Origin of the sequence: Enterococcus sp. DIV1059_2 (genome assembly GCF_051713685.1) — a bacterium.
GTDB lineage: Bacteria > Bacillota > Bacilli > Lactobacillales > Enterococcaceae > Enterococcus_D > Enterococcus_D casseliflavus.
Genome location: NZ_JBIOQK010000001.1, coordinates 2,150,172 through 2,207,842, shown reverse-complemented (window position 1 = coordinate 2,207,842; position 57,671 = coordinate 2,150,172). Strand labels below are relative to the sequence as shown.

The following is a 57,671-nucleotide window of genomic DNA, read 5'->3' as shown; positions in this document are numbered from 1 at the left end:
CAAGTGGACAATGAAATAGAATAAAATTATTTTGACGACTGTCTACCGAAATTCGGTAGGCAGTTTTTATGTTTTTTACTTTGTTTAACCTCAACTTTGCTCGACTGGCCTCCTTCTTGGTTAAGCGGATTTATTCTATTCGCTTGTCCAAGAGGGGGAGTGATTAAGCTGCCATTAATAATTCTTGATGAACTTGGATCGGTGTTTTGCTCTTCAAACATCGTTGATAGCGACCATTGTTGTAATAGTTCATGTATTTCTCGATCATTTCAACGAGACTTTCTCTACTGATAAACTTTCGCCGATAATATTTTTCTCGCTTAAGCATTCCCCAGAAGCCTTCCATTGGACCATTATCGGTACAACGGGCGACACGAGACATACTCTGCTTCATTTTCGCTTTCTTTAGCTTTGTGCAAAAAACTTTACTTGTATATTGAAATCCGCGATCGCTATGAAATAGCGGATGAGCGGTTGGCTCGGCGGCGACTGCTTGATCGAAGGTATCAAAGACTAATTTATTGTCATTTTTGTCGCTGATGACAAATGAAACAATGCGACGATCGGCGAGATCGAGAATAGCGCTCAAATAGATTTTCTTCACTTCGGCCCCTTCATAATACTTGAATTCACTCACATCTGTTAGCCATTTTTGATTCGGTTGATCCGCATAGAACTTTCGATTCAAATAATTTTTCGCAATATGATACGGAGTCTTGGATGCCTTAGTGATACTATTGCCTGAATGCTTGATGGTTGATTGGATTTGAAGTTTGCGACAGATTCGAAGAATACGCTTGTCATTCACTTGAAAGCCATAATCATTCACGAGATCTTCACAGATTCTGCGATATCCTTTATCGTTGTCTGCTTCATAAATATAACGAACAAGGTCTGCCAACTGTTCATTCAATACCACTTCAGGCAGTTTGGGATTTTTTAACCAACGATAATAGGCCGATCTTGTGACATGGAGCAGGGTACACATGGTGTTAATTGGATAGCTTTTTGTCTCGTGCAGCTCTTTGATCGATTGGTATTCAAACGTATGACGAACTAATTCAAATCCCGCCTCCTTTCTAACTCGCTGACTTTTTTTAACAGGTCATTTTCCATTTCAAGCAACTTGATCCGTCGTTCTTGTTGAGCCAGTTTATCGCGCATTTCTTCTTCGGGTGTTCTGGCAGGTTTACTTCCCGCTCGTTGCCCTCGACGGTCTTCTAAGCCTTTTTCTCCCATCTCGTCGTATTTCAACACCCAGTTCCGAACTTTTTGGTAAGAGACTTGGTACTGAATTGCGGTTTTCCCATAGTCTCGACCGTTGATAATACAGTCATGCACAATTTTAATTCGTTCATTCAATGTTGTTTTTCTGGATTTACTCATTCTACTTCCACCACTTTCTGATTTGAAGTTTCTATGAGTATTATATATCTTTAACCAGTCTTCTAATTGTTTTTTGTTACGAAGCCCGTATTTCTTGGCGACAGCTCTTAAGCTACCATGTGTTCCAGCTAAATAATCATGGACCGCATTCAGTTTCAACTCTGTTGAGTATGATTGATTCCTTTTTGTAGGGAGTAAACCTGTGGGTCCTTCATTCTCATAAAGAGTGATCCACCTTTCTATCGTACTGAAACTTACTTGTGCTTCTTTGGCCAGGCTGTTTATGCTAGCTTCATTTTTTAAAGCTCTTTCTACAAAAGCTAGCCGTTCTTCTGAACTTAATTTCATTTTTCCTCTAGACATACAAACTCCCCCTATATAAGCCACTTTATATTTCAGTGTCCTATATAGGGGGAGCATATCAGTCTGAAGGTTGCGGCTTTTTTTTTAATAATGTTCAGCTAAGTAGGTCAATAGCTCAGGTGCTAAACCAGTTGCTGATTGGTTTTCCTGGCGATCTTCTAGCATGGAGACCATCAGAAATCCTTGGTCTTGCGAATCAAAGGCAAATAAGAAACTGTTTTCCTGGCCTTTTTCATCTTGCTTTTCTTTGATTTCAGCTGTTCCTGTCTTAGCAGCCAATGGAATGTTTAATGCTGCCAAGGAATGTGCAGTTCCGTTTGGATCGGAAACAACGGCGGTCAAATCTTGATTGATTTGATCGATCGTTTCTGCTTTAAAGACTTCTTTGTCTTTTTGCTCTGCCTCTTTCACTAAACGGGGATAGACCAGCTTCCCTTGATTGGCAAAGACGGAGTAAATAGCCGCTTGCTGGATTGGATTCAATAGCAATTCTCCTTGGCCATAGCCGGTATCTGCCAGTAAAATGTCCGAATTGAAGGAGTCTTCATTTGAAATTTGAGCAGGATTCATCGCGATCGGTAAATCCAATGTTTCACCAAAAATCAACTTCGACAAGCCGTCACGAAAGGCATCTTCGCCCATAGATAAAGTTTGTTGCGCCATATAAATGTTATCAGAGTATACCAGTGCATCCTTGAGATTCACAGAAGCTACATCAGTAACTCTCGTCACAAAGTAGTCGCCCCACGAGCTATCTTTTTGCCATTTCAATCCATCGATTGCGATACTCTGCGTAGGATCGATCGTGTCATTTTCCAAGCCGATCGCACCAGTGATGGCCTTAAAGGTCGAACCAGGTGCATAGGCCGTAGCAAAGCGGCTGATGAAAGGCAGGTCTTCATTTTGTTCATACGCATCATAATCTTCTTGTGAGATCCCTTGGGTCATTTTATTGGGATCATAACTTGGCGAGCTGGCAAGTACCAACAGATCGCCAGTTTTGGGTTCGGTAACGACCGTTGCTCCTGCTTGGTTTTGTAAGGAGTCAAACGCCGTCTTTTGGGCTTGGGCATCAATAGTCAATTGGATATCCTTGCCATCTGCGCGCTCTTTTTCTAACAGGACGGCTTTCTCAGCACCATCTTCATCTGTGATGGCGATTTTTCCGCCGTTTTCTCCTCGCAACTCTTTATCGAAGGCAGCTTCCAGACCACTACGACCAATTTGTCCGTTGCTTGCTAGTGTTTCATCTTTTTCGATATCTTCCGCTGTTACATTTCCTAAGTAACCAATCAGTTGAGCGGCAGCTTCCCCAAGTGGGTAAGTGCGTCCAGTCGTTTCTTTTAAACTTGTTCCAGTTGGCATCTCATCCGTTGGTTCGATGATCTTCAAGGGGACGAACAACTCATCTTGAACCCAAGATTGCCCCAACGCTTGCTCGATGGCTTCTTCTGTCAGGTCGAAACGTTCCGCGATCGCTTTGATATTGGCGTTTTTTTCGTCTCCCGTGCCCAGTTGCCCCGGAACGACGCCTAACTGATAAAGCGTGCCATTTTCTGCTAGTGGTTCGTTGTTTCGGTCGAGAATCTCTCCGCGAGTGGCATTATCTACGGAAATACTGACTTTGTCTTGTCCCTCCATTCCTGGAAAGATCAACTGAGGGGACCAATCGATCTTGGCTTCGTTATCAGCTACAGTGATCGTGCCGCTATAAGAAAGCTCGGTTAATTCACCTAACGAGGTGGTCAAGGAACCGTTGTATTGGAAATTGAATTGATCGGAATCCTTGTCATTAGGAGTTACCTCAATCCCAGAGGCTTTAAATGATTCAGCACCGATACCAGTGAAGATCGCTTCGTATTTTGCAGAGACTTCGTCTGCGGTAAAGCCGGTTGATGCTAAACTGTCTTCAGACACGAAGGCAGGCAAGTCACTGTACTTCTGATCGGCCAAAGCGTCGATAAAGGAAGTGAGGGCTTTTTTAGCAGCGGCTTCTTCTTGCCGATCCTGATAGACGGTATAACCATAATAGCCGCCGCCTAGTACCAATAAGGCGGCAGGAAGTGCCAACCAGACGAAGCGCTTGGGCTTTTTCGCTGGCTTTTCGTTGCGAGAGCGCCGATTTTCTGACATATTATTGTTCCTCCTTCAAAGCCGTCATACGGGCATGATAAAGCGGCAACAGCGTTTGATAAACTGCTAAAATATCCGCCATCTCAACGTCTTCGATCATTTCTTTCGGAAAAATCTTTCCAATTTGAAGCTCGCTTTTTTTGACTTTCTTCAATCGTTCCAGATAGGTTGGCCACATGGCGATAGGGTGGTGGTCGTATTTTGTGTGATCAGGAGAAAGTGTAAAGTCAGCTGGTAATCGATCGAATAATTCTTTTTGGGCCAACCAGGATTCAGCGATCGTTGCCTGATTTTTCGGTTGATCGATCACGCTGAGCCAAACAAAGACATACGCTTGATTGATCCCAATTTGAAAGTGGGCATCCATTTTATAGCCTCGTTTGTTCGGACCGATCCCTGCCCAGGTTTCGGCAGGAGGGTAGACGGTTCTGCGCCGGTGCTGAGCAATATGCAAATAAAAAGGCTCTTGGCAGCTTTCTTCAATTAATGGGATCGCTGCCTCACCGATCGTTTGAAAAATCGGCTGAATCTCGGCACGGATTTTTTCCATTCGTTCGTCTAACGTTTCTAAAGAAAAAGCATCAAATGATTGTTTCGTAAATAGCATGATCGTATCCTTTCTGTTGTCTGAAAATAGTATAACAAAAAAAGCCCGATAAATTACGGGCTTTTGTTTATTTTACCTTTTTTTATCGAAGGATACTCAGTCAATTTGCCGCTGGACTCAATTTAAACGTTGGTGTCTGGCTTTGTTCCTTCAAAAGATGCAAAAGATCATCCAAGAAAGAAAAGTCCATTTCTTCTAAATTAAAATAAATCCGAAAAGAATACGTATGTTTAAATAAGCTTTGGCGATGGATTTGATGAATGATCAATTCGTCATTGCGCTCATTTTGAAATTGTAGAACACGCTTTTGTTCTTCGGCATAATGAGGGCGCGCCCCTTTTTTGAAGGGACTGAATAAATAGAAACTTGTTTGTTGGTTGATGGAAAGGATTTGCTGCACGGCCAATAATTCGTTATGGAGCTGTTGTTTTTCTTTGTCTGATAAATGAGCTAAAAAAAGTTCAGCACGATTCTTTAGCGACCACATATAGTACTCCTCCTTGAATGTAGCTACAATACGACCTAAATATAGCATGAAAAAAGAATATTGTAAACGCTTTATAAATCCTTCGCTGCTTCTAAAGAGGAATCTACTTTCAATCAACTGGGTAAAAAGCGAACATTCGTGTTTATTAATATGTAAATGTACAGATAATCGTTGACCCGCTTTTTCTGCGTTGTTAGAATAATAAGCAAATAAAGATGTGTGTCATCGCTATGTGAAAAATATTACTTAACTGAGGTGGATTATGGAATCAGAAGTGCTTCTTTATGAAGGAAAAGCCAAGAAATTGTTTAAAACCAACGAAGAGGATGTATTGAGAGTCGTTTATTTGGATCAAGCTACTGCATTGAATGGTCAAAAGAAAGATGCCGTTGTAGGAAAGGGTGCCTTGAACAATCAGATCACTGCGCATCTTTTTCAGCGGCTAGCCGACAAAAATGTCCCAAGTCACTTTCTTCAATTAGTGTCTAAACACGAACAATTAATTCGAGCTGTCACCATGATTCCTTTAGAAGTCGTTGTTCGCAACACGGCTGCTGGTAGTTTTTCAAAGCGCTTGGGCATCGAAGAAGGAACCAAACTGCCAAAGCCGATCGTAGAGTTTTACTACAAAGAAGATCGCTTGGATGATCCGTTTATCAATGATGATCATGTGTTTTATCTAGGGCTTGCCTCAGAAGAGGAGCTGGACCAGATCAAAACATTGGCGCTGAAAGTCAATGCTGCGTTACTGGAAATCTTTGCGAACATCAACATTCGCTTGATCGATTTTAAAATCGAGATCGGCAAAACCAAGAAGGGCGAGTTGCTCCTGGCTGATGAGATTTCACCAGATACTTGTCGTTTATGGGATATGGGGACAAATGAGCATCTTGATAAAGATGTCTATCGACGTGATTTAGGGGACATCGTTCCTGTTTATGAAGAAGTCTTAAATCGTTTAGAAAAGGAGAATTCAGCATGTATTTAGTCAAAGTTTATGTAACCTATAAGGAATCTGTTTTAGACCCTCAAGGAGAAGCTGTGAAAGGAGCCGTTCATCGCTTGGGGTATCAAGATGTCAGTGATATTCGGATCGGGAAATACTTTGAAATCAAAGTGACACCTTCCAACAATCAAACACAAGCAGCTGTAGCAGAAGAGATCGAAGCGATCTGCGACAAGCTTTTGGCGAACGTCAATATGGAAACCTACCGTTATGAAATGGTTCAAATGGAGGAAGCGGCCCTATGAAATTTGCAGTGATCGTTTTTCCTGGATCAAATTGTGATGTTGATTTGATGTGGGCAATCAAAGATATCATGGGGGCAGAAGCAGTATATGTGCGCCATGATGCAGACAGCTTAGCTGGTTTTGACGGTGTTTTGCTTCCAGGAGGATTTTCTTATGGTGATTACTTAAGATGTGGAGCGATCGCCCGTTTTTCAACGATCATGTCAGAGGTCATTCGTCTGGCAAATGAAGGCAAACCTGTCTTTGGTACCTGCAATGGGTTTCAAATTTTAACGGAAGCGGGCTTGTTACCAGGGGTTTTACAAAGAAATGAATCACTCCATTTTATTTGCAAACCGGTCCGTCTGCAAGTGAATAATCAAACAGCTTTTACTTCTGAATATGAAACGGATCAAGTCATTACGCTTCCTGTCGCTCATGGTGAGGGCAATTATTATTGTGATGAAACGACTTATCAGGAATTGGTTGCCAACAATCAAATCGTTTTCCGTTATGAAGATAACGTCAACGGCAGCCTACACAACATCGCTGGTATCTGTAATAAAGCTGGCAATGTTCTAGGCATGATGCCTCATCCAGAACGAGCGATGGAAAGCTTATTAGGCTCAGAAGATGGCAAGAAGTTTTTTGCTTCATTATTGAAAAATTTTGGGAAGGTGCCGGTAAATGGATAAAATGATCGTAAAAGAACCTACACCACAAGAAATCAAAGACACGAAATTATACGAGCAATGGGGATTGACCCAAGAAGAATATCGGATGATCTCAGAAGATATTTTGGGACGTTTACCGAACTATACCGAAACTGGACTCTTTTCAGTGATGTGGAGTGAACATTGTTCTTACAAAAATTCCAAACCTGTTTTGCGGAAATTCCCGACAGAAGGGCCGCAAGTACTGCAAGGGCCTGGAGAAGGTGCGGGTATCGTGGATATCGGCGATGATCTAGCCGTCGTTTTTAAAGCGGAAAGCCATAATCATCCTTCTGCGGTGGAACCTTATGAAGGAGCAGCAACTGGTGTTGGTGGGATCATCCGCGACATCTTCAGTATGGGTGCAAGACCGATTGCTGTTTTAGACTCCTTACGATTTGGTGAGTTAGATAATCCAAGAACGAAATATCTTTTGGAAGAAGTCGTTGCTGGGATCAGTGGCTATGGCAACTGTATTGGGATTCCGACCGTCGGTGGTGAAGTGGCATTTGATCCTTGTTATGAAGGCAATCCATTAGTCAATGCGATGTGTGTAGGGATTATTGCCCACAAGGATATTCAAAAAGGGCAGGCTAAAGGTGTTGGAAACACCATCATGTATGTCGGCGCAAAAACAGGACGCGACGGGATACACGGGGCGACTTTTGCATCGGAAGAATTTGTCGAAGGAGAAGAACAACAACGTTCCGCCGTACAAGTCGGTGATCCTTTTATGGAAAAACTTTTGTTGGAAGCTTGTTTGGAATTGATCGTGGATCATTCGGACATTTTAGTCGGAATTCAAGATATGGGTGCTGCTGGATTGGTTTCTTCTAGTGCCGAGATGGCATCAAAAGCCGGATCAGGGTTGCGCTTAACGTTAGACGATGTTCCACAACGAGAAACCAATATGACACCTTATGAAATGATGTTGTCAGAATCCCAAGAGCGGATGCTGATCTGTGTCAAAAAAGGACATGAAACTGAAGTGGAAGCACTCTTTAAGAAATATGATCTAGAAGCCGTCGTGATCGGTGAAGTAACAGATGATGGCAACTATCGTTTGTTCCATCACGGACAGGAAGTCGCTAATTTGCCAGTAGATGCTTTAGCTGAAGATGCGCCGACTTACTACAAAGAGATGGCAGAACCGAAACGGATCAAAGTGTTTAAGGAAACACCAGACTTTGTTCCAGTGATTCACTCAGCAACGTCTGTATTTGCCGATCTACTGCAGCAGCCGACGATCGCTTCAAAACGCTCGATTTTTGAAACCTACGATTCGCAAGTTCGTACCAATACCGTGGTAGGACCCGGCAGTGATGCCGCTGTGTTACGAATCAAGGGAACCAATAAAGCCTTGGCGATGACGACTGACTGTAATGCTCGTTACCTGTACTTAGATCCAGAAGTCGGCGGACAGATCGCAGTTGCAGAAGCTGCTCGAAATATCGTCGCTTCCGGTGGGCGTCCATTGGCGATCACTGACTGCCTTAACTTCGGCTCGCCAGATAAACCAGAAGGATTCTGGGAGTTATCCACGGCTGCTGACGGGATCTCAGAAGCTTGTCGTGTGCTAGAGACACCAGTCATTTCTGGGAACGTCTCCTTATACAATGAAACGGACGGACAATCGGTCTATCCAACGCCAGTAATTGGGATGGTCGGATTGATCGAAGAGCTGGCGCATATCACGACGCAGCATTTCCAAGCAGCGGGGGATGCGATCTATGTCCTAGGGGAAACCCATGCTGACTTCAATGGGTCTGAATTGCAAAAACTGCAGACAGGAAAGATCGCTGGGCGTTTAATGTCCTTTGACCTTGAAACAGAAAAAATGAACCAACAATTGGTTACCGCAGCGATCCAAGCAGGTCTTGTTCAAAGTGCCCACGATTGTGCCGAAGGTGGTTTAGCGATCGCTTTAGCCGAATCCGCTTTTGACAAGGGCTTTGGTCTAAATGTGACCGTGTCATTGCCAGCAGCACAATTGTTTTCAGAAACCCAATCCCGATTTGTGCTTTCAGTCGCACCTGATAAGCAAGCAGCTTTTGAAGCGCTGGTAGGCGCTGCTGCAACAGCGATCGGGGAAGTGACTGCTGATGGCCAGATTCGCATGCAAGCACAAGATGATACGATCGAGATGCCCCTTACTGAGGCGAAATTGAAATGGGAGGAAGCCATTCCATGTTTAATGAAGTAAAGAGCCTCAACGAGGAATGTGGGGTTTTTGGTGTTTGGGGTCATCCAGATGCCGCTCGTGTCACCTACTTCGGACTACACAGTTTGCAACATCGCGGCCAAGAAGGTGCAGGGATTGTCACGAATGATGCGGGGAAACTCAATGGCCACCGTGATTTAGGGTTGCTAGCGGAAGTCTTTTCGGATGAACGTGTCCTCCAGCGTCTGACAGGAGATGCTGCCATTGGTCACGTTCGTTACGCAACTGCTGGTAATGGTAGCGTTGATAATATTCAACCATTTTTATTCAAATTTTTTGATCAGCAGATTGGCTTAGCTCATAACGGCAACTTGACGAATGCGAAAAGTCTACGGAAATCCTTAGAAAAGGCTGGTGCGATTTTCCACTCGAATTCCGATACAGAGATTCTCATGCACTTGATCCGTCGCAGCGAAGAACCGCTTTTTATGGATCGGGTCAAGGAGGCATTAAATCAAGTTAAAGGTGGATTTGCGTACCTTTTACTGACCGAAAATGCCATGATCGCAGCACTAGACCCCAATGGCTTTCGGCCATTGTCAATCGGGAAAATGGTCAATGGTGCTTATGTGGTGGCTTCAGAAACCTGTGCGTTGGAAGTCATCGGTGCGGAATTTATTCGTGATGTCCGACCAGGCGAAGTCGTGATCATTGATGATGCAGGCATTCAAATTGAACAGTATACCCAAGAAGTACAACCCGCGATATGTTCGATGGAGTTTATCTATTTTGCCCGTCCTGATTCCAACATCGCTGGCGTCAACGTCCATCGTGCCCGTAAAAATATGGGCCGTCGCTTAGCACAAGAGGCGCCGATCGAAGCGGATATGGTCATTGGTGTACCGAATTCATCCTTATCTGCTGCCAGCGGGTATGCAGAAGCTTCAGGTATTCCCTATGAATTAGGCTTAGTAAAAAATCAATACATCGCACGAACGTTTATTCAACCGACGCAGGAGTTAAGGGAACAAGGTGTACGGATGAAGCTCTCAGCTGTTCGTGGCGTAGTCGAAGGCAAACGAGTGATTCTAGTCGACGATTCGATCGTCCGAGGAACCACCAGCCGCCGTATCGTGCAACTGCTAAAAGAAGCAGGTGCCAAAGAAGTTCATGTACGTATCGGTTCGCCGCCTTTGCGCTATCCGTGTTTTTACGGGATCGACATTCAAACGAGAAAAGAATTGATCGCAGCCAAATATACGGAAGCTGAGATTTGTGAAAAAATCGAAGCAGATTCTTTGGCCTTTTTAAGTGAAGACGGGTTGATCGAAGCGATCGGTTTAGATTTTGACGCACCTTACTCAGGATTGTGTATGGCCTATTTCAATGGCGATTATCCAACCCCTTTGTATGATTATGAAGAAAACTATCTCGCGTCTTTAGCTGAATAAATTGTAGGCAAAAATGGTTTTTCAAACGAAGCAGTGAAGGACCGCTGGTTTACTTGCGTTAACGACGAATGAGCTGAATGAAGAAAAGCGGATGAATGATTGAGGAGGAACGAACGTGGCAAATGCATATGCAAAAGCCGGTGTCGATGTCGAAGCCGGTTATGAAGTAGTCGAACGGATCAAAAAGCATGTGAAACGAACAGAACGTCTAGGCGTGATGGGGGCAATCGGGGGTTTTGGTGGCTGTTTTGACTTATCATCGTACCAATTGAAAGAACCAGTACTCGTTTCTGGGACAGATGGTGTAGGAACTAAGCTTTTATTGGCGATCCAGCAAGAACAGCACACAACGATCGGCATTGATTGCGTCGCAATGTGCGTGAATGATATCGTCGCTCAAGGGGCAGAACCTATCTACTTCCTTGACTATGTTGCAGTCGGTAAAAACGATCCTGCAAAGATCGAACAAATCATTGCTGGTGTCGCAGAGGGCTGTGTGCAAGCGGGTGCTGCCCTGATTGGTGGGGAAACCGCTGAAATGCCGGGAATGTACCAACCAGAAGAATATGATCTTGCTGGCTTTGCCGTAGGAATCGTCGAAAAAAGTCGCTTGATCACTGGAGAAACCATCAAAGAAGGCGATGAGCTGATTGGGTTGCCTTCATCAGGCATTCACTCGAATGGGTACTCTTTAGTCAGAAAAGTCTTTTTTGAACAGCATGGCTATACAGGAGCAGAAACATTTGCAGAACTTGACAACCAAACACTTGCAGAAAGTTTATTGACGCCAACGAGAATTTACGTGGATGCATTGAAGCCTTTATTGACAGAAGGATTGCTAGCTGGAATTTCTCATATCACTGGTGGCGGCTTTGTTGAAAATATCCCGCGGATGCTGCCTGAAGGTCTGGCGGCAGAAATCTCCTTAGACACTTGGCCGCAGTTGCCGATATTTGATCTGATCGCTGCTCATGGCGCGATTCCTCACCAAGAAATGTTCGAGATTTTCAACATGGGGATCGGTATGGTCTTAGCCGTTGCGCCAGAAAATGTTGCGGCAGTAATGGCGCTTCTATCCGCCAATGAAGAACCAGCGTATCGGATCGGTAAAGTGACGAAACGTGACAACGAAGCTGTCTGCTTTAAAGAGGCAGTCCGATGAGGATCGCCGTCTTTGCTTCTGGAACGGGCAGCAATTTTACAGCGATCGCCGATGCGATCCAGGCTAATGAAATCAAAGGGGCGCAGATCGGATTGGTCTTTTCCGATAAACCTGCAGCGCCAGTGATAGAAAAAGCCCGCGCAAGAGACTATGAAACGCTTGTCTTGGAGCCAGCGGCTTTTGCGTCAAAAGCAGCCTTTGAAAGGAAATTGATCGAAGAATTGCAGTATCATGCCATCGATTTTATTGTTTTAGCTGGGTATATGCGGATCATCGGGAACACCCTATTATCCGCTTATGAAGGCAGAGTCATCAATATCCATCCCTCGTTGTTGCCGAGCTTCCCAGGCAAATCTGGGATTGCCGATGCCTTCGCTTATGGCGTGAAAGTGACGGGGGTTACGGTTCATTATGTCGATGCTGGCATTGATACAGGGCCAATCATTGCCCAAGAAATCGTTCGGATTGACACCGACGATACGTTAACAAGTGTGACAGAGAAAATTCATCAAGTGGAACACCAAATCTATCCAGCTGTTTTAGCTGAAATTGTGGAAAAGGGGCTATCAAATCGTGAATAAACGTGCATTAATCAGTGTGTCTGACAAAGAAGGACTGGTACCATTTGTCCAAGAATTGACCAATTTAGGATTTGAGATCATTTCAACTGGCGGGACCAAAACCGTCTTGGAGGAAGCAGGGCTTCAACCGATCGGCATCGAAGCGATCACAGAATTTCCTGAAATGATGGACGGTAGGGTAAAAACGCTACATCCGCGGGTGCATGGTGGTCTGTTAGGGCGACGTGATCTGCCTTCTCATATGGAGGCAATGGCTGAGCACGGTATTTTACCGATCGACCTCGTTGTCGTCAATCTTTATCCATTTAAAGAAACGATCAGCAAGCCTGATGTCACAGAAGCCGACGCAATCGAAAATATCGACATCGGCGGACCAAGCATGCTGCGTTCTGCGGCGAAAAACCATGCCTCAGTAACTGTTGTCGTTGATCCCAAGGATTACGACTGGGTTTTAACTGAGCTGAAGGAAGGCAATACGACGTTGGCATCAAGAAAGAAATTAGCTGCCAAAGTCTTCCGCCATACCGCAGCCTACGATGCCTTGATTGGTGAATACTTGACCAAAGCGGTGGCTGAAACAGAAACGGAGAACTTGACGAAAACCTATGTTTTGAAACAAACATTGCGTTATGGTGAAAATAGTCATCAGAAAGCTTCCTTCTATCAAGACGCATTACCCGTACCCTATTCGATTGCCAGCGCAAAACAAATCCACGGCAAAGAATTGTCTTACAACAACATTAAAGATGCTGACGCTGCCTTACGGATCGCAGAAGAATTTACAGAGCCAACTGCAGTAGCCCTAAAGCACATGAATCCATGTGGAATCGGAAGTGGAGAAACGATTGCTGAAGCTTTCCAAGAAGCTTACGAAGCAGACCCAGTGTCGATTTTTGGCGGGATTATCGTCTTAAATCGTCCAGTTGATGTGGCAACTGCGCAGCAGCTGCAGCGGATTTTTCTTGAGATCATTATTGCACCTGCATTTGAAGAAGGAGCACTTGAAATCCTAACGAAGAAAAAAAATCTGCGCTTGCTGGTTGTTGATTTCGAAAAAGCAGCCAAACAGCCAGAAGTTGTCTCTGTCCTTGGGGGCTTATTGGTGCAAGAACCAGACGATCAAATGGAGTCACCAGCAGATTGGACCGTGGTGACCAAAAGACAGCCGACACCAGAAGAAATCGCAGCCTTGGCATTTGCTTGGAAAGCGGTGAAACACGTGAAGTCCAATGCGATCGTTTTAGCCAATCAACAGCAAACCGTCGGGATCGGTGCTGGTCAAATGAACCGCGTTGGTTCAGTGAAAATCGCTGTGGAACAAGCCCGTGAAAACAATAAATTGGCTGGTTCAGTGCTGGCAAGCGATGCCTTTTTCCCGATGGATGACAGTGTCGAATATGCAGCACAACAAGGAATCAAAGCGATTATTCAACCTGGTGGTAGTATCAAAGATCAAGAATCGATCGACATGGCAGATAAGTACGGTGTGGCGATGGTCTTTACTGGTGTTCGTCATTTTAAACACTAAGAAATAGGAGAAGACGATGAAAATACTTGTTATTGGTAGTGGTGGCAGAGAACATGCCGTCGCAAAAAAGTTTCTGCAAGACCCTCAAGTTGAAACAGTCTTTTGTGCAATGGGCAATCCTGGAATGCGAAAAGACGGGATCGTGACAGTCGCAATTGAAGAGTCCGATCATGAAGGTTTGATTGCTTTTGCTCAAGAGCAGGAGGTTGATTGGACCTTCGTTGGTCCAGAAGTTCCATTACTAAATGGCATCGTAGATGATTTTCAGGCGGCGGGCTTGGAAATTTTTGGTCCCAATCGACAAGCAGCGATGATCGAAGGATCAAAAGAGTTTGCCAAAGAATTGATGCGTGCCAATCACATTCCAACAGCTGACTATCAAAGCTTTACAGATAGTGCGCAAGCAAAAGCATATATCCAACTTAAAGGTGCACCGATCGTTATCAAAGCGGATGGCTTAGCGGCAGGCAAAGGCGTAGTTGTTGCTGAAACCGTTGATGAGGCGAATGCAGCTGTCGAAGCGATGCTGGAGCAAAATGCTTTCGGTGAAAGTGGTGCAAAAGTGGTGATCGAAGAGTTTTTGGCTGGTGAAGAGTTTTCGCTCTTGGCGTTTGTTAAGGACGAAGCCGTCTATCCAATGGTCATTGCCCAAGACCATAAACGTGCGTTTGATGGCGATTTAGGGCCGAATACAGGAGGTATGGGGGCGTACACACCAGTACCGCAGATTCCGCAAGAAATGGTCGATCAAGCGGTCAAAGAAGTTTTACTTCCTGCAGCAAAAGGGATGATTCGTAATCAGACACCATTTACTGGTATTCTTTATGCAGGTCTGATTGCTACTAATGAAGGACCGAAAGTCATTGAATTTAATGCTCGTTTTGGTGATCCAGAAACGCAAGTCGTGTTAAGTCGTTTAGATAGTAGCCTGGCACAGATCATTGATGATCTCTTGCAGGATCGAGAGCCCGCGATTCGCTGGAATCAAGCAGCTTCGATCGGTGTCGTGATTGCATCGCAAGGATATCCTGGCAAGTATCAGCAAGGAATGCCTGTTCCATCTCCTCAAGGAGAAGGAACACAATTCTTTTATGCAGGAGTGGAGGAGACTGCTGATCAAGGCGATTTGACGGCAGCTGGTGGTCGTGTTTTTCTTGTGGAAGCTTCAGCTGAGGATTTAGCTACTGCACAAAAGAACGTCTATGAAGCAATCAATAAATTGCCTTTGTCGGGTTTGTTTTATCGAAATGACATTGGTGACAAAGCCTTACACTATAGCAACTCATCAAAGGCGATGAAGTAAAGAACGTTTCAATGCGTAATGCAAATTGAAAGTAAAGGATGACTGCCAGTAGAACCAATCGGTTGTGCTGGTGGTTTTCATTTTATAGGAGGTTTTTTTGACGTTGGTGTAGCGTTTTCATCTTGTTGTGCTAAAATAAGAATGTAGTTTAAATAAGGAGGAACTTTACGTGAAAAAAATTAAATTCGGTCCCACTGATTTAGAAGTATCTAGCGTGATTTTAGGTTTGATGCGAATCAACAATGCCAAAGACCCAGTGAAAGTATTGACGACAGCGATTGAAAATGACATTACCTTTTTTGACCATGCCGATATCTATGGGCGCGGAGAGTGTGAAACGATTTTTGCGGAAGCGTTAGCAAAAACGGATGCCAAAAGAGAAGAGTTGTTCATTCAATCAAAATGTGGCATCGTTCCAGGTGAAATGTTTGATTTTTCGAAAGAGCATATCATTTCTTCCGTGGAAGGTAGTTTACAGCGTTTGAAAACCGATCATTTGGATGCGCTACTATTGCATCGCCCTGACACTTTGTTTGAACCAGAAGAAGTGGCAGCTGCCTTTGATCAATTAGAAAAAGACGGCAAAGTGAAATACTTCGGTGTCAGCAATCAAAAACCTGGTCAAATCGAATTGTTGAAAAAATATGTTTCCCAACCTTTAGTAGCGAATCAGCTGCAATTCGGGATCATGCATACGGGAATGATCGATCAAGGAATTCATGTCAACATGACGGATGCTGGTAGTGTCGATCATGATGGAGAAATTCTTGAATATTCTCGCTTGCATGAGATGACGATCCAAGCTTGGTCTCCGTATCAGTATGGTTTCTTCGAAGGTGTCTTTATCGGTAACGAGAAATTCCCCGAGTTGAACGAAAAATTGACTGAACTAGCGGACAAGTATCAAACGACACCGACAGGTATTGCTTCTGCGTGGATCTTACGTCACCCTGCAAACATGCAAGTGATTGCTGGAACGATGACCCCACATCGGATCGAAGAAATCGCGCAAGCATCTTCGATCGTATTGACCCGCCATGAATGGTATGAGGTGTATAAAGCAGCAGGAAACATCTTGCCGTAATTTATTAGTAAATCCCGTTTTTTTCAGTACTTATAAGGGTGAATGTTCGCAAAAGACGAACATTCATCCTTTTTTTTCAAAAAGTATTTCTAAAAAGCTTGTATTTCACTTCTAGGTGGTTTAAATTGTTGTGGGCGTTAAAAATAGGCTGAGGCCATTTGATGCTTGCTTCACTCTTAGTAAGATTTGGAGGATATTTTTATGTTTGACATGAAAGTTTTTGATTACGAAGATATACAACTGATTCCTAACAAGTGTATCGTGAACAGCCGTTCAGAATGTGATACCACGGTGACATTAGGCGGACACTCTTTTAAGATGCCTGTCGTTCCTGCAAATATGCAAACGATTATTGATGATTCGATCGCAGAATTTTTAGCTGAAAATGGCTATTTTTATATTATGCACCGCTTTGATGAAGAAGCGCGGATTCCATTTATCAAAAAAATGAAAAGCCGTGGCTTGATTGCTTCTATCAGCGTAGGTGTCAAAGAAAATGAATATGCCTTTGTGGAAGAACTAGCTGACAAAGAGATTGTTCCTGATTTTATTACGATCGATATTGCTCATGGCCACTCAAACGCCGTGATCAATATGATCCAACACATCAAGAAGCATTTGCCAGCAACGTTTGTGATCGCTGGAAATGTTGGAACACCAGAAGCAGTTCGTGAATTGGAAAACGCTGGTGCAGATGCAACGAAAGTCGGCATTGGACCTGGGAAAGTGTGTATCACAAAAATCAAAACTGGTTTCGGAACTGGCGGCTGGCAGTTAGCAGCACTACGCTGGTGTGCCAAAGCTGCTCGCAAACCAATCATTGCAGATGGCGGCATTCGGACACACGGCGATATCGCTAAATCTGTCCGTTTCGGTGCAACAATGGTCATGATCGGTTCATTGTTTGCAGGTCATGAAGAATCACCTGGTGAAACGAAAGTAGAAAACGGCGTTGTGATGAAAGAATACTTTGGTTCTGCATCAGAATTTCAAAAAGGTGAAAAGAAAAACGTGGAAGGAAAGAAAATTTGGATTCAATACAAAGGTTCTTTGAAAGACACGTTAGTTGAAATGCAGCAAGACTTGCAGTCATCGATCTCTTATGCAGGTGGAAAAGATTTAGAATCGATTCGTAAAGTGGATTACGTAATCGTGAAAAATTCGATTTTTAATGGAGATACGATCTAAACAGGATACTAAAGAAGCGACCTTCTATTAGTCGTTTCTTTTTTTGTAAGAAGAACCATTTTGTTTTTCTGTTTTCTTCGTTATAATAGAAGCAACGAAGAGTAGAGGAGCGGGTGACCAAATGACAATCAAAGTGATGTCAGTGTTCGGTACCAGACCGGAAGCCATCAAAATGGCGCCACTAGTAAAGGAATTGGAAAACGACCCGCGTTTTGAATCGATCGTTGTGGTGACGGCGCAGCATCGAGAAATGTTGGATCAAGTATTAACGGTTTTTGAGATCACACCAGACTATGATCTGGATATTATGACTTTAGGGCAAACCTTGACAGGGATCACCACCAAAGTTTTACTGGATCTAGAACCGATCCTGCAAAAAGAAACTCCTGATATCGTGCTGGTTCATGGCGATACGACCACCGCTTATGCAGCCGCGACGGCCGCCTTTTATCAGCAAATTCCTGTGGGTCATGTGGAAGCCGGTTTGCGCACATGGAACAAAAAATCTCCTTATCCAGAGGAAGCCAATCGTCAGTTGATCGATGTCTTAGCTGATTTTTACTTTGCGCCAACTTCCCAAAGCAAAAAAAATCTGCTGGCTGAAAACCGCAATGAGGCTGCGATTTATGTAACAGGTAATACCGCCATTGATGCGATGCGTTATACGATCTCGGAGGAATACCAGCATCCAGAACTTTCCGCAGCAGATCAAACCATGATCCTACTAACAATGCATCGTCGAGAAAACTTAGGTGCTCCGATGCAGCAGGTCTTTCGTGCTTTAGCACAGATCGCAAAGGATAAGCCAACGATCAAAGTGGTTTTCCCTATGCACAAGAATCCCCAAGTCCGAGGGATTGCTCAGGAGATTCTTGGGGAACTAGCAAATGTTACGTTGATTGAGCCTTTAGATGTCATTGATTTTCATAACGTTGCGAATCAAAGTACCTTGATTTTGACGGATTCCGGTGGTGTCCAAGAAGAAGCGCCGTCATTAGGCGTTCCTGTTTTGGTCTTGCGAGATACAACAGAGCGTCCAGAAGGCATTGCTGCAGGTACGTTAAAACTGATCGGTACGTCTGAAGCTGCGGTTTATCAAGAAACAAAGCGACTGCTAGAAGATCCAGAAGCTTACAATGCCATGGCACATGCAGAAAATCCATACGGCGATGGGAAAGCAAGCCAGCGAATCCTGCAAATTTTAGCCGATCATTTTTCGTGAGAGCTAGAGTGAATAATAATTCTCCCAGTATAGGGGAACATAGAGAAAGAGGCAGCTGTTTGTTAAATGGCTGTCTTTTTATATACATGAAACCTGCGGGAACGCCGTTTCCATTTTTTCGTTGATTGTGACAAACGAAGAAGCTTGATTAAGTGTGAGTTTCGCTTTGAAAGGATTTCTGTTCATCTGCTCGTATATAAAGGTTTATCAAGTATAAAATCACATCAGTTCTTTAACGTTGTTATTTTATTGTAAGACCTTTCATTTGAAAACCTATGGAAAACTTTGAAAAAAGGGTACTTTTTTCCTTAGATGCTGTTGACATTGGTTAGGATAGCAGTTATTATGTGGGTAGTTGGAAGAAAGACTTCCGACGAACTGACATTTTATACAAATAATTGTTAGGTGAGGCTCCTATATGGACACAAGCTGCTGCTGCAAAAGCATCGAGAGATGCTTAGTTGGTAGGACAGGTCTAATCGTGAAGGTTAAACCCAAAGCAGCTGATAGCAAATTTGCTATCTACGCCCTATAGTGCTAAAGCTCTACAATGATCATGAGTTTTTTACGCATGCTTATTGGGAGCGTGCGTTTTTTTGTGTCTTTTGCGCGCGTTCCACAGTGACTTACCTAATAAAAAGAAAGGAAGATTCACATGGAATACCCCAGTCCCCAGATGAAACAGCGGAGTAGTTATCGAATCGCTAGGGGTGGCGTAAGCAACTCCTAAGTGCTAGGAGGAAAAAAAGATGTTAAAAAAACTATCGAAAGATCAAGAACTAAAATTACTTGCAAAATTGACCGAAAGAGAATTATTGATGGAGATGCGGACCTCCTTCCAAGGGTTATCGGAAGAAGATGCTGCAGAACGTTTAGCAGAGTATGGTCCAAACAAAGTCGACGCACAAAAACCAACACCCGCTTGGTTGATGATCTTAGGCGCTTTTAAAGATCCCTTTGTGTTAGTTTTAGCCCTATTAATGATTATTTCTTTTGTAACAGGCGATATTGAAGCTGTGATCGTGATGGGAATCATGATTTTAGCCAGTGTTATGATTACTTTCGTCCAAGAATACCGTTCCCAAAAAGCAAGCTTAGCGTTAAAAGAACTTATTGAAAATACTTGTTCCGTAACCAGAGATGGAATCACGAGAGAAATTCCAATGGATGAAGTCGTTCCTGGAGACATCGTCACCTTAGCAACTGGCGACATGATCCCTGCGGATGCGATCTTGATTTGGACCAAAGATTTATTTATCAATCAATCTTCATTAACAGGCGAATCAATGCCCGTTGAAAAATTTGTCGATGCTGGGATCAAAGAAAGCGATGAACAAATTTCTGCACTAGATATGCAAGATCTTGTTTTCATGGGTACCGATGTCTTAAGTGGTCAAGGAAAAGCCATTATTTTGAAAACCGGTCAAAGTACATTCTTTGGCGATATTGCTAAAAATGCGACCACGAAACGCGGCAAAACAACCTTTGAAGATGGCTTAACGAAAGTCAGCAAACTATTGTTGCGAATGGTCATGGTTCTTTTCCCAATCGTTTTACTGATCAATGGATTAACCAAGGGTGATTGGGGCGAAGCGTTGTTCTTCGCGATTGCAGTAGCAGTTGGTTTGACGCCAGAAATGCTACCAATGATCGTTACCAGTAACTTAGCCAAAGGGGCGATCTCTTTGTCAAAAGAAAAAGTGATCGTCAAAGAATTGCCTTCGATTCAAAACTTAGGTGCAATGGATGTCCTATGTACCGATAAAACGGGTACGATCACCGAAGATCGTGTCGTGCTGGTACAACATTTAAACCCGTTTGGCGTAGAAGATAAACAAGTTCTTGATATGACCTATTTAAATTCTTACTATCAAACAGGGTGGAAAAACCTGATGGATATCGCAGTGCTAAACTACTATGAAGAAGAAGGTTTGGCAGCGCCATTTAACGATGTGACAAAAATCGATGAGATTCCTTTTGACTTTTCACGTCGTCGCTTGACGGTTGTTGTCAATGCGGATGGTCATCAACTGATGGTCACAAAAGGTGCAGCTGAAGAAATGGAACAAGTCTGCAAATACGTAGAAGTTGATGGCAAAGTGATGGAATTGACTCCTCAATTGAGAGAGCAATTACGTCAAGTGAACCTGCGCTTGAATAAACAAGGAATGCGCGTGTTAACGGTTGCCGTAAAACGCGATGCTCACGCAGATGCCGTTTATTCTGTAGCAGACGAACAAGACATGATCATGATTGGCTTTATGGGCTTCTTAGATCCAGCAAAAGAAACAGCCAAAACAGCGATTGCTTCTTTACACGGTCATGGCATCAATGTCAAAGTGTTGACTGGAGATAATGCGATCGTTGCGCAAAAAGTTTGCCGAGATGTTGGTATCGATGCAGATGAATACTTATTGGGAACCGATATTGATCATCTATCAGATGAAGAGTTAGCAGCGAAAGCTGCAAAAACCAATCTGTTTGCAAAATTAAACCCAATGCAAAAATCACGAATCATTGAAACCATTCAAGCAGCAGGCCATACAGTCGGCTTTATGGGAGATGGCATCAACGATGCGCCTGCTTTACGCACGGCAGATGTTGGCATCTCGGTTGATACAGCAGCGGATATCACCAAAGATGCCAGCTCGATCATTTTATTAGAAAAAAGTTTGAATGTCCTTGATAAAGGGGTCATCGAAGGGCGCAAAGTATTTACCAATATGATGAAGTACATCAAAATGACGTTGAGTTCGAACTTCGGGAATGTCTTCTCGATCTTAGTTGCTAGTGCCTTTTTACCTTTCTTACCAATGTTGTCCATTCAATTGTTGGTTCAAAACTTGGTGTACGATATGGCACAATTGACGATTCCATGGGACAACGTAGACAAAGCAGAGTTAGAAAAACCAGTCAAATGGCAAGTAGGCGGACTATTGAAGTTTACCGTCGGCATTGGACCGGTCAGCAGCATCTTTGATATTTTGACCTTCTTTGTGATGTGGCATGTCTTTAGTGCAAATACGATCCAAGAGCAAGCCTTGTTCCAAGCAGCATGGTTTATGATCGGCTTAACGACACAAACCTTAGTCGTTCACATGATCCGAACAAGAAAATTACCATTTATCAATAGTATTGCTTCACCGGCAGTCCTGATCTCCAGCGTCCTAGCAATTGCAGTTGGCTTCTTAGTTATCTTGACGCCATTGCACACAGTCTTCGATTTTGCGGCGCTGCCATCAAGCTACTGGCCATGGTTTATTGGTATCAATTTCGCTTATTTAGTAACAGTTGAATTTGCCAAACGCATTTACATTCATGTAACGAAAGAATGGATTTAAAAAAACAGGTCGGCGTTCTTCCTATGGAGGGGAGAATTGCCGATCTGTTTCTTTTTATCCGATCTCTGTATTATTTTTTTCTCATCTTAAGAAAATTCTTTTTGATTCAAGTCGAATCCTTCACAAGTAATAAAAGGAGGTTAATGGTAAATCTGTTTAGTCAAATGATTATTGCTGTACTATTCTTAAATAAAAAAAAGAATCTGAAAAGAAAAAATTGAAGAAAGCGATTGCTTTAATGTGATTAATTTCACTAATGTTTTCTTAAGAGTTGCTACAGTGGGAATTGTTTTATTAAAAAAAATACCCTTTTCACTTGTCATTTTCGAAGTTAAATGATAATTTATAAGAGTAAATGAAATTTCGATAGTACAGATTTAAACCCTGTTACATACGAAAGTGAATTTTTATATCAGAGAGGAAAGTGTGTCAAGATGGCAAAAAAACAAAAAGCACTTGATTTCCAAGCGATTTTGGAGCAAGTCAATGCAGATTTTCCAACTTACCAAGCTTTGGACAAAGACGGGAAAATTGTAAATCAAGAGTTAGTACCAGATTTAAGTGACGACGAATTAGTTGAATTGATGACTCGTATGGTATGGTCTCGTGTATTAGACCAACGCTCAACTGCGTTAAACCGTCAAGGTCGTCTAGGTTTCTTCGCGCCAACTGCTGGACAAGAAGCAAGCCAATTAGCAAGTCAATTTGCTTTTGAAAAAGAAGACGTTCTATTACCAGGTTACCGTGATGTACCACAATTGATCCAACACGGTCTGCCATTGAAAGAAGCGTTCTTATGGTCACGTGGTCACGTTGCTGGGAACCTTTACCCAGAAGATTTAAAAGCATTGCCACCACAAATCATCATCGGTGCACAATACGTCCAAGCAGCCGGCGTTGCTTTAGGATTGAAAAAACGCAATAAGAAAAATGTTGTATTCACTTATACAGGTGATGGCGGTTCTTCACAAGGGGACTTCTATGAAGCAATCAACTTTGCAGGGGCATACCATGCAAACGCTGTATTCTACATCCAAAATAATGGTTTTGCGATCTCTACACCTCGTGAAGTACAAAGTGCGGCACCAACATTGGCACAAAAAGCAGCAGCAGCTGGGATCCCTGGTATCCAAGTTGACGGTATGGATCCATTGGCAGTGTACTATGTTTCTAAAGCAGCTCGTGAATGGGCAGCAAACGGCAACGGTCCTGTATTGATCGAAACCTTGACTTACCGTTACGGTCCACATACATTGTCTGGTGATGATCCAACCCGTTACCGTTCAAAAGACATGGACAGCGAATGGCAACAAAAAGATCCATTGGTACGTTTCCGTACTTACTTAACTGAAAAAGGACTTTGGTCTGAAGAAAAAGAAGAACAAGTCATTGAACAAACAAAAGAAGAAATCAAAGCAGCGATCGCTGAAGCTGACCGCGTGCCAAAACAAAAAGTTTCAGATTTCTTGAAAAACATGTTTGAAGTTCAACCACAAAACATTAAAGAACAAATTGCAACTTACGAAGCGAAGGAGTCGAAATAGTCATGGCACAAAAAACAATGATTCAAGCAATTACAGATGCCTTAGCTGTTGAAATGGAAAATGACAAAGAGATTTTAGTCTTTGGTGAAGATGTCGGTAAAAACGGCGGGGTTTTCCGTGCAACAGAAGGTTTACAAGAAAAATTCGGCGAAGATCGTGTCTTCGATACCCCTCTTGCTGAATCTGGTATCGGCGGCTTGGCTTTCGGTTTAGCATTAGAAGGTTTCCGTCCAGTTCCAGAAATCCAATTCTTTGGTTTCGTATTTGAAACCTTTGACGAAATCGTTGGTCAAATGGCGCGTACTCGTTACCGTATGGGTGGTACACGTAATTTACCAATCACTATTCGTTCACCATTTGGTGGCGGTGTGCACACACCAGAATTGCACTCAGATAACTTGGAAGGATTGATCGCTCAATCACCTGGTATCCGTGTCGTTATTCCATCAAACCCATATGATGCAAAAGGATTATTGATTGCTTCTATCCGCAGCAATGACCCAGTTGTTTTCTTAGAGCACATGAAACTTTACCGTTCATTCCGTGAAGAAGTGCCAGAAGAAGCATACGAAGTTCCTTTAGACAAAGCAGCAGTAACTCGTGAAGGTTCTGATGTTTCCATCATCACTTATGGTGCGATGGTTCGTGAAGCAATCAAAGCTGCTGACAACTTAGCGAAAGAAAACATCAACGCTGAAATCATCGACTTGCGTACAGTTGCTCCTCTTGATGTTGAAACGATCATCAAATCAGTTGAAAAAACTGGTCGTGTGGTTGTCGTTCAAGAAGCACAAAAACAAGCAGGTGTTGGCGCTCAAGTCGTTTCTGAAATTTCTGAACGTGCGGTTCTATCACTAGAAGCTCCAATCGGACGCGTGTCTGCACCAGATACGATCTTCCCATTCGGTCAAGCTGAAAACATTTGGTTGCCAAATGCAAAAGACATCGAAGACAAAGTGAAAGAAATCGTGAACTTTTAATAGTTGAAGAAGGGAAGAATAGAAAATGGCATTTCAATTTAAATTACCGGATATCGGTGAAGGAATTGCAGAAGGCGAAATCGTAAAATGGTTCGTCAAAGCAGGGGATACCATCAATGAAGATGATACCTTACTAGAAGTTCAAAATGATAAATCAGTGGAAGAAATTCCATCTCCAGTAACAGGAACAGTGAAAAACATCGTTGTCCCTGAAGGTACAGTCGCAAACGTTGGGGATGTCCTTGTTGAGATCGATGCACCAGGACATGAAGACAACGAAGGCGATGAAGGTGTAGCAGCAGAGTCTCAAACACCAGCAAAACCAGCGGCAGAACCTACAACGGAAACGGCTGAAGCATCAGCTGGTTCTTCTGAAGGTTCAGGCGTTTTCCAATTCAAATTGCCAGATATCGGTGAAGGAATTGCAGAAGGCGAAATCGTAAAATGGTTCGTTAAAGCAGGAGATACCATCAATGAAGATGATACGTTGCTTGAAGTTCAAAACGACAAATCAGTGGAAGAAATTCCATCTCCTGTAACAGGAACAGTGAAAAACATCGTTGTTGCTGAAGGAACAGTCGCAAATGTTGGGGATGTTTTAGTTGAAATCGACGCACCAGGTCACAACAGTGCGCCTACTTCATCAAGCACATCAGCAGAAGCACCAAAAGAAAAAGTGGAAACTTCTGGTTCAGCAAGTGTTGTTGAAGCAGCAGATCCTAACAAACGTGTCTTGGCTATGCCTTCTGTCCGTCAATTCGCTCGCGAAAAAGATGTTGATATTTCTCAAGTATCAGCAACAGGTAAAGGCGGCCGTGTAACAAAAGAAGACATCGAAAACTTCCTATCAGGTGGCGGACAAGCTGCAAAAGCTGAAACTCAAGCTCCTGCGAAAGAAGAAACAAAAGCTGCAGCAACTGAAAGCAAACCAGCAGCTCCAGCAAAAGCCTTCAAATCAAACTTAGGTGATTTAGAAGAACGTGTGGCCTTAACACCTACACGTAAAGCAATCGCTAAAGCGATGGTAAACAGCAAACAAACAGCACCTCATGTAACCTTGCATGATGAAGTTGAAGTAACAAACCTATGGGATAACCGTAAGAAATTCAAAGAAGTTGCTGCTGCAAACGGCACAAAACTTACTTTCTTACCATATGTTGTGAAAGCATTGACTGCAACAGTGAAAAAATTCCCTATCTTGAATGCGTCGATCGATGATGCAAAACAAGAGATCGTATACAAAAACTATTACAACATCGGTATCGCAACAGATACTGACCATGGTTTGTATGTACCAAACGTAAAAGATGCAGATCGTAAAGGCATGTTTGCTATCGCTGATGAAATCAACGAAAAAGCAAAACTTGCTCATGACGGCAAATTAGCTGCAGATGATATGCGTAACGGTACCATCACGATCAGTAACATCGGTTCAGTTGGTGGCGGCTGGTTCACACCAGTAATCAACTACCCTGAAGTAGCTATTTTGGGTGTAGGTACGATCGCCCAACAACCAATCGTAAACGCTGAAGGCGAAATCGTTGTCGGACGTGTGATGAAACTTTCATTAAGCTTCGACCACCGTATCGTTGATGGCGCAACAGCGCAACAAGCAATGAATAATATCAAACGTCTATTAGCTGATCCAGAGCTATTAATGATGGAAGGATGATTAACAAATGGTAGTTGGAGATTTTGCTGTTGAATTAGATACAGTTGTAATCGGTGCGGGACCTGGCGGCTATGTAGCTGCCATCCGCGCTGCTGAAATGGGACAAAAAGTAGCAATCATTGAAAGAGAATACATCGGCGGCGTTTGTTTAAACGTTGGTTGTATCCCTTCAAAAGCTTTGATCGCTGCAGGTCATCATTACCAAGAATCTTTGGATTCAACAATGTTTGGTGTAACAAGTGAAAATGTTTCCCTTGATTTTACCAAAACACAAGAATGGAAAGACAACAAAGTCGTTAAAACGTTAACTTCTGGTGTTGGTTTCCTATTGAAAAAACATAAAGTTGAAACAATTGAAGGAGAAGCTTTCTTCGTTGATGATCACACATTGCGTGTCATCCACCCAGATTCAGCACAAACTTACTCTTTCAACAATGCAATCATCGCAACAGGTTCTCGTCCAATTGAAATCCCTGGTTTCAAATTCGGCGGACGTGTCCTTGATTCAACTGGCGGATTGGCATTAAAAGAAGTTCCTAAAAAATTCGTTGTTATCGGTGGCGGTGTCATCGGTTCTGAACTAGGTGCAGCGTATGCAAACCTAGGTGCAGAAGTAACAATCCTTGAAGGTTCTCCTCAAATCTTGCCAACCTATGAAAAAGACATGGTCAAATTGGTTGAAGAAGACTTTGCGAAAAAAGGTGTAACAGTCGTTACCAACGCAATGGCGAAAGAAGCAATTGACAATGGCGATAGCGTAACTGTGAAATATGCCGTAGATGGTAAAGAAGAATCAGTTACTGCTGATTACGTGATGGTTACTGTTGGCCGTCGTCCAAATACTGATGACATGGGCTTGGAACAAGCAGGTGTTGAAGTAGGCGAACGCGGATTGATCACGGTTGACAAACAAGGCCGTACCAACGTATCAAACATCTACGCAATTGGTGATATCGTTCCTGGTGCTGCATTAGCACATAAAGCCAGCTACGAAGCAAAAATCGCTGCTGAAGCAATCTCTGGCAAAAAAGTTGCTGTTGATTACAAAGCGATGCCTGCAGTTGCCTTTACTGACCCAGAATTGGCTTCTGTCGGTATGACCATCAAAGATGCCAAGGATGCTGGAATTGAAGCAAAAGCATTCAAATTCCCATTCTCAGGTAACGGTCGTGCGTTATCTCTAGGAAAAACCGAAGGATTCATTCGCTTAGTAACAACGGTTGAAGACAATGTGATCATCGGTGCGCAAATTGCTGGTTTAGGAGCAAGCGATATGGTTTCAGAACTTGCTCTTGCTATTGAATCTGGCATGAACGCAGAAGATATCGCGTTAACCATCCATCCACATCCATCTCTAGGTGAGATCACAATGGATGCTGCTGAGTTAGCTCTAGGTTTACCAATCCACATTTAAGCTTTTTGAAACTCGTTCATCATTTGGTGAACGAGTTTTTTTATCACCAAAAATAAAGCGATCCTAAGCTATTGACAGAATCTTCTGTAAATGATACGATGCTCTTAATATTTCAACCGTTGATGAGGAAAGTACATTGATTTGGCAAGCCTAGAGAGTCTTCGTAGGGTGCAAGAAGAACTTGTAGAATCAATCGAAAATGGCCTCAGAGGTGATCTTCTGAACTTGTACGAAAGATAAGAAGATCCGGGTGCGCCCGCTATCGCGTCAGAGTATAACGACGTTAATTTGTCGCGTACTTGCTGAGAAGCATGCTGGAAAGTCTGCTTGAATAAAGGTGGTAACACGTAAACACGTCCTTTGATATCTCGATATCAGAGGGCTTTTTTATTTGTATTATTAAGGAGGAATAGTATGACAGAAAGATTTGAGACGATTCAATTACACGGAGGACAAACACCAGATCCTACTACAGGGAGTCGCGCCGTACCCATTTATCAAACCACATCGTATGTGTTTGAGGACGCAGATCAAGCGGCGGCGAGATTTAGTCTTAGTGAGAATGGCAACATCTATACCCGTATTACCAATCCGACAACGGCTGTTCTAGAAGAACGACTAGCCCTCTTAGAAGGCGGTGTCGGTGCGTTAGCAACGGCTTCTGGCTCAGCAGCGATCACCTATGCGATTTTAAATCTTGCACAAGCAGGAGATCATATCGTTTCTGCTGCTTCAATTTATGGGGGTACCTATAATTTATTCGCTCATACGTTGCCAGATTTTGGCATCACTACAAGCTTTGTTGATAGTGAAGATCTGGCAGCACTAAAAGCAGCCATCCAAGAAAATACTAAAGCAGTTTTTCTAGAGTCTTTAGGCAATCCAGATATTGATATTGCCGACTTTAAAAAAATTGCAGCGATCGCTCATGAAGCAGGGATTCCCCTCATCATTGACAATACCTTTGCGACTCCCTATCTGTTTCGAGGATTTGAGCATGGGGCGGACATCGTCGTTTATTCCACGACAAAATACCTCGGTGGTCACGGCGCTGCTTTGGGAGGGGCCATTATCGACAGCGGCAACTTTGATTGGACAAATGGCAAATTTCCCAAGCTGGTCGATCCCGATCATAGCTACCATGGAATCTCATGGGTAGAAGCCGCTGGTAACGCTGCCTATATCACTCGGGCACGAACGATTCTTTTACGGGATACAGGCGCTGCGATTTCTCCCTTCAATTCATGGGTGTTGCTGTTAGGCATCGAGACGCTTTCGTTGCGGATGGAACGTCATGTAGAAAATGCGCAACAAGTTGCTGAATTTTTAGCCAAGCACTCGGAAGTCTCTTGGGTTCATTTCCCAACACTGCCGGACAGCCCCTATTTTGAACGGGCGCAGGAGTATTTCCCCAAAGGGACCAGTTCCGTCTTTTCCTTTGGATTAAAGGGTGGAGCAGAAGCAAGCAAAACCTTTTGTGGCGCAACCAAGCTCTTCTCTTTGCTGGCAAATGTCGGGGATGCAAAGTCCTTGATCATCCATCCAGCTTCGACGACCCATTCCCAGCTTAGCGTAGAAGAACTTGCAGCAGCCAAAATTCGTCCAGAGACGATTCGCCTATCCATTGGATTGGAAAACATCAACGATCTATTGGAAGATCTCACGCAAGCCTTCCAACAGCTCTAAATAGTTGAAGCAGTAGGAAAAGCGCAGGATACTATGCTGCGCTTTTTTGTTGTCGGTTAGTGTTTCAAATTAAACTGCGGTTTCTGTTGTTAGAAGGATAGTAAATCCATCGGTTCTATGCTATATTTAGTTGCTAAGGAATATGGATAAGGTGGGGGATGTATGCGTAATCATGCAAGTGACAAGAGGATTCGGTTTTACTACACAAGTTTGCAATTTCTTTATTGGATGATGTTTTGCTCAATCTATGGCTTTGCGACCCTTTTTTTGATTTATTTCAAGGTCGATCCAGCAAAAATTGGCGGTATTTTAGCCTTAGTCAATATTGCGTCTACGATTTTGCAGCCCTTCATCAGTCAAGTCATTATCAAAAAAAGTAAAGTACCGCTGATCGTTGTCTTGAAAACGATGACAATCGGCGTGGTCGCGGTGCTCTTAGCAGGTGTGATTTTCCCTGCATTATCAATACTGACCTATGTCTTAGGAGGGATTTTGCTCGTTTCCATGCAGTCCTTTCTCAACGCCTTGGCGTTTGAATACACGAATAGCGGCAACAAAATCAATTTTGGCTTTTCGCGTGCGGGTGGGTCACTAGGATTTGCGGGGACCTCCTTTTTACTGGGGCAGCTCTTGGAGGAGTTTTCGGCAGCCCTTTTGCCAATGATCGCTATCGGGCAGGCCGTTTTGTTTCTCATTATTTTGCTTTTGCTGCCAGCGATCAAGAAGCCAGAAATGCCCGTGATGCATACAGAACAAAGTCATTCAGGTGCCTTTTTGAAAAAATATCCTTTTTTACTCTTTCTCTTTGTCGGGTTTAGCTTTCTTTTCAGCTTCCACACGATGATCAACAGCTTTTTGGCACAAATTTTTGCCGATATTGGCGGTGGCAGTAAGGAAGTTGGCATCGCCCTGATGGTTGCGGCGTTATGCGAATTGCCAGGCATGATTTTCTTTGAACAGTTAGTGAGGATACGGTCTAGCCGTTTTTGGCTGTTGTTTTCCAGTGTTGCCTTTGCCATTCGTGGGGTGCTGATGCTGTTGATCAGCTCCATCATCTTGATGGAATTGAGCCATTTGATGCAAGGGGTTAGTTTTGCTTTGTTTATTCCAGCTTCGGCTTATTTGTTCAACCATAGTTTGGCAGATGAAGATCGGGTTTTTGGACAAACGATTATTATCATTGCTACCACGATCGGTGGCGTGATTGGCAATCTTTTGGGCGGGATGCTGATCCAAAACTTCGGTGTTTGGGAAATGCTTTTGGTTGGGACTGGGTTTGCCGTTCTAGGTGCTGCATTGACCTTTATCGGTGTGAAAAAAATCCCTAAAAGTAACAAGAAACTAGCGATCCTAAGCGAATGATCGATAGGTAGAAAAAAGAGTTGCGGCCGTATTTGCTTCGGTCGCAACTCTTTTGAATCTGATCAACGGGTACTATTTCTTTTCTAATACAGCGATAAATTCCCGCATATAGTCTGGTAGATCTGGGGGACGGCGGCTGGAAACGATATGTCCATCCGTAACCACAGGTGTATCCACCCATGTGGCTCCAGCATTTGTCATATCATCTTTGATGCCTGGTGTACTGGTGACCGTCTTGCCTTGCAGGATATTCGCAGAAATCAAGACCCAGCCTGCATGACAGATTTGACCAATGACTTTTTCGTCTTTGTCCATCGTTTGCACGAAAGAGATGACCTCTGGGAAACGTCGTAATTTATCAGGCGCCCAACCACCTGGAACTAAGATGGCATCGTAGTCATCGGCATGAATATCAGAAAAAGCATAGGCTGATTCTGCGGGTACACCGTATTTGCCAATATACGTTTTATGCGCTTCTTCACCGACTAAATCGACTTGCGCGCCTTCTTCCCGTAACCGATGGACCGGGTACCACAGTTCTAAATCTTCGAAATCATTGTCGACTAAGGCAATGATTTTTTTGTTTTCTAAACGCAAGAGAATTCCTCCTTTAGGTTGCTAACACAAGTGTAACAAATGCCTAGAAAAACAACAAAATATCCGCTTTGCTGTCGGTGACTAAACGAGCAGAGTGATTCTTTGTTAGTTTTTTTAAGAGAATTACCTATAAAAAAATGCTTGTACCAAAGAACCTCTTTTCGCCTATAAGAGGTTTTATGGTACACTGGAAGAGAAAGAAACTAGAGGTGAAAACTATGCGGGATTATCAATATCCTCTTGACTTAGATTGGTCGACAGATGAAATGGTCGTCGTCATGAAGATGTGGGAACGATTAGAACAAGCCTATGAAAAAGGCCTTCCTAGTAGTACGTTTCTTGAGGCGTATCAAGCCTTTAAGAAAGTCGTTCCTAGCATTGGCGAGGAACGCCGTTTAGGCAGAGAATTTGAAGAACTATCAGGCTATTCGCTGTACCATGCTGTGCAGGCAGCGAAAAAGACTGAGGGAAAACTAAAAATGAAAGGGTAGATCAACGAATGCATGAAATCGTTAATGAAGTTCGCCAGTGGATGATCGCTGCAGGTGAAACGATCAAAGACAATTTAAATAAAGAAGACTTAGTGGTCGAGACAAAATCAGGACGGAAAGACTTAGTGACAGAATTGGATAAAGCCACGCAAGATTTTCTGATTGGTAAGATCCAATCCTATGATCCGGATGCCAAAATTTTAGGTGAAGAAAACGGACTGGACACACTTGCCGACATGAGTGGGCGGGTCTTCATCATTGATCCGATCGATGGAACGATGAATTTCGTGTTAGAAAAAGAAAACTTTTGTATCATGATCGCGATTTACGAAGAGGGCAAAGGGCGCTTTGGCTTTGTCTATAATGTTATGAAAGATGAATTCTTATGGGGTGGTCCAGAGATTGGTGTCTATAACAATGGCGAGAAGATCGAACCGCCGAAAGATATTGCCTTATCCGAAGGTCTCGTTGGCTTGAATTCGCCCATGTTGATCCATAACCGCCACCACGAAACCGAGGTCAGTGACAAAGCATTAGGCATTCGTATGACTGGCTGTGCTGGGGTAGAGCTGATTGCCCTCGCTAAAGGACAAAGAGCAGGCTATCTTTCTCATCTTGCGCCATGGGATTATGCGCCAGGGGGTGTTTTGTTAGAAACCCTTGGATTAAAGATGGCAAACATCAAAGGAGAGCCGCTATCCTTGAATGGACGGGAATTGTTCGTAGGCGGTACACCGAAAGCTTTTGAAGAATTATTGGCGATCGTCAATCAATAAGAAAAAGCCAGATATTTAATAAATATCTGGCTTTTTCTGTAAAAATGAAAACTTTGCACTATATTTCAGAAAGAAATTCTGGTATAATGGCTTGTCGAGTGCAATGTCACCAAAAAAGGAGTTTATAAATTGAATATTAGAAATGATATCCGCAACGTCGCTATTATTGCCCACGTTGACCACGGAAAAACTACATTAGTTGATGAATTATTGAAACAATCCCAAACGTTAGATAGCCATACCCAATTACAAGAACGGGCGATGGATTCAAATGCGATCGAAAAAGAACGTGGTATCACGATCTTAGCGAAAAATACAGCGGTTGAATACAACGGAACCAAAATCAATATCATGGATACCCCAGGACACGCGGACTTCGGTGGTGAAGTAGAGCGGATCATGAAAATGGTCGATGGTGTTGTTTTAGTTGTTGATGCTTATGAAGGAACGATGCCTCAAACACGTTTCGTATTGAAAAAAGCGTTGGAACAACATTTAGTCCCAATCGTTGTTGTTAACAAAATCGACAAACCATCTGCTCGTCCTGAGCACGTGGTAGATGAAGTATTAGAACTATTTATCGAATTAGGTGCAGACGATGACCAATTGGACTTCCCAGTGATCTACGCTTCAGCGATCAACGGAACCTCAAGTGAATCAGATGATCCTGCCGATCAACAAAAAACGATGGCACCATTGTTTGATACGATCGTAAAACATATTCCAGCGCCAATCGACAACAGCGATGAGCCATTGCAATTCCAAGTATCGTTGCTTGATTATAATGACTACGTTGGACGTATCGGAATCGGACGTGTCTTTCGTGGAACGATCAAAGTTGGTGACCAAGTTGCTTTGATGAAACTTGATGGCCAAGTGAAGAAATTCCGTGTCACAAAATTATTCGGTTTCTTCGGTTTGAAACGTTTAGAGATCCAAGAAGCGAAAGCTGGCGATTTGATCGCTGTTTCTGGGATGGAAGACATCTTCGTTGGTGAAACAGTCACACCGATCGATCACCAAGACTCGTTACCTGTTTTACACATTGATGAGCCAACGTTACAAATGACCTTTGTCGTGAACAATTCACCATTTGCAGGTCGTGAAGGGAAATTCGTAACCGCTCGTAAAATTGAAGAACGCTTGATGGCGCAACTACAAACAGACGTGTCTCTACGTGTTGAACCAATCGGACCAGATTCTTGGACTGTTTCAGGACGTGGCGAACTTCATTTGTCGATCTTGATCGAAAACATGCGTCGTGAAGGTTTTGAATTGCAAGTTTCTCGTCCAGAAGTTATCGAACGCGAAATTGATGGCGTGAAATGCGAACCATTTGAACGAGTGCAAATCGACACACCAGAAGAATACATGGGTTCAGTGATTGAATCACTAGGGATTCGTAAAGCAGAAATGCAAGATATGATCAATACAGGAAATGGACAAGTACGGATCATTTTCTTAGCACCAGCTCGTGGCTTGATCGGCTATACGACAGAATTCTTATCAATGACTCGCGGCTACGGTATCATGCACCACACCTTCGACCAATACTTGCCAATGATCCAAGGGCAAATCGGCGGACGCCACCACGGCGCACTAGTATCGATCGATACAGGAAAAGCAACGACTTACTCAATCATGAGTATTGAAGAACGTGGAACGGTCTTCGTTGAACCAGGTACTGAAGTATATGAAGGAATGATCGTCGGCGAAAACTCTCGTGACAATGACTTAACGGTCAATATCACGAAAGCAAAACAAATGACCAACGTTCGTTCAGCGACGAAAGACCAAACATCTGTCATCAAGAAACCAAGAATCCTTTCACTAGAAGAATCATTGGAGTTCTTGAACGATGACGAATACTGTGAAGTAACACCAGAAAGCATTCGTTTGAGAAAACAAATCTTGAACAAGAGCGAACGGGAAAAATCACAGAAAAAGAAAAAAACAGCTGACAAATAAACAATGATCAAGGTTTTTACCAACTTCTGATCTGTTCGATTTTCCGAAGGATGGAAAAGGGATTGCTCCTGTGGTGCAGCGGCTCTTCGCCGCAACCCCTAGAAAAGCAATCAGCCGATTTCCCTCCTTCGGTTCTTTTTTGCACGTCTACCCGATCTGTTGAACCGTTAAAATAAGCAGCGCTTGCAATTTCGACCATTCCTTTTTAAAATGGAGAAAGTAAGCACAAAGGAGAAATCTATGAAAAATTATCCTGTTAAAAAGAATCAGGAACTTGAAGTCGATATTTTGGACCTTTCCCATGAAGGAAATGGGATCGCCAAAGTCGATGGCTACTTATTATTTATTGAAAACACCCTGCCAAATGAACGTGCCTTAGTCAAAGTATTGAAAGTCGGCAACAAATTTGGTTTTGCCAAAGTGATGAAACTGTTGCAAGCAAGTCCTGATCGGCAAGAATTACCGAATGAAGCATTGTTGCGCACCGGGATCGCCCCATTGAGTCATTTGAGCTATGACAAACAATTAGCCTTCAAACAGCAGCAAGTAGAGAATGTTTTGGCTAAAATCGCCAAACTGCCTGAAATCAAGGTCAAGGCACCAATCGGAATGGAAAAACCATTTGGTTACCGCAACAAAGCGCAAATCCCTGTGCAAAAGATTCATGGAAAATTAACGACTGGATTTTACCGCAAAAACAGCCATACTCTGGTACCGATCGAAGACTTTTATATTCAAGATCCAAACATCGATCAAGCAATCATCAAAGTCAGAGATATTTTGCAGCGCTTCAATGTCAAAGCCTACAATGAAGAAGCCCATGAAGGGTTCTTACGCCACATTGTCGTTCGTCGTGGGCATCACTCAGGTGAAATGATGGTCGTATTAGTGACACGTAAACCGAAATTCTTCAAGGGAGAAGAGATCGCGGAAGTGATCCACGAAGAGATTCCAGAAGTTGTTTCTGTCATTCAAAACATCAATGAAGAAAAAACCAATGTGATCATGGGCGAGTTCGAGCGTGTCTTGTATGGCAAGTCATCGATCGATGATCAATTATTAGGCAAAACCTTCCAAATCTCAGCGAAATCTTTCTATCAAGTCAACACAGCGCAAACAGAAGTCTTGTACCAAACCGCCTTCGAGATGGCACAACTGTCTGAAAATGATATCGTTGTGGATGCCTATGCAGGAATCGGAACGATCGGGATCAGTTTGGCTGATCGCGTGAAAGAAGTGTTAGGGATGGAAGTCATTCCTGAAGCAGTGAACGATGCCAAAGCCAATGCCAAAAGAAATGGTGTCGAAAACGTGCATTACTTTATCGGTAAAGCCGAAAAAATCATGCCGCAATGGCTACGTGAAGGCATTCAACCGACAGTCGTCTTCGTTGATCCACCTCGCAAAGGTTTAGATGCCAGCTTTATTGAAACGACCGCTGCAGTTAAACCAGAGCGCATCGTCTACATTTCCTGCAATCCAGCAACCTTGGCTCGTGATCTCGCGTTGTTTGAAGAAGAAGGGTATGTGACAAAAGAAGTCCAACCTGTTGATTTGTTCCCACAAACGACCCATGTGGAGTGTGTCGTGTTGTTAGAACGTCGTTAAGAAAAACGAGTTCTTTTCAGTGATTTTGACCGTGAGTTCTTTTTATGGTAATTGTCATAAAGTCTTACGATAACAAAGTTACTAGAGAAGGCGAGTCAATTGAGAAATAAGCAACTATAACCCATCTGTCTATCTAATTACGTCGATTGTAACGTTTGGAATGGATGAAATATAAAACCAGAAACTGGAACAGAAAGACACTCTTTTTTGTTCCAGTTTTTTTGTTCTTTCTCACTAATGATGAGCGGGGAGAAAATCAATGCAAAAAGCAGGGAAGCTACAAATATGCAGACAGCCAAATCCTTTAACAAAATGGTTTGTCAGCAATTTATAGTTAATGTGTATAAAAATATGGCGTGGCGTGATTAGAAAGTATTATAATAAACGTAGTGAATAGAAAATTTTTGTTAGGAGGGATTGCACATGGCAACGATTCGTGCATTTTCACACAAAGAGATTACACCGCAAAATACACATTTATCGAGTTTTAAAGTGTTGATAGAGTCAGCTTTTTATGGGAACAATGTCACTTGGATTGATGATCTAGCCACTGCCTATCACTTAGCAAAAGAATCTTCTGGCGCTATTCTTACGGATATGCCGGTAATACACACCAAGGAGTTAGGACTACCAGAGGATGCTAAAGTCATCGTGTTTAATGACGGAAAAGTTGTTGGACGGACAGCGGCAGCTCGACGCATTATCGGACATCCTGGAATCCAGCGAGAATTATATGAAGACATTTTGCGAGATGCCTTATACCAAGGTACCCGCAAGCAATTTTATGGTGGTGAAGTTGTTGTTGGATTAGATGAAGCGTTTATGGTCAAAGCTCATCTGTTGATACCAGAGCACTATGAAACCAATTTTTACTCTTATTTGTTGAATTTTCAATTGATGACGAAATCATGGGAGGAAAGGTACCAACGTTCCAAAGAATATCCAGAGACGGACATTTTTTTGTACGCTGATCCAGACTGGTCTCATCCTGATTTTCCTTATGGGCTGTCTCTTTTTGATCCTGAACACAATGTTGCGGCAGTCTTAGGTTTAAACTATTTTGGTGAATTGAAAAAAGCGACATTAACTTTGGCTTGGGCTACCGCGCATCGCCATGGCTTTGTGGCGTGTCATGGGGGAATGAAGCAGTATCAGTTACCGAATCGAACATTTACGATGGCTGCTTTTGGTCTTTCAGGATCAGGAAAATCGACTATCACATTGGCAGAACATGGTGGCAAATATGAGATCAAGGTTCTGCATGACGATGCATTTGTGATTAATCAAACAAATGGTGCCTCCACTGCACTGGAGCCTTCTTATTTTGATAAAACGCAAGACTATCCACTAACCAACCCAAATGTCCGCTACTTTATCACCTGTCAAAATGTTGGGGTTACTTTAGACGAGAAAGGAAAAAAGGTCCTCGTGACCCAAGATATTCGTAATGGGAATGGTCGAACCGTCAAATCACGGTATGTCACACCTAATCGGGTGGACCATTTAGATTCGCCGATCGATGCCGTATGTTGGATCATGAAAGATGACACGCTGCCTCCTGTAGTAAAAATTGACGATCCGATATTAGCCGCTGTTTTTGGTTTGACCTTAGCTACGAAGCGCACGACAGCTGAACATATTGTCGAGACCACGGACATAGATAAACTGGTCATCGAACCTTATGCCAATCCATTTAGAGTCTATCCTTTGGGGGAAGATTTTGCCCATTTCATGCATTTGTTTAAAGAAAACCAAACGGCTTGTTACATTCTAAATACAGGCTTTTACAAAGGCAAGAAAGTCACGCCTGAAGTCACACTAACATCGATTGAAAAAATTGTGGAAGGCGAGGCTGAATTTAAAAATTTCGGTGGGATCACCGAAATGAGTTTCCTGCCAGTAACAGGCTTTAAAGTCGATTTTCAAGATGCCTCCTATGTGGCTCATTTAAGAGAGCGGATGCAAGGTCGGCTGGACTTTATTTTGGCTCAAGAGACAGAAAATGATGGCTATAATAAGTTGCCTAAAGAAGTAGCAACGGCAATGGAAAAGGTGATTTCTACATTAAGTGAGCTTCCTAGCTAATTTAGTTGAATCAAACTTCCGCAAGCGGCTTTTTTCCTGAAACACTTAATTTGTTAGCCAGAAAGGAGCGAATATGAACATTCAGTTTCACCATATCCAAATCACAGTCAATGATGTAAAAAAAGCAGAAGGCTTTTATGATCAATTATTTGCACTATTAGGTTTTGACCTCCAGAAGAAATATTCTGGGTATTTAGAACATGCTGATATGGAAGTAGTAGAATATATAGGCGATTCATTTGATTTCGGCATTTGTTCCCTACGAAAAGAATGGAAGAACGAGAAAATCGATTCAAGAAAACCTGGCTCTGTTCAGCACATAGCATTTAAAGCGGAAAGCCGCGAAGTCGTAGATGCGATTTTTCCCAAAATAAAAGCTTTAGGGGTAAAGATCCTTCATGATCGACCAATGGAATACAAAGAGCGCATCGCCCCTAACTACTATGCCTTATTTTTTGAAAGCCCAGAAGGCATTCGTTTTGAACTATTTCATTATGCCTGATTCCTTGAACTAAAAGAGCGTGACATGAACTTGTTGCGTGAGCGTGTTCCTATTCAGGTGATCTTTCATTATGGGGTTCGGATGATCATGCGATTTCAGAGACAAACTTTTTTAAAACCTGTCATCAGGAAAACTAGAACATTCTTTTTAAAAGTACGTCCGTTTGGAAAAAAAAACTATTTGATTTCTAAAATTCATTTGGACAATTCAAAAACAAAAACTTAACTCATGTGTTAAAAAACGTTCGAATTTTTATCATTCTAGAAGCGAGTGCACCGTGGGTCAATGAGGATTATTGGGTTGATTGCACGACACTTAAGAGATGGAGGAAGATCAATATGGATCAGAGGGTTCAGCAAGACATCGAGGCAATCATTTCCCATCAATATGATCATGGCGCCGATTTATGGTCGACGCCAGACCATAAATTACTAAAAGGAGCACCCTTTACGACCTTAGAAAGTCCTCTTTATTTACTTGAACTTGGCATGTCACGTGAGGAGAACTTATTAAAAGAGACATCCGCATTGATCTTTCAAGGATGGAGAGAAGACGGCAGATTTAAAATTTCTCCGTCAGGGGGGATCTATCCTTGTCATACGGCATTGGCTTTGCGAACGCTGTGTGCTCTTGGTTACGCAAGGGACCAGCGGCTGCAACAGACCTTTCACTATTTTCTTGCTACTCAGGAAGCAGATGGCGGCTGGAAGTGCAATAAGTATAGTTTTGGTCGCGGCCCTGAGACCCACTTTTCCACGCCAATGACGACGTTAACGGTCCTTGATGCCTTTCGCTATACTCATGATCGTGAACAGATGGAAACGCTTAATCAAGCACGCGAATTTTTGCTTGCTCATTGGGAGATCCGTCAGCCAATCAGTCCCTGCCATTATGGGATGGGCACATTGTTTATGCAGACAGAATACCCCTTTAGAGGGTACAATCTTTTTTATTATCTGTATGTCTTGTCTTTTTATCCTTCTGCCAGAAAAGACGCACGATTTTTGGAGGCTTTGCAGCAGTTTGAATCGAAAGTTCAAAATGGCAATGTCATCGTAGAACGGGTCGTACCCAAACTGGGGAAACTGAATTTTTGCCAAAAAGGGCATATCAGTCCCTTTGCCACACAGCGTTACCAAGAAATTCTTGCTCGATTGGCAGAGGATTGAGGAAAAAAACAGCCCTTTGAAAGGTTCCCCCCATCTAGACGATTCTTTTTCTTTTCTGGTACACTGTCTGTAAAGAAGCAAGTGATTAATCAACAGAGAGGAGAAAGACATGCAAAAAATATATCTTGTTGAAGATGATGCAACGATCGTCTCTGTTCTAGCAGAATATTTGCAGCAATGGGGGTACGAATGTGTTTCCGCGAAGAATTTTGCTAGCATCTTGCAAGAGTTTCATGAGATCAAACCGGATCTCGTTCTTTTAGATATTTCGCTGCCTTATTACAACGGGTATCATTGGTGCCAAGAAATTCGCAAGAAGTCAGAAGTGCCGATCATTTTCCTTTCGTCGATGGATCAACAGATGAATCAGATCATGGCGATGAACATGGGAGCAGATGATTATTTAACAAAACCCTTTGATTTAGCCTTCGTTTTGGCAAAAATCCAAGCATTGCTGCGGCGCAGCTATCAGTATAGCCACCAACAAGCGCTGACCTTTGAGATAGGGCAAGTAACCTTTTATCCCACAGAAAATGTATTAAAAAAACAGGGGGAACAGTTGCCACTGTCTCCAAATGAAGCTCGGATTCTTTCCTTGCTTTTGCAGCATCGAGGGAAGATCGTAGCCAAAGAGACCATCATTGAAATGCTCTGGAATAGTGAAGAATTCATCGATAATAACACATTAGCGGTCAATATGACCCGCTTGCGAAAAAAATTAAGCCAGATCGAACTATCCGATTTGATCCAGACGGTAAAGAATAAAGGGTATTTGATAGAAAAGGAACACGCCTATGACTAACGTGAAAGAATATTTCGTCCTTTATGGAAAGTTTTATCTCGTTTACCTGCTGTTTAGTGCGGGCCTATTTGGGCTATTCTTTCTCCACAGCCTTTCGTTGGAGCCCTTCATTGACTATGTGGTCTTTTCAGGGGTGATCTTAGGGGGACTTTCCCTTTTTCATTATTTTCGTTACGCACAAAAAAGAAAGCAGCTGCAGCATTTATTAAGAAAAGAACGTATGACGGAAGCGGCGTTGGCGTTCTTGCCTGCCACTCGAAATCGTTTAGAAGACGAATACCAAGCCCTTCTTAAACAATTGGCAAGAGAAAAAACCACTTCTGATTACAAGGCAGCGTTAAAAAATGAAGAAATTTATGAAGATTTCGGCTTGTGGCTTCATCAAATCAAAACGCCTCTAGCTGCGCTGGATCTTTTGGTCCAAAGCGATTCGTTGTCACCGACGGAGGTCAAAGCGGAATTATTTAAGGTGAATGATTACTTGCAAATGATGTTGAATTATTTACGACAAAATTTAGCGAATGAAGATTTTGTCTTTGAGTCGATTGCTTTAGCGCCCCTCGTTCGTCAAACGATCAAAAAGTATGCCTTGTTTTTCTCGAAAAAGAATCTGCAACTGGACATGGCGGTGGATTTGACGGTGACATCCGATCGAAAGTGGCTCGTTTTTATTTTTGAACAGGTTCTTTTCAACAGCTTGAAGTATACCGAAACTGGTGGCATCAACGTTTTCACTAAAGACAATGCCTTAGTGATTCAAGATAGCGGCATTGGTATTCGTAAGGAAGACTTGCCAAGGGTGTTTGAGAAAGGATATACGGGACAAAATGGTCGCTTTCAGCAACGAGCGAGCGGGCTAGGCTTATATATGAGTCAACAAGCGGCTGAAAAAATCGGCTGCCGTTTAGCGATTGATTCTGAAGTAGGACAGGGAACCATCGTCACACTTCATTTTCCCACCACAAATAACGGATAGCCGCAAACTTTCAACACTGTAAGTTTGCGGTTTTTATTGTAAGTCGCTTTTTTCTGCCAGTCAGCTTATTCTAAAAAGGAAGGAGGGAACAAGATGACACTTTTAAACATTCAACAAGTAAAAAAAATCTATCAAAGCCAGCTGAACGGACAACCCGTTGAAGCGTTGAAAAATATTACCTTTATGGTAGAAGAAGGGGAATATGTCGCTATCATGGGGGAATCAGGTTCGGGAAAGAGTACGTTGCTGAACTTGATGGCGACGTTAGACCAACCAACAGCAGGTGAAATGCAGCTGAATGGCATCGATCTGACCACGATCAAAGAAAAAGACGCAGCGAGTTTTCGACGGGATCACTTAGGCTTTGTTTTTCAAGACTTTAATTTATTAGACACCTTTTCGGTAAAAGACAATATTTTATTGCCATTAGTTTTATCAAAAGTTTCCGTCAAACAAATGGAAAAGCAGCTTCAACCTATCGTACAAACTTTAGGGATCGCCGATTTATTGCAGCACTATCCGTATGAATTGTCTGGCGGACAAAAACAACGAGTTGCTGTCGCACGAGCGATCATCACAAAACCAGAATTGCTATTAGCAGATGAGCCAACCGGAGCGCTGGATTCGAAAACCTCTGATCAATTACTGACATTATTTCAACAGATCAATCAAAATGGACAGACGATCGTGATGGTCACTCACAGTTCGATCGCAGCCAGTCGCGCACAACGCGTCTTGTTTATCAAAGACGGGTATGTGTTTCACCAGCTGTATCGAGGGGATCGCAGCAATACCGCTTTTCTAGAAGCAATAGCCGAAACAATGACTGCTGTCTTTGCAAAGGAGGAGTAACCAATGTTCTTTCAAAAAATCGCCTTCTCCAATTTGCGTAAAAATGCCAAAGCTTACACACCCTTTTTATTATCTATGAGTTTCTTGGTGGCTGTTTTGATGATGACGCAAATCATCGTGAACAATCCAGGAATGAAGGAACTTCCTAGTAGTCAAAGCGCCATCTTCATGTTTCGTTTAGGAAATATCATCCTCATGATTTTTGCGGCGATCTTTTCCTTTTACACCAATAACTTTTTGATCAAACAGCGAAAAAAAGAATTTGGTCTCTACAATGTTTTAGGACTAGGAAAACGTGAGATAGCCTTCGTGGTCTTTTGGGAACTCTTTTACAGTTTTCTCATTAGCCTTGCCGCCGGACTGATCAGTGGCTTATTGTTTGCACGATTAGGATTTTTGATACTGAAGAAAATCTTAGCCGTAGGCGAGTTCTTTGTCTTCAAACTGTCATTTGAGAGTATTGGCTTGGTGATCCTGTATTTTATGTTCGTCTTTGGTTGTTTATTTTTATTTGACATACTGCAAGTACGCAAAACCAATCCACTTCAATTACTGCAGGGAAGCAAGCGAAATGAAAAAGAACCACGAGCAAAAGGTATTTTGGCACTATTAGGTGTCCTATGCTTAGTGGCAGGCTATACGATCTCTGTGACGATCAAGTCGCCCATCAGTGCATTAGGCCTGTTCTTTGTCGCCGTCGTCCTCGTAATCTTGGCTACCTATTTGTTGTTTATTGCGGGCAGTATCAAAGCATTGCAGTTTTTAAGAAAACGAACGACCTATTATTATCAAACGCCCCATTTTATCAATGTCTCTACCATGTTGTATCGGATGAAGCAAAATGCGGCTGGTTTAGCAAGTATTTGTATTTTATCAACGATGGTGTTAGTGACCGTTGCTACGACCGCCAGTCTTTATTTTGGACAAAAGAATGTGATCGAAACCCGTTTTCCTTACGATGTTCAAATTGAGTCAGCGGCTGATTCCCAGCAAATCAACACAGCAATTAATGGACTTGAAGAGAAGCTAACGATCAAAGAGCGCCAGCAAGTCACTACAACAAGACCGTTGCTTTTTACCTTTGAGGAACCAAATTTTGTTCCCTCAACCACTTTTGAAGAAAATAGCGGTAGTTTAGATAAAGCCGTGTATCTTATTTTTCTTACCAGTTCTGAATACCATGAAATCACCGGGAAAACAGGACCCGCTGACGACGAACTATTCGTTTTTCCCGCCACCTGGACGCATCAAGCATTACCAGAAAAGACGACGATCGATGATCGTCAATTTCGCTTGCGGGAATTGAAAGAACTGCCAACATTCACGAAAACAGAAAACCCCGTTCAGCATCTTGTTCTCGTGGCGGATGATCAGTGGCTTGCCGAAAAGCTAAGCGCTTGGTATCAAAACGAAGAGTTTCAACTTTACCAGCAACCAGTGACAACAACAGTCTTTAATTTTCAAACAGAAGAAGTAAGCGATCGGGAAGCCATCGCAAAAGAGATTCGCAGCGAACTTCTGGCAGCAGATGCTCAGGCGAGCGTTGAATCAAAAGATCTTTTTGAAGTTGAGACAAAAACCTTTACCGGCGGTTTTTTCTTCTTAGGCTTGATTTTTGGTGTGATCTTTATTTTAGCTGCTGCATTGATCATTTATTATAAACAAGTTTCCGAAGGGATGGAGGACAAAGAACGTTTCGAGATCTTGCAAAAAGTTGGGTTAAGCCATAAGGAAGTCAAGCAAGTGATCCAGCAGCAAGTTTTGATGATCTTCTCATTTCCTTTGGTGGCAGCGATCATCCATTTGGCGTTTGCTTTACCAATGATTCGAAAATTACTGATTCTTTTTGGTCTGACGGATCGTAACTTATTGATTACGGTAACGATTATTTCTGTCCTGTTGTTTACAATGATTTATCTGCTGGTGTATTTCATCACCGCAAGAGTCTACTATCGATTGGTGGAGCGCAAACAGTAGCGGGGGGACAAATGCTATTTTGTCAGACGATAGCTAGATGGATTAGCCGTCACCGCCAAGAGCTACAAAAAAATAAAATGTAAGAACACCTCATCCATGAAGCGACGCTCAAAAGTTAGAATTTTTGGTCTAACAGTTTGGAATCACTACATGATTGAGGTGTTTTTTTGATAGGCACGCCCGTTAGCCCACTTTTTAGAGTTGAAAAAAATCCTTAGGTGACCTATAGTGAAAAGGAGTAAAGCACGGGTATAGAGTGCCGCGCGATTGATAGTCATTTCAAAATAAAAGAGATCATGTGATCCAAAAAGGAGAAAGCCCTATGAAAGAGCAGCCGATAACCATTGGATTCCCCTTAAGAGGTGAGTGGCTTGCGCCGACTACACCAGCCGAGAAGATTCCTAGCCATGGTACCGATCGAATGGGGTTGCGTTATGCCTTTGATTTTTTACAAGTTAATTTTGAGGGGAAAACCAAAGCTTTTCATGATCGAAGCTTTTTGCGCTATTTCTTCTTAGGGGTCCCGCTGGAGAGCTGTTATTGTTGGGGCGAAAAAATCTATGCGCCTTGTAATGGCGAAGTCATTGTTGCAAGAGATGGCTATCGGGAACGGAAAATCGTTCACTGGATCAGAGATTTTTCGATCGCTGTAAAAAATGGTTTGTTTTTTAATGAACAAAAAGATGATTATCAACAAATAGCTGGCAACTACATTGTGATAAAAGCTTCTGAGGGCGTTTATATGGCATTTGTTCATCTGCAAAAAGGATCTGTCACTGTTTCCGTAGGACAAAATATCACCAAAGGGATGGTGATCGGAAACGTTGGCCATTCGGGAAATTCGACTTCGCCTCATCTGCATTTTCAAGTGATGGACACAAGTGATATCGGCCGTGCAAAAGGTCTTCCTTGCCGCTTTGAAGAATATGAAGTGTACCAAGCAGGGGGATGGACAAAGGTGCAGAATCGGATACCAGGAAGTACGGATCGGATACGATTGTTGAAGGAATACTAAGGACCAGTTTTGAAACATTCGCATCAGGGCTTGCAGGATGCTCAACTGAAAGAACGTTTAAAAGTCTTTGGACTACTTTTAAGTACGTGAAATAATCTTAGGCTTTCAAAATTTGTGAAGAAAATGAAATGCAAGGAGAACAAATGAATCATTTACCCAATATCCTTACCACATCTCGACTGATTCTCGCACCACTTTTACTATTCCTTCAGCCAATGTCTGGCTGGTTTTGGCTGCTCTATTCCTATTGTTTTGTAAGCGACCTCGTCGATGGGCTGCTTGCAAGAAGGATGAATCTTACGAGTGAGGTGGGTGCCTTACTAGACAGTTTCGCAGATGTAAGCTTTTTTCTCGCAGTTTTTCTTTCTTTTCTACCACAGTTGTTGGCGGCACATACGCTTTGGGTCTGGCTACTAGTGATTGCTATGATTCGTTTTGTCAGTTATCTGATTGGCTATGTAAAATATCGGTCTTTTAGTAGTCTGCATACATGGCTCAACAAAGCAGTCGGTTTTCTTTTAGGTAGTTTCCCATTGCTGCTCATGGTGAGTCCTGCAAAAATTGTTGTCTTGATTTTGGGGACCATCGCCACTGTTTCCGCATTAGAAGAATTGCTGATAACGATCCTCTCAAAAAATCTGGATAGAAATCAAAAATCGATATTCGAAAGTTTTAAGTAAGGCGCCTCTATCATTGAGGGCCTTTTTTTGCGTATTCATCGCTAATAGACTTTTAAAAGACCCTTCAAAACAATTTTAAAAATAACATTGAAAACAATTTTTAATGGTATTATGCTTATCTTTGAAGGGAGGCTTCACAAATGAATAGACAAGAACTGCATGCATGTATCAGTAAAAACCAGCCTAATATTTGCCAAATTGCTGCCTACCAAAATGGAAAGGAAGTTTACTCGGATGAATGGCATGAGTATAAGCCAGAGGATACTTGCCACCTTATGTCCGCTACGAAAAGTATCGTTTCTCTACTAGTTGGGATAGCGATCAATCAAGGCCTCATCAGGAGTGTCAATGACAAAGTCCTCGATTATTTTCCAGACTATCAAGTAAAACGGGGCGAAAAAACGATTCAGGATATTACGATCAAACACCTATTAACGATGCGAGCCCCGTATAAATGCAAAGGTGATCCATGGACAAAGGTTTGTTCGAGTGACGACTGGACCAGCGCCTCGCTTGACTTATTGGGAGGAAGAAAAGGGGTGACAAATGAATTCAATTATCAAACCGTTTGTCTGCAGATCCTCACTGGTTTGTTAGCGAAAGCTTCTGGAATGACGACCGTTGATTATGCGAACCATTATTTATTTCGACCTCTTGGTGTAGCCGAACTGACCAATTATTATGCGGAAACGGCACAAGAGCATAAGCACTTTACGATGAGCAAGGCACCAAAAAAACCGGTTTGGTTTTGCGATCCTTTAAATATTGGCACTGCAGGTTACGGGCTTTGTCTTTCAGCAAAAGATTTAGCCAAAATCGGTGAGCTATGCTTGAACCAAGGCATCCATCAAGGACAACAAGTGATTTCTTCACAATGGCTCACTGAAATGGTCAATCCGCTAGAGACAAACATAGAGAAATTTCAAAATATGAGTTATGGGTATTTATGGTGGATCTTGGATGCTGAGAAAAGCACCTATGCCGCCATCGGCAATAGTGGAAATGTCCTTTATATTGATCCCGAATCAGAGACTGTTATCGCCATTACGGCGTATTTTAAGCCAACTGTCTTTGATCGCATCGACTTTATCGAGACAGAGCTAAAACCGTTCCTTTTGCACTAATGAGCGTTAAGAAAAAGCAGTCTGCTGTCAAAAGTTGATTGCTTTTTTTGTAGACGAAAGCTTAATGATCCCTTTTGTGACTATGGCAGGCAGGTGACCTACTGATAAAGCTCGGCTGCTAGCCTTTTTATGAAATTATAATTTAGCAATTTGATCCCGCAGGTAGGAGGCTAAATCAATAATAAACGGAAGATAAATGAGAAATGAATAAAATGACCAAACTATCAACGACGTAAACTTGGTATACTATAATTGAGAAGAAAATCACAAGTGAAAGGAGTGGTTGGGGTGTTTTCAGAAATCAGTATCTATCAAGTGAAACCCAGTAGTGTTGAGACCTTTGAAGCAGTCATGCAGGAAGCAACAGAGGCAATGAAGGCCATGGAGGGGGCTTTGTTCTTTCGATTAATGAAACGAACCCATTACATCAAAGAAATGAGGACCATCAAGGAAGGTCGCCTGCCAGATCCATTGACGAGAGTCATAAAATGTGTGAAATATGCTCACTATTGGGAGTTTGATAGCGAAGAAAATTATGGCAAAGCTCAAAAAAAGTTGTATGAAAGTTACTGGAAAGCAATGGAGAAATGTTTGATCGTTCCCCACGACAAACTATTGGGGGAAGTTCTTGAGTGCTCGCTTTAGTACCAAATGCTCTCCTTCTGAACGGACTTTTTGTTGCAACTGTTAAGAAAGGACAGGGTAGAAATACAACGGATGTTAAAAAAGTCATTTGAACGTTTGAATGGAGGACTGGTATTTTTTTTAAACACTCTATTTCTTGAAGGAATCTAAAAGGAGGAAGCCCCGATGGCACAGGTTGCTTTTCATAATTCGTACAAATTAAAAAAAGGCGTTTCAACAGCGGAATTTGTTCGTGTCGTTGAACAATTAAACCGAGAATACATTTCCAAACAAAGAGGATACCTTTCTTTTGAATTATTAGTAGATGGAGAAACTTGGGCGGACATCACCAAGTTCGAAACGAAAGAAGATGCGGAAACATTTGCCCGATGCGGCACGCCTAATGCCTTTGCACAAAAGTTTTATTCATTCATCAATCTAAACAGTTGCAGCTCTCACCTATACACCATTAAAAAAACGTTCCAATAACTAGCCACTATGGAATGAACAGCTCAAAAAACAATTCATATGAAAAGAGGAACTTCTTATGACAAAACCAGCAGAATGGTATCAAGGAAAAGTCGGTCGGGCAGAACATTTGGTCTATTTAAATAAGGAAGCCAAAGAGCTTGAGAAACTGATTCACGGTGACAAAACAATGATCATTCGGGGGGCAGCCGGCAGAAAATCACCTTTAGGAGGAAGAGCCAAAATCAACGATCTTGTGTATTTTGTGGAGACTGGCGGCGATTTGACCATCACTCATCGGGGCATCATTGCCAACGTGATTGAATCTGAAAAGATGACGAAAGAAGAATCCATAGATTTTGTAAAACGCTATGAAAAAGAGTTGAATTTATCGAAAAAACAAGTCGATCGTTGGGCAGGGAAAAAGTATCTAGCGGTCTATGAAATCGCTGAATTAGAAGAAATAACACCATTTCAGTACAATCGTGAAAAAAATATGGATGATTGGGTCATCACAGATGATATCAACAAAATCAAATTGTAACGTAGCGAAAACCTTAAAAAACGAAGCGCAAAGGAGTTGAGTGGAAGGATGGAAGGCAAAAAGCAATTGTTTCGAGACAAAAACGTGAAACCAACAGAGCAGCTGATTGCAGAATCTTTGGGTGAAGGATATGTCATTTATCAACGTTTTATCGAAACCCTTGAAAACGAGGGCATCTCTCTTATGGATTGGCGCTATTACCAAGATGGAAAAGCGTGGTTGTCCAAAGGCGAATACAAATGGACAACGACTCGTGGAACGAATAAAGTGAAACCAATTTTTTGGCTCTCGATGTGGGAGGACTTCTTCAAAGTCTCCTTTCACTTTAGCGAGAAAGTCCGAACACAGTTATTGTCTTTACCAGTCAGCGATGAGACAAAGGAAACCATTCTTAAGGCGCCAACTAATGGCACGAAAATGAAGTTTTTTTCTGTGATTTTTGATGTCGCTAATCCATCACTCTTTGAAGATATCACCGAATTGATCGTGTTCAAAAAAAGTAAATAAAGTAAGAGTATGTTTATTTAACTTGGATAGTCTGATTTTATTACATCTATCAAAAAGGAATCTTTGTTATAGTTTACCCATTTTTTAGGTTAAGAAAAGTAAAAGTCAATCAGAAGACTCTAAGTTTATCGCCTTTCCTCTGATTGGGTTTTAATATAAGTAACTCTTGGAAAACCAACGCTAATTTTGATTAGATTATCGGATAAAATTCACAATGAAATAAATTTTACTCGCTAAATATGCTATTATGGGTAAAATATGCTTTAATTACTTTTGAATTGATGTAAGACACATTGGAAAAGGAGAAAAGACAAATGACTATTCAACGAATCACAGCTTGCGTTCAAGTCAAAGGAGACTATCAGAAGTGTTATCATTTTTATACGGAAAAAGTTGGTTTGGTACCAACTTATGGCGATGAGTCAGGTCCTTATACAAGCTTTGCATCGAAGAAAGAGGAGGCGCCTTTTTTTGGTATGTTCCAAGTGGATGCCGTGATCGATCAAGTGGAGGGCTATCCGATTTCGGATAATCGGATTTCATCTGATACGCTTTCGGCAACGTTTCACACCACGGATTTTGAAGAAGATTATACGAGAATGAACAATGCTGGTGTAGTGTTTGAAGTGAGTAAAACCGTTTTGGGGGAAGGGGACCAAGCTTTTCATATTGCCTATTTCCGCGATCCAGAAGGAAATTTGCTAAGCTTGGAGGATGGCGGTGTCTAAAGAGTTCACATTCAAAAAGAATCAGAAAAAACGTAAAGAAAGATTTATCTCATAATTGTTTTGAGATAAATCTTTTTTTATTTGAAATCATTCCTCTATAAAGCGTTCCTTCATCCGCTCCAAGAAAAGTCCAGAGGCTTTTGAAAAAACTTGGGTGTTCTTCCAAATGACTGCAAGATCTGATTCAAGAGTGGGACTCAATTTTCTAAAGCATAAAGGACTGTCAGGGGTGAAGTTGATTAATTTGTCGAGGGTCAATGCATAGCCGACGCCTTCTTCAACCAACTTTGACGCATTGTACACGAGATTATACGTGGCAACGACAGTCAATTTGTTCATGTCTTTTTTCAACCATTTAGAAAGCTCATTGCTGACCAGACTTTGTCGTGAAGTAATCAAGGGAACCTCCCAGAGATCCTTTGGTGTGATGACTTCGTTACTAGCAAGGGGACTGTCTTTTCGCATCAAGACGCCCCAGGTGTCTCTGGCAGGTAAGCGCAAGGAATGGTATTTTTTGACGTCGACGGGGCTGATCACGACGCCAAAATCCAACAATCCTTTGTCCAACCGTTCTTTGACCTCGTCAGCATTGCCACTAAATAAATGAAATTTGATGTTAGGGTATTCAACCTGAATCTCCTTGATGATTTTTCCCAACAGCTGGATCACATAGGTTTCTCCAGCACCGATCGACACGTTGCCCGCAATCGTATCTCGAGGCGACAAAAATTCTGAACGGGTCTTTTCTAACAATTCTACAATTTCTTCCGCCCGCTTACGAAACAAGAGGCCATCTTCCGTCAGCGTAATTTTGCGATTGCCTCTGGTGAACAGCGTGACACCTAATTCTTTTTCTAACTCCATTAACTGTCGTGACAGGGATGGTTGCGAGAGATGCAGATGTTTTGCGGCAGCTGAAATCGTTTCTTTTTCTGCAACTGTTAGAAAGGTGGTTAAACTTTTTAATTCCATAGGTCTATACTCCTTTTTCTATGCTATATATGAATAGTTGGGTATTTGATATTAGTATTTTACATAGAAAGTTGCGGCAAGTACAATAGGTTTATCCAAAAATAGCTCAAGCGATCAAGAAAAAACGATCATCCAGACCTTGATCATTTGAGAAACATTGGAGAATCGCCCTAAGGTACAGGATAGTTGACCGAGAAAGAAGGCGAATGAAATGAAAAAATGGCAAAAGAAGGCCCTTGTGTCTTTAGTTGTGCTGGCACCGTTGGTTTTAGGTGCTTGTAGCAGCAATAATGAGGAGACGAATGAAGAGCCGCAAGCCAGCTCAGGAGGAGAAACGATGACAGAAAATGTTTCATTGACAGATGAATGGGATAAAGTTTTCCCAGAAAGTGACACGGTGAATCACCGAAAAGTGACTTTCCAGAATCGTTACGGGATCACTTTAGTTGCGGATCTTTATGAACCAATTGATGCGCAAGGACCACTTCCAGCAATCGCCGTTAGCGGACCTTTTGGAGCAGTCAAAGAGCAGACATCTGGTCTATATGCACAAACGATGGCAGAGCGTGGTTTTGTTACGATCGCTTTTGATCCGTCCTATACAGGTGAAAGCGGTGGCGAACCACGCTATGTGGCTTCCCCAGACATTAATACAGAAGATTTTCAAGCAGCCGTCGATTTTCTATCTGTCCAAGAAAACGTAGATGAAGAAAGAATCGGTTTGATCGGGATTTGTGGCTGGGGTGGTCTAGCTTTGAATGCCGCAGCTATCGATACCCGTGTGAAAGCGACTGTTTCTGCCACCATGTATGACATGTCGAGAGTCAATGCTCAAGGGTATTTTGATGAAATGGGGGCTGAAGGACGCCATGAATTGCGCCAGCAGCTGAACGCCCAACGTACAGTTGATTTTGCCAATGGCAGCTACGAACGAGCAGGTGGGGTACCAGATACACTGCCAGAAGATGCGCCTGTCTTTATGCAGGATTATTTTGATTATTACAAAACAGACCGAGGCTACCACGAACGTTCCTTGAACTCTAATGATGGTTGGAATGTCACGTCTTCGCTGTCATTCTTAAATATGCCACTTTTGTCTTACATTGATGAGATCCAAAGCGCCGTTTTATTGCTTCATGGAGAAGAAGCCCACTCACTTTACTTCAGTCAAGACGCCTTTGAGCAATTGCAAGGCGATAACAAAGAGCTGACAGTCATTCCTAATGCTTCGCATGTTGATCTATACGACCAAACAGAGGTGATTCCTTTTGACCAAATGACCGAATTCTTCCAAGAGCATTTGAATTAAACCGCCACAACCAGCTGCACGACTGTTCAGTCCCATATCTTCTGCTGAGCAGTCGTGTTTTAGAAAATAAGCATTCCGTTGCCCGCCGCTACATCGAATCATCAGCAGAAAGGAGCGAAGCCATGTTGATAAAACTCATCCCTGCTGTCTTGCTGTTCCTACTAAGTGCCTGTGGGACAAGTGGAACAGAGGAGAGGCATGCGCTGTCTGCCAGCGAAACTTCCTCTGAGGCAAGTCAGGATCATGATCAACCGACGATTGAATCAGCAACAGATGTGGTCATTACGGTTGGTCAACAGGATTTTATAGCGAAGTTTTATGAAAATGAGGCGTCTGAATACCTAATGAATCAAATGCCCTTCACGTTGACAATGAGTGACTTGAACAACAACGAGAAATATTATCGTTTTTCTGAGAATTTGCCAGAAATGACTACAGAACGGCCGGAGATCATTCACGAAGGAGAAATCATGAGCTGGAATAGTCATACGTTGGTGCTGTTTTATCAGACCTTTACCAATTCTTATGGTGGCTATAGTCGTATCGGCGTTATTGAAGATCCAGCAGGATTAAGAGAAGCAATGGGGGGAGAGGACGTGGTGGTTGTCTTTTCGCTAGAAAATACTCGTGAGTAACGAATGATTAGGAGAAAAACAAATGACGATCGATCAATTAAACAAACTTATGGCAAGTGGTGAACCCTTACTTGCCGGTTCGCAAGCTTCAAAACAAATGGTGGCTTTGAGTGCTGAGGCGAGAAAACTGACCATGAAAATCAATATGGCTTATCATGAACCTCATGAATTACAAGAACTTTTTGCCCAATTGACTGGGAAAGCAGTTGAACCGACATTTTCGCTTTTTCCGCCTTTTTATACAGATTATGGCAAAAACATCCAAATTGGCAAAGGGGTGTTTCTTAACGCCGGTTGTCATTTTCAAGACCAAGGAGGGATCACGATCGGTGATGATACCCTAATTGGGCATAACGTTGTTCTAGCTACCTTGAATCATGGCCTTCACCCTGAAGATCGTAGCACGCTTTATCCAGCCCCCATTACGATTGGGAAGAATGTCTGGATTGGCTCAAATGCAACGATCGTTGCTGGTGTGACCGTCGGTGACCATGCAATCATTGCTGCTGGGGCAGTGGTGACCAAAGATGTCGCTGAGCGCACGATCGTGGCTGGTGTACCTGCAAACTATGTCAAAGAGGTCACTGAGTAAGCACAATAGCAATGAGTAAGAAAAAAACTGCTGTTCGCCTTGTCGCTTTTGAAGCGATGAAGACGAACAGCAGTTTTCTTATTCTTGAGGCGGCTCGCTCGTATTGGAACCGGCGAAGTTTTCGATCAACGATTTCACATCCAGACCGAGGGTTTCTTTCAATGTTTCTTGTGTGGTCGACAAAAGATTGGTGGCGTAATTGGTGACACGATTGGCACCGCCGCCTTCACCTGATCCTGTATCAACGACCGAAATTTTATCGATATTACCTAATGGGGCGGCAGCCTCTTTGACTAATTGCGGCATGATCTCAACGATCATGCTAAGGATCGCTGCTTCATCATATTTCTTGAAGGCTTCGGCGATTTTTTCCTTCGTTTCAGCTTCCGCCGTTCCTTTCGCCAAGGTCGTCTCGGCTTCTGCCAAACCAATCAGACGAATTTTATCGGCTTCAGCTTTTGCCAACGACTCTGTTCGAAACTGCTCAGCTTCAGTGGTTGCTAACGCAGACGCTTTTTTCGCTAATGCTTCTTGTTCAAGCGCATAACGATCGGCATCGGCTTTTTTCTTGATCTCAGAATCAAATTGGCGTTCACGACGCAAGATTTCTTTTTCTTCCAATTCGATTTGTTTTTGTCGTTCAACGACTTCAACTTCAATCTCTTGTTCTCGAACTTTTTGTTTCATGATGGCACTTTGCAGATGATAGGCTTGATCGGCATCGGCTTTGGCGATGTCTTGTTCTTTCTTATAAAGCGCCAACTTCAATTCTTTTTCCTTTAATGCTTCAGCGATTTCGGTCATGCGTTTTGATTCCGCTGTTTGCGATTCTTGTTCCGATTGGGCTTTTTTGATGCGGGTTTCTTTCAGCGCTTCGGCTTCTGCAATTTCAGCATCCCGTTTGACTTGGGCGATTCTAGGTTTTCCAAGAGAATCTAAATAGCCATTTTTGTCTCGTACTTCTTTGATCGTAAAGGAGACAATGATCAAGCCCATTTTCGCTAGATCGACAGAGGCCACTTCTTGCACGCTTTGGCTGAATTTGTCGCGATTTTGATAGATTTCTTCGACGGTCATCGAACCAAGGATCGAACGCAGGTGACCTTCCAAGACTTCTCGTGCCTCATTTTCTAATTCTTCACGGGTTTTTCCTAGAAACTGTTCCGCTGCCGTTGCGATTTCTTCTACGGATGAGCCGATCTTGATAATGGAAGTTCCATCACACATAACGGGAACTCCTTGTTCCGTATACACTTCTGGTGTTGAAACATCCAGCTTGCTGGAAAGTAAGCTGATTCGGTTTGATCGTTGGAACACTGGCAAAACAAAGGCTCCGCCACCACGCACGATTTTGATTTTGTTATTGCTCTCATCCGCATGAACATTTTTGTTGCCAAGGTAACTTCCGCTGATAATCAACGCTTCATCGGGCTTGGCTGTTTGATATTTCGTGACAAAGATGATCAAAAGCATCAGTAAAATGAACGCCACGATTGCGATCGGAAAGACAATTGGTGATAAGAAAATATCCATAGATGCACCTCTTTAGTGATTTATTTTAGTTGTCCAAAAATTTTTCTGTATAGGGAACGACGTAGCAAATACGCTCTTTGACTTCAATAATCAACACTTTTGATCCTGCTGCTAATGGTTCATCGATAGGTTGAAAAGCCGAGGCTGGCCGATTACTTGAACCAGTGACACTTGTGAGTTGAATTTCACCCATTCCTTCACAAGGAATCGGCGTCAGCACCGTTGCGATTCGACCTTCAAAGTCTTTCTCGGAACTCGAAAGCGTCGCTTCAGCATTCCTCATGGGAATCAGCACGTAAAAATTCAAGAGAAAAACGAGCCCTGTAGAAAGACAAGCGCTACCAATGAAAAGCATCATCGAATAGCCTGGGAAAATAGTTTCCCCTATGTAACCGAAAAGACTCGTAAAGGCAAACCAGGGGATGATCAACATCGGATCAATTGGACCATCAAAATCGAAGATATCGCCAAACAGAAGCAGCAAAAAGGCTAAAATGGCACAGCCAATCAATACATACAAATAAATCTGATCAGGTGCGTAAGTGTGCAGCACGTATCCACCTCCTTTCAAATAGAGTGATGTGTAAGAATAATGAAAGCTAAGAAACAATCGAAAGAAGAACGAGGGAAGGAAAAGAACGGAATAGGTGTTATGTTATAATTATACCAATAAATAATAAAAAAATTTAAATAAAATAGTAAAATTGAACAAATAGTACAACAAAGGGAGGTTTATTTTTTTGAAAGAGCCGATCAAAAATCAGCTTTTTTTCATCAGCCATTGACAAACCAGGAAAATCCAAGTAGATTAAATCAGGGTACTAGAAAAAGGCAAAATTAGCTGCAGATGATTTGAATCGTAAGAGGCAGCTTTTATTTTCTATTACCATAGATCGAAGGTAGTTGTTCGCAAACATAAAAGAAGTCAGGAACACTTCTTTTCAACCGACAGTATTGCTAAGAAATAGAGGTGGAATCGATGGATCAAAAAGAAAAAATGTTAGAGCTAATCAAGAAAAAACAAGGCGGCGGCCGTTCAAAAAAAATGGAATCCCCAAAAAATGATCGAAAAAACATGCGTAAAGGCCCGAAAATTTATAATAAGTAAATTTAGCAAAGTAAATGGTAAGAACACTCAAATTCATTGGAGATTTGGGTGTTTTTTGTGTTTTTAAAGCGAGTCTTCTATTAAGCGATAGAATGAAAAAATTACCGAAATATTGTAACCGTTTTCTTTGTTATTCGGATTTTTTGACTTGCTATACTAATGTTATAAGAAAAGTTTTTGAAAGGATGATAAGAAATGAAAATTGTAGGAATCACAGCTTGTACTGCAGGTATTGCTCACACGTATATTGCAAAAGAAAAAATTGAAAATGCAGCAAGAAAGAATGGAGATGAAATAAAAATAGAAACACAAGGTTCCATTGGTGTAGAAAACGAGTTGACGGAAAAAGACATTTTTGAAGCAGATATTGTTTTAATTGCCGCCGATATATCGATCAGTAAAGAGCGGTTTAAAGGCAAAAAGATAGTTGATATTCCAATAAGCTTAATTATGAAATCAGCCGATGGGGTGATAAAAAAGATTCACGAAAAAATGGGAATCTAATATAAGAAAAGAAAGGGAGGATGGAAGTGATGAAAACACAACATGTAAAAAAGCACGTGTTAACAGGTATTTCGTACATGATTCCAATTATTGTTGCAGGCGGAATTTTGGGAGCGCTAGCAAAGGGATTCGGGGGTTATGACATAGGTAGTCTAGTTGAGCCTGGAGCCACACCATTTAGCAATCTTAATCCTTTTAGTTGGATTGGTTTTTGGTGGGGAGTCAATCAGATAAGCTCTTATGCGATGAGTTTTGCAGTGGCAGTAATGACAGCAGGTACTGCCTATTCTATCGCAGGAAAACCAGCAATTGTTTCAGGTCTGGTGCTAGGGTTTGTTGCTACACAAAGTAATGCTGGCTTTTTAGGAGGATTATTAATCGCTTTTTGTATTGGTTGGTTTGTTAATTGGATGAAAACTTGGCACGTCCCAAAATGGATGAAAGGTTTGATGCCTGTATTGATCATACCAACATTAACCTCTTTTGTATGTGGAATGATTTTTATCTCGATCTTATCGCCTCCATTAGCTTTTATAATGAATCACTTTCAGGAGTGGATCATCTCTTTAAATGGAGGGGCAAAATCACTTATTGGGGCGGTGATTGGAGCTGGAATGGGCTTCGACTTAGGTGGTCCAATCAACAAAACCGCTTCACTTGCTGCAAATGCTTTAGGTGCAGATGGTATCAACGGTCCGATGGCAGCAAAAATTGTCGGAGGAATGACGCCACCGATCGGCGCCTTTATAGCAACGGTTATCGCAAAACGCAAATTTTCGAAAGCTCAAATCGAGACTGGAAAAGCAGCATTTCCAATGGGGCTTTGTTTTATAACTGAGGGCTGTTTGCCTTTTGCTGCGGCTGACCCTTTTAGATTCATCTTATGCTCGATGTTAGGTTCATCTGTCGCTGGAGCAATTGCAACGG

Annotated in this window: 53 protein-coding genes, 1 riboswitch and 1 other annotated feature (1 of these 55 only partly in view); of the genes, 44 read left to right on the top strand and 9 right to left on the bottom strand. The window is 42.5% G+C overall.

Going from position 1 to position 57,671, the window contains the following annotated elements; all coding sequences use genetic code 11:
* Positions 1–163 precede the first annotated feature (163 nt).
* From IGI72_RS10270 to IGI72_RS10250, 5 genes are all read right to left on the bottom strand, one after another.
* Positions 164–1,021, bottom strand: a complete 858-nt coding sequence (locus IGI72_RS10270) for an IS3 family transposase (protein WP_240457400.1) — start codon at positions 1,019–1,021, stop codon at positions 164–166.
* Between the two features lie 35 nt (positions 1,022–1,056).
* The gene (locus tag IGI72_RS10265) at positions 1,057–1,749 is read right to left on the bottom strand and encodes a transposase (protein ID WP_438753124.1); all 693 of its coding nucleotides are present in this window, start codon (positions 1,747–1,749) and stop codon (positions 1,057–1,059) included.
* Positions 1,750–1,833: 84 nt separating this feature from the next.
* Positions 1,834–3,882: a penicillin-binding protein PBP4(5) gene (gene pbp4 / locus IGI72_RS10260; RefSeq protein ID WP_438754061.1), complete on the bottom strand. Its 2,049-nt coding sequence runs from the start codon at positions 3,880–3,882 to the stop codon at positions 1,834–1,836.
* Between the two features lies 1 nt (position 3,883).
* Positions 3,884–4,489 (bottom strand): DUF1054 domain-containing protein, encoded by a 606-nt coding sequence (locus tag IGI72_RS10255; RefSeq protein ID WP_438754059.1) that lies wholly within the window; start codon positions 4,487–4,489, stop codon positions 3,884–3,886.
* A gap of 100 nt (positions 4,490–4,589) precedes the next feature.
* Positions 4,590–5,024: a hypothetical protein gene (locus IGI72_RS10250; protein WP_016611022.1), complete on the bottom strand. Its 435-nt coding sequence runs from the start codon at positions 5,022–5,024 to the stop codon at positions 4,590–4,592.
* A gap of 214 nt (positions 5,025–5,238) precedes the next feature.
* On the opposite strand from IGI72_RS10250, the gene purC reads away from it, so the two are divergent.
* From purC to IGI72_RS10155, 19 genes are all read left to right on the top strand, one after another.
* Positions 5,239–5,964, top strand: a complete 726-nt coding sequence (gene purC / locus IGI72_RS10245; protein WP_438754057.1) for a phosphoribosylaminoimidazolesuccinocarboxamide synthase — start codon at positions 5,239–5,241, stop codon at positions 5,962–5,964.
* A complete protein-coding gene (gene purS / locus IGI72_RS10240) occupies positions 5,955–6,227 on the top strand; it encodes a phosphoribosylformylglycinamidine synthase subunit PurS (RefSeq protein WP_010749587.1) in 273 nt (90 codons plus the stop codon). Before purC ends, purS begins: the two co-directional genes overlap by 10 nt.
* Positions 6,224–6,901 (top strand): phosphoribosylformylglycinamidine synthase subunit PurQ, encoded by a 678-nt coding sequence (purQ, locus tag IGI72_RS10235; RefSeq protein ID WP_438754056.1) that lies wholly within the window; start codon positions 6,224–6,226, stop codon positions 6,899–6,901. Before purS ends, purQ begins: the two co-directional genes overlap by 4 nt.
* Positions 6,894–9,122 (top strand): phosphoribosylformylglycinamidine synthase subunit PurL, encoded by a 2,229-nt coding sequence (gene purL, locus IGI72_RS10230; protein WP_205821321.1) that lies wholly within the window; start codon positions 6,894–6,896, stop codon positions 9,120–9,122. Before purQ ends, purL begins: the two co-directional genes overlap by 8 nt.
* Positions 9,107–10,531 (top strand): amidophosphoribosyltransferase, encoded by a 1,425-nt coding sequence (purF, locus tag IGI72_RS10225; RefSeq protein ID WP_010749590.1) that lies wholly within the window; start codon positions 9,107–9,109, stop codon positions 10,529–10,531. The genes purL and purF overlap by 16 nt, the downstream gene beginning before the upstream one ends.
* 115 nt (positions 10,532–10,646) lie before the next feature.
* Positions 10,647–11,693 (top strand): phosphoribosylformylglycinamidine cyclo-ligase, encoded by a 1,047-nt coding sequence (gene purM / locus IGI72_RS10220; RefSeq protein WP_010749591.1) that lies wholly within the window; start codon positions 10,647–10,649, stop codon positions 11,691–11,693.
* Positions 11,690–12,274, top strand: coding sequence for a phosphoribosylglycinamide formyltransferase (purN, locus tag IGI72_RS10215; RefSeq protein WP_010749592.1), 585 nt, complete (start codon positions 11,690–11,692; stop codon positions 12,272–12,274). The genes purM and purN overlap by 4 nt, the downstream gene beginning before the upstream one ends.
* Entirely contained in the window at positions 12,267–13,802 is a 1,536-nt protein-coding gene (gene purH, locus IGI72_RS10210; protein WP_015509884.1) for a bifunctional phosphoribosylaminoimidazolecarboxamide formyltransferase/IMP cyclohydrolase, read from the top strand. Before purN ends, purH begins: the two co-directional genes overlap by 8 nt.
* 16 nt (positions 13,803–13,818) lie before the next feature.
* A complete protein-coding gene (purD, locus tag IGI72_RS10205; RefSeq protein ID WP_438754053.1) occupies positions 13,819–15,105 on the top strand; it encodes a phosphoribosylamine--glycine ligase in 1,287 nt (428 codons plus the stop codon).
* 169 nt (positions 15,106–15,274) lie between these two features.
* Positions 15,275–16,189 carry an aldo/keto reductase gene (locus IGI72_RS10200; protein ID WP_016611032.1) on the top strand — a complete coding sequence of 305 codons (915 nt, stop codon included), beginning with the start codon at positions 15,275–15,277 and terminating at the stop codon, positions 16,187–16,189.
* 210 nt (positions 16,190–16,399) lie between these two features.
* Positions 16,400–17,377, top strand: coding sequence for a GMP reductase (gene guaC, locus IGI72_RS10195; RefSeq protein ID WP_438755088.1), 978 nt, complete (start codon positions 16,400–16,402; stop codon positions 17,375–17,377).
* Between the two features lie 121 nt (positions 17,378–17,498).
* Positions 17,499–18,599 carry a non-hydrolyzing UDP-N-acetylglucosamine 2-epimerase gene (gene wecB / locus IGI72_RS10190; protein WP_438754051.1) on the top strand — a complete coding sequence of 367 codons (1,101 nt, stop codon included), beginning with the start codon at positions 17,499–17,501 and terminating at the stop codon, positions 18,597–18,599.
* Between the two features lie 390 nt (positions 18,600–18,989).
* Positions 18,990–19,161: riboswitch (M-box (ykoK) riboswitch) on the top strand.
* A gap of 187 nt (positions 19,162–19,348) precedes the next feature.
* Entirely contained in the window at positions 19,349–21,940 is a 2,592-nt protein-coding gene (mgtA, locus tag IGI72_RS10185) for a magnesium-translocating P-type ATPase (RefSeq protein WP_438754049.1), read from the top strand.
* Between the two features lie 434 nt (positions 21,941–22,374).
* Positions 22,375–23,484 carry a pyruvate dehydrogenase (acetyl-transferring) E1 component subunit alpha gene (pdhA, locus tag IGI72_RS10180; RefSeq protein ID WP_005231936.1) on the top strand — a complete coding sequence of 370 codons (1,110 nt, stop codon included), beginning with the start codon at positions 22,375–22,377 and terminating at the stop codon, positions 23,482–23,484.
* A 2-nt stretch (positions 23,485–23,486) separates the two neighbouring features.
* Positions 23,487–24,464, top strand: a complete 978-nt coding sequence (locus IGI72_RS10175) for an alpha-ketoacid dehydrogenase subunit beta (protein ID WP_005230047.1) — start codon at positions 23,487–23,489, stop codon at positions 24,462–24,464.
* A 25-nt stretch (positions 24,465–24,489) separates the two neighbouring features.
* A complete protein-coding gene (locus IGI72_RS10170; RefSeq protein WP_438754047.1) occupies positions 24,490–26,136 on the top strand; it encodes a dihydrolipoyllysine-residue acetyltransferase in 1,647 nt (548 codons plus the stop codon).
* Positions 26,137–26,143: 7 nt separating this feature from the next.
* Positions 26,144–27,550 carry a dihydrolipoyl dehydrogenase gene (lpdA, locus tag IGI72_RS10165; protein ID WP_005230052.1) on the top strand — a complete coding sequence of 469 codons (1,407 nt, stop codon included), beginning with the start codon at positions 26,144–26,146 and terminating at the stop codon, positions 27,548–27,550.
* A 110-nt stretch (positions 27,551–27,660) separates the two neighbouring features.
* Positions 27,661–27,914, top strand: a binding site (T-box leader).
* Between the two features lie 50 nt (positions 27,915–27,964).
* Positions 27,965–29,236 carry an O-acetylhomoserine aminocarboxypropyltransferase/cysteine synthase family protein gene (locus tag IGI72_RS10160; protein WP_016613342.1) on the top strand — a complete coding sequence of 424 codons (1,272 nt, stop codon included), beginning with the start codon at positions 27,965–27,967 and terminating at the stop codon, positions 29,234–29,236.
* A gap of 162 nt (positions 29,237–29,398) precedes the next feature.
* Positions 29,399–30,598 (top strand): MFS transporter, encoded by a 1,200-nt coding sequence (locus tag IGI72_RS10155; RefSeq protein WP_438754045.1) that lies wholly within the window; start codon positions 29,399–29,401, stop codon positions 30,596–30,598.
* Between the two features lie 72 nt (positions 30,599–30,670).
* On the opposite strand, the gene IGI72_RS10150 is transcribed toward IGI72_RS10155, so the two are convergent.
* Complete coding sequence (locus IGI72_RS10150; RefSeq protein ID WP_005230058.1) at positions 30,671–31,195, bottom strand: type 1 glutamine amidotransferase domain-containing protein; 525 nt, start codon at positions 31,193–31,195, stop codon at positions 30,671–30,673.
* Between the two features lie 218 nt (positions 31,196–31,413).
* On the opposite strand from IGI72_RS10150, the gene IGI72_RS10145 reads away from it, so the two are divergent.
* From IGI72_RS10145 to IGI72_RS10055, 19 genes are all read left to right on the top strand, one after another.
* Complete coding sequence (locus tag IGI72_RS10145) at positions 31,414–31,686, top strand: UPF0223 family protein (protein WP_008381425.1); 273 nt, start codon at positions 31,414–31,416, stop codon at positions 31,684–31,686.
* A gap of 8 nt (positions 31,687–31,694) precedes the next feature.
* A complete protein-coding gene (locus tag IGI72_RS10140) occupies positions 31,695–32,462 on the top strand; it encodes an inositol monophosphatase family protein (RefSeq protein ID WP_016611043.1) in 768 nt (255 codons plus the stop codon).
* Between the two features lie 129 nt (positions 32,463–32,591).
* On the top strand, positions 32,592–34,430 hold the full coding sequence (typA, locus tag IGI72_RS10135; RefSeq protein ID WP_005230064.1) for a translational GTPase TypA: 1,839 nt from the start codon (positions 32,592–32,594) through the stop codon (positions 34,428–34,430).
* 240 nt (positions 34,431–34,670) lie between these two features.
* On the top strand, positions 34,671–36,038 hold the full coding sequence (gene rlmD, locus IGI72_RS10130; RefSeq protein WP_074932642.1) for a 23S rRNA (uracil(1939)-C(5))-methyltransferase RlmD: 1,368 nt from the start codon (positions 34,671–34,673) through the stop codon (positions 36,036–36,038).
* Between the two features lie 423 nt (positions 36,039–36,461).
* On the top strand, positions 36,462–38,123 hold the full coding sequence (locus IGI72_RS10125) for a phosphoenolpyruvate carboxykinase (ATP) (protein WP_438754042.1): 1,662 nt from the start codon (positions 36,462–36,464) through the stop codon (positions 38,121–38,123).
* 73 nt (positions 38,124–38,196) lie between these two features.
* The gene (locus IGI72_RS10120; RefSeq protein WP_438754040.1) at positions 38,197–38,625 is read left to right on the top strand and encodes a VOC family protein; all 429 of its coding nucleotides are present in this window, start codon (positions 38,197–38,199) and stop codon (positions 38,623–38,625) included.
* A gap of 338 nt (positions 38,626–38,963) precedes the next feature.
* On the top strand, positions 38,964–39,794 hold the full coding sequence (locus tag IGI72_RS10115) for a prenyltransferase (RefSeq protein ID WP_438754038.1): 831 nt from the start codon (positions 38,964–38,966) through the stop codon (positions 39,792–39,794).
* 109 nt (positions 39,795–39,903) lie between these two features.
* Positions 39,904–40,596 carry a response regulator transcription factor gene (locus IGI72_RS10110; protein WP_010749609.1) on the top strand — a complete coding sequence of 231 codons (693 nt, stop codon included), beginning with the start codon at positions 39,904–39,906 and terminating at the stop codon, positions 40,594–40,596.
* Positions 40,589–41,572 carry a sensor histidine kinase gene (locus tag IGI72_RS10105; protein ID WP_142974086.1) on the top strand — a complete coding sequence of 328 codons (984 nt, stop codon included), beginning with the start codon at positions 40,589–40,591 and terminating at the stop codon, positions 41,570–41,572. Before IGI72_RS10110 ends, IGI72_RS10105 begins: the two co-directional genes overlap by 8 nt.
* A 93-nt stretch (positions 41,573–41,665) precedes the next feature.
* Positions 41,666–42,424: an ABC transporter ATP-binding protein gene (locus IGI72_RS10100; protein WP_010749611.1), complete on the top strand. Its 759-nt coding sequence runs from the start codon at positions 41,666–41,668 to the stop codon at positions 42,422–42,424.
* A gap of 3 nt (positions 42,425–42,427) precedes the next feature.
* Positions 42,428–44,401: an FtsX-like permease family protein gene (locus IGI72_RS10095; RefSeq protein ID WP_438754036.1), complete on the top strand. Its 1,974-nt coding sequence runs from the start codon at positions 42,428–42,430 to the stop codon at positions 44,399–44,401.
* Positions 44,402–44,723: 322 nt separating this feature from the next.
* Positions 44,724–45,416, top strand: a complete 693-nt coding sequence (locus IGI72_RS10090) for a M23 family metallopeptidase (protein WP_438754034.1) — start codon at positions 44,724–44,726, stop codon at positions 45,414–45,416.
* Positions 45,417–45,544: 128 nt separating this feature from the next.
* Positions 45,545–46,096 (top strand): CDP-alcohol phosphatidyltransferase family protein, encoded by a 552-nt coding sequence (locus tag IGI72_RS10085; protein ID WP_156236699.1) that lies wholly within the window; start codon positions 45,545–45,547, stop codon positions 46,094–46,096.
* Between the two features lie 140 nt (positions 46,097–46,236).
* Positions 46,237–47,220 (top strand): serine hydrolase domain-containing protein, encoded by a 984-nt coding sequence (locus tag IGI72_RS10080; protein WP_438754031.1) that lies wholly within the window; start codon positions 46,237–46,239, stop codon positions 47,218–47,220.
* A 270-nt stretch (positions 47,221–47,490) separates the two neighbouring features.
* Positions 47,491–47,865 carry a hypothetical protein gene (locus IGI72_RS10075; RefSeq protein WP_438754029.1) on the top strand — a complete coding sequence of 125 codons (375 nt, stop codon included), beginning with the start codon at positions 47,491–47,493 and terminating at the stop codon, positions 47,863–47,865.
* Between the two features lie 165 nt (positions 47,866–48,030).
* Complete coding sequence (locus IGI72_RS10070) at positions 48,031–48,333, top strand: antibiotic biosynthesis monooxygenase family protein (RefSeq protein ID WP_438754027.1); 303 nt, start codon at positions 48,031–48,033, stop codon at positions 48,331–48,333.
* A 58-nt stretch (positions 48,334–48,391) separates the two neighbouring features.
* Positions 48,392–48,856, top strand: coding sequence for a hypothetical protein (locus IGI72_RS10065; RefSeq protein WP_428207229.1), 465 nt, complete (start codon positions 48,392–48,394; stop codon positions 48,854–48,856).
* 48 nt (positions 48,857–48,904) lie between these two features.
* Complete coding sequence (locus tag IGI72_RS10060; protein WP_074932624.1) at positions 48,905–49,363, top strand: DUF3788 family protein; 459 nt, start codon at positions 48,905–48,907, stop codon at positions 49,361–49,363.
* Positions 49,364–49,677: 314 nt separating this feature from the next.
* Complete coding sequence (locus tag IGI72_RS10055; protein WP_438754025.1) at positions 49,678–50,091, top strand: VOC family protein; 414 nt, start codon at positions 49,678–49,680, stop codon at positions 50,089–50,091.
* 87 nt (positions 50,092–50,178) lie between these two features.
* Here the strand turns inward: IGI72_RS10055 and IGI72_RS10050 are convergent, their stop codons facing one another.
* The gene (locus IGI72_RS10050; protein ID WP_438754023.1) at positions 50,179–51,063 is read right to left on the bottom strand and encodes a LysR family transcriptional regulator; all 885 of its coding nucleotides are present in this window, start codon (positions 51,061–51,063) and stop codon (positions 50,179–50,181) included.
* 211 nt (positions 51,064–51,274) lie between these two features.
* Between IGI72_RS10050 and IGI72_RS10045 the strand changes: the two genes are divergently transcribed.
* The 3 genes from IGI72_RS10045 to IGI72_RS10035 all read left to right on the top strand — a co-directional run bounded on the left by IGI72_RS10045 (position 51,275) and on the right by IGI72_RS10035 (position 53,599).
* The gene (locus tag IGI72_RS10045; RefSeq protein WP_375856484.1) at positions 51,275–52,372 is read left to right on the top strand and encodes an alpha/beta hydrolase; all 1,098 of its coding nucleotides are present in this window, start codon (positions 51,275–51,277) and stop codon (positions 52,370–52,372) included.
* 122 nt (positions 52,373–52,494) lie between these two features.
* The gene (locus tag IGI72_RS10040; protein WP_395997883.1) at positions 52,495–53,007 is read left to right on the top strand and encodes a cyclophilin-like fold protein; all 513 of its coding nucleotides are present in this window, start codon (positions 52,495–52,497) and stop codon (positions 53,005–53,007) included.
* A 22-nt stretch (positions 53,008–53,029) separates the two neighbouring features.
* Positions 53,030–53,599, top strand: coding sequence for a sugar O-acetyltransferase (locus IGI72_RS10035; RefSeq protein ID WP_395997884.1), 570 nt, complete (start codon positions 53,030–53,032; stop codon positions 53,597–53,599).
* Between the two features lie 78 nt (positions 53,600–53,677).
* On the opposite strand, the gene IGI72_RS10030 is transcribed toward IGI72_RS10035, so the two are convergent.
* Positions 53,678–55,132, bottom strand: coding sequence for a flotillin family protein (locus IGI72_RS10030; protein ID WP_005230116.1), 1,455 nt, complete (start codon positions 55,130–55,132; stop codon positions 53,678–53,680).
* A gap of 25 nt (positions 55,133–55,157) precedes the next feature.
* Positions 55,158–55,703, bottom strand: a complete 546-nt coding sequence (locus IGI72_RS10025) for an NfeD family protein (protein ID WP_438754019.1) — start codon at positions 55,701–55,703, stop codon at positions 55,158–55,160.
* A 408-nt stretch (positions 55,704–56,111) separates the two neighbouring features.
* Between IGI72_RS10025 and IGI72_RS10020 the strand changes: the two genes are divergently transcribed.
* The 3 genes from IGI72_RS10020 to IGI72_RS10010 all read left to right on the top strand — a co-directional run.
* Entirely contained in the window at positions 56,112–56,240 is a 129-nt protein-coding gene (locus tag IGI72_RS10020) for a hypothetical protein (RefSeq protein ID WP_005236316.1), read from the top strand.
* Between the two features lie 195 nt (positions 56,241–56,435).
* Complete coding sequence (locus IGI72_RS10015) at positions 56,436–56,744, top strand: PTS fructose transporter subunit IIB (protein ID WP_074932618.1); 309 nt, start codon at positions 56,436–56,438, stop codon at positions 56,742–56,744.
* 29 nt (positions 56,745–56,773) lie between these two features.
* Positions 56,774–57,671: the 5' portion of a PTS fructose transporter subunit IIC gene (locus tag IGI72_RS10010; RefSeq protein WP_375819649.1), read on the top strand. It continues 212 nt past the right edge of the window; the window shows 898 of its 1,110 coding nt (coding positions 1–898); it begins with the start codon at positions 56,774–56,776; its stop codon lies off the right edge, out of view.

Bases quoted from the DNA above. Each gene is read 5' to 3' on its own strand.
- IGI72_RS10265 (WP_438753124.1), bottom strand. From the start codon at position 1,749: ATGTCTAGAGGAAAAATGAAATTAAGTTCAGAAGAACGGCTAGCTTTT.
- pbp4 (WP_438754061.1), bottom strand. From the start codon at position 3,882: ATGTCAGAAAATCGGCGCTCTCGCAACGAAAAGCCAGCGAAAAAGCCC.
- IGI72_RS10255 (WP_438754059.1), bottom strand. From the start codon at position 4,489: ATGCTATTTACGAAACAATCATTTGATGCTTTTTCTTTAGAAACGTTA.
- IGI72_RS10250 (WP_016611022.1), bottom strand. From the start codon at position 5,024: ATGCTATATTTAGGTCGTATTGTAGCTACATTCAAGGAGGAGTACTAT.
- purC (WP_438754057.1), top strand. From the start codon at position 5,239: ATGGAATCAGAAGTGCTTCTTTATGAAGGAAAAGCCAAGAAATTGTTT.
- purS (WP_010749587.1), top strand. From the start codon at position 5,955: ATGTATTTAGTCAAAGTTTATGTAACCTATAAGGAATCTGTTTTAGAC.
- purQ (WP_438754056.1), top strand. From the start codon at position 6,224: ATGAAATTTGCAGTGATCGTTTTTCCTGGATCAAATTGTGATGTTGAT.
- purL (WP_205821321.1), top strand. From the start codon at position 6,894: ATGGATAAAATGATCGTAAAAGAACCTACACCACAAGAAATCAAAGAC.
- purF (WP_010749590.1), top strand. From the start codon at position 9,107: ATGTTTAATGAAGTAAAGAGCCTCAACGAGGAATGTGGGGTTTTTGGT.
- purN (WP_010749592.1), top strand. From the start codon at position 11,690: ATGAGGATCGCCGTCTTTGCTTCTGGAACGGGCAGCAATTTTACAGCG.
- purD (WP_438754053.1), top strand. From the start codon at position 13,819: ATGAAAATACTTGTTATTGGTAGTGGTGGCAGAGAACATGCCGTCGCA.
- guaC (WP_438755088.1), top strand. From the start codon at position 16,400: ATGAAAGTTTTTGATTACGAAGATATACAACTGATTCCTAACAAGTGT.
- wecB (WP_438754051.1), top strand. From the start codon at position 17,499: ATGACAATCAAAGTGATGTCAGTGTTCGGTACCAGACCGGAAGCCATC.
- mgtA (WP_438754049.1), top strand. From the start codon at position 19,349: ATGTTAAAAAAACTATCGAAAGATCAAGAACTAAAATTACTTGCAAAA.
- pdhA (WP_005231936.1), top strand. From the start codon at position 22,375: ATGGCAAAAAAACAAAAAGCACTTGATTTCCAAGCGATTTTGGAGCAA.
- IGI72_RS10175 (WP_005230047.1), top strand. From the start codon at position 23,487: ATGGCACAAAAAACAATGATTCAAGCAATTACAGATGCCTTAGCTGTT.
- IGI72_RS10170 (WP_438754047.1), top strand. From the start codon at position 24,490: ATGGCATTTCAATTTAAATTACCGGATATCGGTGAAGGAATTGCAGAA.
- lpdA (WP_005230052.1), top strand. From the start codon at position 26,144: ATGGTAGTTGGAGATTTTGCTGTTGAATTAGATACAGTTGTAATCGGT.
- IGI72_RS10160 (WP_016613342.1), top strand. From the start codon at position 27,965: ATGACAGAAAGATTTGAGACGATTCAATTACACGGAGGACAAACACCA.
- IGI72_RS10155 (WP_438754045.1), top strand. From the start codon at position 29,399: ATGCGTAATCATGCAAGTGACAAGAGGATTCGGTTTTACTACACAAGT.
- IGI72_RS10145 (WP_008381425.1), top strand. From the start codon at position 31,414: ATGCGGGATTATCAATATCCTCTTGACTTAGATTGGTCGACAGATGAA.
- IGI72_RS10140 (WP_016611043.1), top strand. From the start codon at position 31,695: ATGCATGAAATCGTTAATGAAGTTCGCCAGTGGATGATCGCTGCAGGT.
- rlmD (WP_074932642.1), top strand. From the start codon at position 34,671: ATGAAAAATTATCCTGTTAAAAAGAATCAGGAACTTGAAGTCGATATT.
- IGI72_RS10125 (WP_438754042.1), top strand. From the start codon at position 36,462: ATGGCAACGATTCGTGCATTTTCACACAAAGAGATTACACCGCAAAAT.
- IGI72_RS10120 (WP_438754040.1), top strand. From the start codon at position 38,197: ATGAACATTCAGTTTCACCATATCCAAATCACAGTCAATGATGTAAAA.
- IGI72_RS10115 (WP_438754038.1), top strand. From the start codon at position 38,964: ATGGATCAGAGGGTTCAGCAAGACATCGAGGCAATCATTTCCCATCAA.
- IGI72_RS10110 (WP_010749609.1), top strand. From the start codon at position 39,904: ATGCAAAAAATATATCTTGTTGAAGATGATGCAACGATCGTCTCTGTT.
- IGI72_RS10105 (WP_142974086.1), top strand. From the start codon at position 40,589: ATGACTAACGTGAAAGAATATTTCGTCCTTTATGGAAAGTTTTATCTC.
- IGI72_RS10100 (WP_010749611.1), top strand. From the start codon at position 41,666: ATGACACTTTTAAACATTCAACAAGTAAAAAAAATCTATCAAAGCCAG.
- IGI72_RS10095 (WP_438754036.1), top strand. From the start codon at position 42,428: ATGTTCTTTCAAAAAATCGCCTTCTCCAATTTGCGTAAAAATGCCAAA.
- IGI72_RS10090 (WP_438754034.1), top strand. From the start codon at position 44,724: ATGAAAGAGCAGCCGATAACCATTGGATTCCCCTTAAGAGGTGAGTGG.
- IGI72_RS10085 (WP_156236699.1), top strand. From the start codon at position 45,545: ATGCAAGGAGAACAAATGAATCATTTACCCAATATCCTTACCACATCT.
- IGI72_RS10080 (WP_438754031.1), top strand. From the start codon at position 46,237: ATGAATAGACAAGAACTGCATGCATGTATCAGTAAAAACCAGCCTAAT.
- IGI72_RS10070 (WP_438754027.1), top strand. From the start codon at position 48,031: ATGGCACAGGTTGCTTTTCATAATTCGTACAAATTAAAAAAAGGCGTT.
- IGI72_RS10065 (WP_428207229.1), top strand. From the start codon at position 48,392: ATGACAAAACCAGCAGAATGGTATCAAGGAAAAGTCGGTCGGGCAGAA.
- IGI72_RS10060 (WP_074932624.1), top strand. From the start codon at position 48,905: ATGGAAGGCAAAAAGCAATTGTTTCGAGACAAAAACGTGAAACCAACA.
- IGI72_RS10055 (WP_438754025.1), top strand. From the start codon at position 49,678: ATGACTATTCAACGAATCACAGCTTGCGTTCAAGTCAAAGGAGACTAT.
- IGI72_RS10050 (WP_438754023.1), bottom strand. From the start codon at position 51,063: ATGGAATTAAAAAGTTTAACCACCTTTCTAACAGTTGCAGAAAAAGAA.
- IGI72_RS10045 (WP_375856484.1), top strand. From the start codon at position 51,275: ATGAAAAAATGGCAAAAGAAGGCCCTTGTGTCTTTAGTTGTGCTGGCA.
- IGI72_RS10040 (WP_395997883.1), top strand. From the start codon at position 52,495: ATGTTGATAAAACTCATCCCTGCTGTCTTGCTGTTCCTACTAAGTGCC.
- IGI72_RS10035 (WP_395997884.1), top strand. From the start codon at position 53,030: ATGACGATCGATCAATTAAACAAACTTATGGCAAGTGGTGAACCCTTA.
- IGI72_RS10030 (WP_005230116.1), bottom strand. From the start codon at position 55,132: ATGGATATTTTCTTATCACCAATTGTCTTTCCGATCGCAATCGTGGCG.
- IGI72_RS10020 (WP_005236316.1), top strand. From the start codon at position 56,112: ATGGATCAAAAAGAAAAAATGTTAGAGCTAATCAAGAAAAAACAAGGC.
- IGI72_RS10015 (WP_074932618.1), top strand. From the start codon at position 56,436: ATGAAAATTGTAGGAATCACAGCTTGTACTGCAGGTATTGCTCACACG.